The sequence below is a fragment of the Dactylosporangium sp. NPDC049525 genome (genome assembly GCF_040676755.1).
Lineage (GTDB): Bacteria > Actinomycetota > Actinomycetes > Mycobacteriales > Micromonosporaceae > Dactylosporangium.
Map to the genome: position 1 here is coordinate 1 of NZ_JBFAPO010000062.1, position 56776 is coordinate 56776.

Annotated in this window: 54 protein-coding genes (1 of these 54 cut by a window edge); 22 read left to right on the plus strand and 32 right to left on the minus strand. The window is 72.9% G+C overall.

Going from position 1 to position 56776, the window contains the following annotated elements:
* Positions 1–43: 43 nt before the first annotated feature.
* From AB0K00_RS47815 to AB0K00_RS47850, 8 genes are all read right to left on the minus strand, one after another.
* Positions 44–808, minus strand: a complete 765-nt coding sequence (locus AB0K00_RS47815; protein WP_363536506.1) for a BPL-N domain-containing protein — start codon at positions 806–808, stop codon at positions 44–46.
* A complete protein-coding gene (locus tag AB0K00_RS47820) occupies positions 805–2427 on the minus strand; it encodes a heparan-alpha-glucosaminide N-acetyltransferase domain-containing protein (RefSeq protein WP_363536509.1) in 1623 nt (540 codons plus the stop codon). The genes AB0K00_RS47815 and AB0K00_RS47820 overlap by 4 nt, the downstream gene beginning before the upstream one ends.
* Positions 2424–3170, minus strand: coding sequence for a BPL-N domain-containing protein (locus AB0K00_RS47825; RefSeq protein WP_363536512.1), 747 nt, complete (start codon positions 3168–3170; stop codon positions 2424–2426). The genes AB0K00_RS47820 and AB0K00_RS47825 overlap by 4 nt, the downstream gene beginning before the upstream one ends.
* Positions 3167–3979, minus strand: a complete 813-nt coding sequence (locus AB0K00_RS47830) for an arginine deiminase-related protein (protein ID WP_363536515.1) — start codon at positions 3977–3979, stop codon at positions 3167–3169. Before AB0K00_RS47830 ends, AB0K00_RS47825 begins: the two co-directional genes overlap by 4 nt.
* A 53-nt stretch (positions 3980–4032) precedes the next feature.
* Positions 4033–8079, minus strand: a complete 4047-nt coding sequence (locus tag AB0K00_RS47835; protein ID WP_363536518.1) for a Pls/PosA family non-ribosomal peptide synthetase — start codon at positions 8077–8079, stop codon at positions 4033–4035.
* A gap of 597 nt (positions 8080–8676) precedes the next feature.
* On the minus strand, positions 8677–9123 hold the full coding sequence (locus tag AB0K00_RS47840) for a TIGR03618 family F420-dependent PPOX class oxidoreductase (RefSeq protein ID WP_363536521.1): 447 nt from the start codon (positions 9121–9123) through the stop codon (positions 8677–8679).
* A 371-nt stretch (positions 9124–9494) separates the two neighbouring features.
* A complete protein-coding gene (locus AB0K00_RS47845; RefSeq protein ID WP_363536524.1) occupies positions 9495–10349 on the minus strand; it encodes a septum formation family protein in 855 nt (284 codons plus the stop codon).
* Between the two features lie 50 nt (positions 10350–10399).
* Complete coding sequence (locus AB0K00_RS47850; RefSeq protein WP_363536527.1) at positions 10400–10987, minus strand: isoprenylcysteine carboxylmethyltransferase family protein; 588 nt, start codon at positions 10985–10987, stop codon at positions 10400–10402.
* A 244-nt stretch (positions 10988–11231) separates the two neighbouring features.
* On the opposite strand from AB0K00_RS47850, the gene AB0K00_RS47855 reads away from it, so the two are divergent.
* A complete protein-coding gene (locus AB0K00_RS47855; protein WP_363536530.1) occupies positions 11232–11984 on the plus strand; it encodes an NPP1 family protein in 753 nt (250 codons plus the stop codon).
* Positions 11985–12062: 78 nt separating this feature from the next.
* Here AB0K00_RS47855 and AB0K00_RS47860 read toward each other — a convergent pair whose 3' ends face one another.
* From AB0K00_RS47860 to AB0K00_RS47875, 4 genes are all read right to left on the minus strand, one after another.
* Positions 12063–12953 (minus strand): universal stress protein, encoded by an 891-nt coding sequence (locus AB0K00_RS47860; protein WP_363536533.1) that lies wholly within the window; start codon positions 12951–12953, stop codon positions 12063–12065.
* 28 nt (positions 12954–12981) lie between these two features.
* Positions 12982–13155, minus strand: a complete 174-nt coding sequence (locus tag AB0K00_RS47865; RefSeq protein WP_363536536.1) for a hypothetical protein — start codon at positions 13153–13155, stop codon at positions 12982–12984.
* A 206-nt stretch (positions 13156–13361) separates the two neighbouring features.
* Entirely contained in the window at positions 13362–13796 is a 435-nt protein-coding gene (locus AB0K00_RS47870; RefSeq protein ID WP_363536539.1) for a DUF6582 domain-containing protein, read from the minus strand.
* 138 nt (positions 13797–13934) lie between these two features.
* The gene (locus tag AB0K00_RS47875) at positions 13935–14381 is read right to left on the minus strand and encodes an Hsp20/alpha crystallin family protein (RefSeq protein ID WP_363536542.1); all 447 of its coding nucleotides are present in this window, start codon (positions 14379–14381) and stop codon (positions 13935–13937) included.
* 122 nt (positions 14382–14503) lie between these two features.
* Between AB0K00_RS47875 and AB0K00_RS47880 the strand changes: the two genes are divergently transcribed.
* The 3 genes from AB0K00_RS47880 (at position 14504) to AB0K00_RS47890 (ending at position 18025) form a co-directional block, all read left to right on the plus strand.
* Positions 14504–15160, plus strand: coding sequence for a hypothetical protein (locus AB0K00_RS47880; protein WP_363536545.1), 657 nt, complete (start codon positions 14504–14506; stop codon positions 15158–15160).
* Between the two features lie 173 nt (positions 15161–15333).
* Positions 15334–15621, plus strand: coding sequence for a DUF4193 family protein (locus AB0K00_RS47885; protein WP_363536548.1), 288 nt, complete (start codon positions 15334–15336; stop codon positions 15619–15621).
* Between the two features lie 112 nt (positions 15622–15733).
* Positions 15734–18025: a catalase gene (locus tag AB0K00_RS47890; RefSeq protein ID WP_363536551.1), complete on the plus strand. Its 2292-nt coding sequence runs from the start codon at positions 15734–15736 to the stop codon at positions 18023–18025.
* 216 nt (positions 18026–18241) lie between these two features.
* Here the strand turns inward: AB0K00_RS47890 and AB0K00_RS47895 are convergent, their stop codons facing one another.
* A complete protein-coding gene (locus AB0K00_RS47895; protein WP_363536554.1) occupies positions 18242–18655 on the minus strand; it encodes a VOC family protein in 414 nt (137 codons plus the stop codon).
* A gap of 146 nt (positions 18656–18801) precedes the next feature.
* Between AB0K00_RS47895 and AB0K00_RS47900 the strand changes: the two genes are divergently transcribed.
* The 4 genes from AB0K00_RS47900 to AB0K00_RS47915 all read left to right on the plus strand — a co-directional run bounded on the left by AB0K00_RS47900 (position 18802) and on the right by AB0K00_RS47915 (position 22249).
* The gene (locus AB0K00_RS47900; RefSeq protein WP_363536556.1) at positions 18802–19725 is read left to right on the plus strand and encodes a hypothetical protein; all 924 of its coding nucleotides are present in this window, start codon (positions 18802–18804) and stop codon (positions 19723–19725) included.
* Positions 19726–19757: 32 nt separating this feature from the next.
* On the plus strand, positions 19758–20963 hold the full coding sequence (locus tag AB0K00_RS47905; RefSeq protein ID WP_363536559.1) for a histidine kinase: 1206 nt from the start codon (positions 19758–19760) through the stop codon (positions 20961–20963).
* Positions 20960–21619, plus strand: a complete 660-nt coding sequence (locus tag AB0K00_RS47910) for a response regulator transcription factor (RefSeq protein ID WP_363536561.1) — start codon at positions 20960–20962, stop codon at positions 21617–21619. The genes AB0K00_RS47905 and AB0K00_RS47910 overlap by 4 nt, the downstream gene beginning before the upstream one ends.
* Positions 21620–21733: 114 nt before the next feature.
* Positions 21734–22249 carry a GtrA family protein gene (locus AB0K00_RS47915; protein ID WP_363536564.1) on the plus strand — a complete coding sequence of 172 codons (516 nt, stop codon included), beginning with the start codon at positions 21734–21736 and terminating at the stop codon, positions 22247–22249.
* A 33-nt stretch (positions 22250–22282) separates the two neighbouring features.
* Here the strand turns inward: AB0K00_RS47915 and AB0K00_RS47920 are convergent, their stop codons facing one another.
* The gene (locus tag AB0K00_RS47920) at positions 22283–22756 is read right to left on the minus strand and encodes a MarR family transcriptional regulator (RefSeq protein ID WP_363536567.1); all 474 of its coding nucleotides are present in this window, start codon (positions 22754–22756) and stop codon (positions 22283–22285) included.
* Positions 22757–22853: 97 nt separating this feature from the next.
* Here AB0K00_RS47920 and AB0K00_RS47925 point away from each other — a divergent pair, with 97 nt between their 5' ends.
* A complete protein-coding gene (locus tag AB0K00_RS47925; RefSeq protein WP_363536570.1) occupies positions 22854–23030 on the plus strand; it encodes a hypothetical protein in 177 nt (58 codons plus the stop codon).
* Here AB0K00_RS47925 and AB0K00_RS47930 read toward each other — a convergent pair.
* On the minus strand, positions 23022–24224 hold the full coding sequence (locus AB0K00_RS47930) for an MFS transporter (RefSeq protein WP_363536573.1): 1203 nt from the start codon (positions 24222–24224) through the stop codon (positions 23022–23024). The two genes, AB0K00_RS47925 and AB0K00_RS47930, sit on opposite strands and share 9 nt — an antisense overlap.
* 66 nt (positions 24225–24290) lie before the next feature.
* Between AB0K00_RS47930 and AB0K00_RS47935 the strand changes: the two genes are divergently transcribed.
* The 4 genes from AB0K00_RS47935 to AB0K00_RS47950 all read left to right on the plus strand — a co-directional run bounded on the left by AB0K00_RS47935 (position 24291) and on the right by AB0K00_RS47950 (position 29513).
* Positions 24291–25259 carry a winged helix-turn-helix domain-containing protein gene (locus tag AB0K00_RS47935; RefSeq protein WP_363536576.1) on the plus strand — a complete coding sequence of 323 codons (969 nt, stop codon included), beginning with the start codon at positions 24291–24293 and terminating at the stop codon, positions 25257–25259.
* 148 nt (positions 25260–25407) lie between these two features.
* Positions 25408–25605 (plus strand): hypothetical protein, encoded by a 198-nt coding sequence (locus tag AB0K00_RS47940; RefSeq protein ID WP_363536579.1) that lies wholly within the window; start codon positions 25408–25410, stop codon positions 25603–25605.
* Positions 25606–25794: 189 nt separating this feature from the next.
* Positions 25795–28083, plus strand: a complete 2289-nt coding sequence (locus AB0K00_RS47945; protein WP_363536582.1) for an EAL domain-containing protein — start codon at positions 25795–25797, stop codon at positions 28081–28083.
* A gap of 152 nt (positions 28084–28235) precedes the next feature.
* A complete protein-coding gene (locus AB0K00_RS47950) occupies positions 28236–29513 on the plus strand; it encodes a PP2C family protein-serine/threonine phosphatase (RefSeq protein WP_363536585.1) in 1278 nt (425 codons plus the stop codon).
* A gap of 25 nt (positions 29514–29538) precedes the next feature.
* On the opposite strand, the gene AB0K00_RS47955 is transcribed toward AB0K00_RS47950, so the two are convergent.
* Positions 29539–30000 carry a response regulator gene (locus AB0K00_RS47955; protein WP_363536588.1) on the minus strand — a complete coding sequence of 154 codons (462 nt, stop codon included), beginning with the start codon at positions 29998–30000 and terminating at the stop codon, positions 29539–29541.
* A gap of 338 nt (positions 30001–30338) precedes the next feature.
* On the opposite strand from AB0K00_RS47955, the gene AB0K00_RS47960 reads away from it, so the two are divergent.
* From AB0K00_RS47960 to AB0K00_RS47980, 5 genes are all read left to right on the plus strand, one after another.
* A complete protein-coding gene (locus AB0K00_RS47960) occupies positions 30339–30833 on the plus strand; it encodes a DUF4231 domain-containing protein (protein WP_363536591.1) in 495 nt (164 codons plus the stop codon).
* Positions 30830–31303: a hypothetical protein gene (locus tag AB0K00_RS47965; protein ID WP_363536594.1), complete on the plus strand. Its 474-nt coding sequence runs from the start codon at positions 30830–30832 to the stop codon at positions 31301–31303. Before AB0K00_RS47960 ends, AB0K00_RS47965 begins: the two co-directional genes overlap by 4 nt.
* Positions 31300–31842, plus strand: a complete 543-nt coding sequence (locus AB0K00_RS47970; RefSeq protein ID WP_363536597.1) for a hypothetical protein — start codon at positions 31300–31302, stop codon at positions 31840–31842. Before AB0K00_RS47965 ends, AB0K00_RS47970 begins: the two co-directional genes overlap by 4 nt.
* A 181-nt stretch (positions 31843–32023) precedes the next feature.
* Positions 32024–33283 carry a cytochrome P450 gene (locus AB0K00_RS47975; RefSeq protein ID WP_363536600.1) on the plus strand — a complete coding sequence of 420 codons (1260 nt, stop codon included), beginning with the start codon at positions 32024–32026 and terminating at the stop codon, positions 33281–33283.
* Entirely contained in the window at positions 33283–33483 is a 201-nt protein-coding gene (locus AB0K00_RS47980; RefSeq protein WP_363536603.1) for a ferredoxin, read from the plus strand. The genes AB0K00_RS47975 and AB0K00_RS47980 overlap by 1 nt, the downstream gene beginning before the upstream one ends.
* A gap of 17 nt (positions 33484–33500) precedes the next feature.
* Here AB0K00_RS47980 and AB0K00_RS47985 read toward each other — a convergent pair whose 3' ends face one another.
* The 4 genes from AB0K00_RS47985 to AB0K00_RS48000 all read right to left on the minus strand — a co-directional run bounded on the left by AB0K00_RS47985 (position 33501) and on the right by AB0K00_RS48000 (position 37753).
* Positions 33501–33719, minus strand: a complete 219-nt coding sequence (locus AB0K00_RS47985) for a hypothetical protein (protein ID WP_363536606.1) — start codon at positions 33717–33719, stop codon at positions 33501–33503.
* Positions 33716–34366 carry a DUF2306 domain-containing protein gene (locus AB0K00_RS47990; protein ID WP_363536609.1) on the minus strand — a complete coding sequence of 217 codons (651 nt, stop codon included), beginning with the start codon at positions 34364–34366 and terminating at the stop codon, positions 33716–33718. Before AB0K00_RS47990 ends, AB0K00_RS47985 begins: the two co-directional genes overlap by 4 nt.
* Positions 34363–35040 (minus strand): hypothetical protein, encoded by a 678-nt coding sequence (locus AB0K00_RS47995; protein WP_363536612.1) that lies wholly within the window; start codon positions 35038–35040, stop codon positions 34363–34365. The genes AB0K00_RS47990 and AB0K00_RS47995 overlap by 4 nt, the downstream gene beginning before the upstream one ends.
* A 73-nt stretch (positions 35041–35113) precedes the next feature.
* On the minus strand, positions 35114–37753 hold the full coding sequence (locus tag AB0K00_RS48000) for a LuxR C-terminal-related transcriptional regulator (protein WP_363536615.1): 2640 nt from the start codon (positions 37751–37753) through the stop codon (positions 35114–35116).
* A gap of 89 nt (positions 37754–37842) precedes the next feature.
* Between AB0K00_RS48000 and AB0K00_RS48005 the strand changes: the two genes are divergently transcribed.
* Together AB0K00_RS48005 and fxsT (AB0K00_RS48010) are read left to right on the plus strand one after the other, a co-directional pair.
* Positions 37843–38454, plus strand: coding sequence for an MBL fold metallo-hydrolase (locus AB0K00_RS48005; RefSeq protein ID WP_363536618.1), 612 nt, complete (start codon positions 37843–37845; stop codon positions 38452–38454).
* A gap of 237 nt (positions 38455–38691) precedes the next feature.
* Complete coding sequence (gene fxsT / locus AB0K00_RS48010; RefSeq protein WP_363536621.1) at positions 38692–41901, plus strand: FxSxx-COOH system tetratricopeptide repeat protein; 3210 nt, start codon at positions 38692–38694, stop codon at positions 41899–41901.
* Positions 41902–41963: 62 nt separating this feature from the next.
* On the opposite strand, the gene AB0K00_RS48015 is transcribed toward fxsT (AB0K00_RS48010), so the two are convergent.
* From AB0K00_RS48015 to AB0K00_RS48035, 5 genes are all read right to left on the minus strand, one after another.
* Positions 41964–43292: an HEXXH motif domain-containing protein gene (locus tag AB0K00_RS48015; RefSeq protein ID WP_363536624.1), complete on the minus strand. Its 1329-nt coding sequence runs from the start codon at positions 43290–43292 to the stop codon at positions 41964–41966.
* Complete coding sequence (locus AB0K00_RS48020; protein ID WP_363536627.1) at positions 43289–44491, minus strand: FxsB family cyclophane-forming radical SAM/SPASM peptide maturase; 1203 nt, start codon at positions 44489–44491, stop codon at positions 43289–43291. Before AB0K00_RS48020 ends, AB0K00_RS48015 begins: the two co-directional genes overlap by 4 nt.
* 384 nt (positions 44492–44875) lie before the next feature.
* Positions 44876–47734 (minus strand): FxSxx-COOH system tetratricopeptide repeat protein, encoded by a 2859-nt coding sequence (fxsT, locus tag AB0K00_RS48025; protein WP_363536630.1) that lies wholly within the window; start codon positions 47732–47734, stop codon positions 44876–44878.
* 338 nt (positions 47735–48072) lie between these two features.
* Positions 48073–48696 carry a hypothetical protein gene (locus tag AB0K00_RS48030; RefSeq protein WP_363536633.1) on the minus strand — a complete coding sequence of 208 codons (624 nt, stop codon included), beginning with the start codon at positions 48694–48696 and terminating at the stop codon, positions 48073–48075.
* Between the two features lie 99 nt (positions 48697–48795).
* Positions 48796–49683, minus strand: a complete 888-nt coding sequence (locus AB0K00_RS48035) for an arginase family protein (protein ID WP_363536636.1) — start codon at positions 49681–49683, stop codon at positions 48796–48798.
* Positions 49684–50010: 327 nt separating this feature from the next.
* Between AB0K00_RS48035 and AB0K00_RS48040 the strand changes: the two genes are divergently transcribed.
* Positions 50011–52653: an ATP-binding protein gene (locus AB0K00_RS48040; protein ID WP_363536639.1), complete on the plus strand. Its 2643-nt coding sequence runs from the start codon at positions 50011–50013 to the stop codon at positions 52651–52653.
* Positions 52654–52667: 14 nt separating this feature from the next.
* On the opposite strand, the gene AB0K00_RS48045 is transcribed toward AB0K00_RS48040, so the two are convergent.
* From AB0K00_RS48045 to AB0K00_RS48070, 6 genes are read right to left on the minus strand one after another with little or no spacing between them, the layout of a single operon-like run.
* Positions 52668–53468 carry a metallophosphoesterase gene (locus AB0K00_RS48045; protein ID WP_363536642.1) on the minus strand — a complete coding sequence of 267 codons (801 nt, stop codon included), beginning with the start codon at positions 53466–53468 and terminating at the stop codon, positions 52668–52670.
* Between the two features lie 6 nt (positions 53469–53474).
* Positions 53475–53810 (minus strand): hypothetical protein, encoded by a 336-nt coding sequence (locus AB0K00_RS48050; protein WP_363536645.1) that lies wholly within the window; start codon positions 53808–53810, stop codon positions 53475–53477.
* A gap of 45 nt (positions 53811–53855) precedes the next feature.
* Complete coding sequence (locus tag AB0K00_RS48055; protein WP_363536648.1) at positions 53856–54461, minus strand: hypothetical protein; 606 nt, start codon at positions 54459–54461, stop codon at positions 53856–53858.
* A 5-nt stretch (positions 54462–54466) separates the two neighbouring features.
* A complete protein-coding gene (locus AB0K00_RS48060) occupies positions 54467–55168 on the minus strand; it encodes a hypothetical protein (RefSeq protein ID WP_363536651.1) in 702 nt (233 codons plus the stop codon).
* Between the two features lie 10 nt (positions 55169–55178).
* Entirely contained in the window at positions 55179–55511 is a 333-nt protein-coding gene (locus AB0K00_RS48065) for a type VII secretion target (RefSeq protein WP_363536654.1), read from the minus strand.
* 1 nt (position 55512) lies between these two features.
* Positions 55513–55944, minus strand: a complete 432-nt coding sequence (locus tag AB0K00_RS48070) for a YbaB/EbfC family nucleoid-associated protein (protein WP_363536657.1) — start codon at positions 55942–55944, stop codon at positions 55513–55515.
* A gap of 290 nt (positions 55945–56234) precedes the next feature.
* Here AB0K00_RS48070 and AB0K00_RS48075 point away from each other — a divergent pair, with 290 nt between their 5' ends.
* Positions 56235–56702, plus strand: coding sequence for a fibronectin type III domain-containing protein (locus tag AB0K00_RS48075; RefSeq protein WP_363536660.1), 468 nt, complete (start codon positions 56235–56237; stop codon positions 56700–56702).
* On the opposite strand, the gene AB0K00_RS48080 is transcribed toward AB0K00_RS48075, so the two are convergent.
* Positions 56653–56776: the 3' end of a hypothetical protein gene (locus AB0K00_RS48080; protein WP_363536663.1), read on the minus strand. Its footprint extends 5453 nt past the window's final position; only the last 124 of its 5577 coding nucleotides appear in the window; its start codon lies beyond the right edge, outside the window; its stop codon occupies positions 56653–56655. The genes AB0K00_RS48075 and AB0K00_RS48080 overlap by 50 nt on opposite strands.

Below are 56776 nucleotides of genomic sequence, written 5' to 3' on the forward strand. Positions count from 1 at the left end.
GGCGCGCACCGCGCGCCCGGCCGGTCGGTGCCCTGCGCGGCGGTCAGCCGCCGCGCAGGGTGGTTTCGATCAGGTCGTGGCCGAGGTCGTAGCGGATGCCGTCCGGGTTCGTCAGACCCGAGTCGGCGTACCACGACAGGTCGGCCTCCGGGTGCGGGCCGACCAGGCCGACCCACCCGGCGCCGTAGCCGGTGACGACGGCCGCGGCGCCGCCCGTGTCGTACGTGGCCAGGACGGTCGCGGAGGTGCCGGCGCGCACGCGGAACAGCGCGCCGTCCTGGAAGTACATGTGCCGCCGCCGGCCCCGCCAGTCGACGCCGACGACCGTGTCGGCGGCGTCGCGGACGCGGGCCTCGCTGCTGTAGATGTACCCCTCGACGCCGACCCCGGTCAGCAGGCCGAAGCCGGAGTCGGCGCCGGCGAGGTAGGCGCCCAGGCAGAACCCGAGGTAGTGCCCTCCATTGTGGACGAATGCGCGGATGTCCCCGGCGTACCCGCGCACCCGGCGCCACGCCTGGCGGACGTCACCACCGCCGGGTTGCGCGTACACGGTGGCCTTGGCGAGGACGTCCGCCGACACCTTGACGTCCTCGCCGGGGCCACAGAACTCGGTGCGGAACCCGGTCGGTGTGCCACGCAGCAGCGCCGCCACCGCCTCCGAGCAGCCGGCGCAGGACGCCGGTCCCCGGTAGACCAGCGCGAGGGGCCGATCGTCGGACAGGACGGCGTAGCCGGCGCCGGCCACGCCGCCGAACGCGGCCAGGACACCGGCGGCGCCCGCGCCGATCAGCGCGCGTCGCCGGTTCACGGGCCGCTGCTCTGCCCGGTGCCCGGCCGGGTCCGGCGCTGGGCGATGCGGCGCCGGCTGGCGTCCCAGTGGTGCGGCCGGCGCGGCGCCGGCGGCTTCACCGACCGGGCGGACGCCGGTTCAGCGGAGCCCGACCCCACCAGGGACGGCACCACCGAGCCCACCTCGACCGAGGACGGCACCACCGAGCCCACCTCGACCGAGGACGGCACGACCGTGCCCTGCACGACCGAGCCTTGCAGGACCGTGCCCTGCACCACCGGACCCTGCACCACCGAGCCCTGCACTGCCGGGCCCGGTTCCGCCGGGGACGGCAAGACCAGGTCCGGTTCCGCTGAGGACGGCACGATGACCGCGGCGACCCGGGCCGGGCCACCGGACGCGGTCCACCGGCGGACGCGGGTGGCCAGCGCGGTCACGGCCAACTCCAGCGGGCCGCGGCCGACCGTGCCCCGGACCGCGAGCGCGATCAGCACCGCGCCGATGACCTGCACGAGGCAGCCACCTGCGGCGCTGTACGTGTCGAACTCGGAGTTGATGAACAGGATGTGCGCGGAGTAGAAGGTCAGGGTCATGCTGCCGGCCGCGGCGAGCGGCACCAGCAGGGCCGTGCACAGTGGACGCAGGAGCCGGTGCCGGACGTGGCCGGCCAGCAGCAGCAGGCCCAGCACGGCGACGGCGCAGCCGGTGGCGTGCAGCAGGTCCAGCGGGGTGCTCGTGTGCGGCTTGTTGACCGCCAGCCACCACCATGTCGAGGACGGGGTGTTGCCGTCGCCGCCGAACGTCAGCAGTTCGGTGGTGTACTCCGGGGTCAGCCCGCTGGATGGTTGCGCCGCCCAGATGTGTGCCAGCCCGTGGAACCGGTGCAGCAGCAGCACCGAGATGGCGTTGGCCCAGACGGCGAGCACCGTGCCGCCGGCGAGCAACCCCGCCGCGACCCGGACGTTCGTCAGGTTCATCCGCCCGATGACGATGCCGGCACACATGTACGCCAGCCACGCCGGCGACGGGTAGAAGCCGGTGAGTGACAGCTCGGTGAGCATCCCGACCGGGTCCTCGACGAGCCTGGTGAACGTGGGGTTGCCGAGGACCGGCTCCGGCAGGTGCGGCAGCAGGACGTGGTTGACCACGGGCCCGACGGTCGCCAGGAGCACACCGATCACGGCGACGATCCAGGTGCGCAGGAACACCAGCGGGATCGCGAGCAGGAACACCATCCCGTAGTACGGCAGGATGACCGCGTCCAGGACCGTGTCGATGCTGCACAGCAGGAACCCGATCACGGCGATGGCGAGCGCCCGCACGGCAATCATGGCCGACACGGCGCGGCGCTCGCCGGCGGGGACCGGGCGGCGACCGGTCAGAAACGCGATGCCGACCCCGGCGAGCAGCGCGAACGCGGCCGCGGCCCGCCCGCTGAACACCGTCGCCGACCACGTCGGGTTGCCCGCCGCGTCGGCCTCGTACAGTGCGTGCAGGCTGATCATGCCGAGCAGCGACACGCCCCGGGCGGCGTCGACACCGGCCAGCCGCGGCCGTTTCGGCGGTGCCCCGGCCGGTGGCGACGCCGGGACGTCACCGGGGCGCGCGGGTGCGGCGCCCAGCGCGAGCTGTGTCATGTGGTCATCACCGCATCCACCAGGTCCAGGCCGAGGTCGACGCCGAGCCGGTCGACGCGCAGCCCGGCGTCGCTGTACCAGTCGCCGGTCGCCTCCGGGTGCGGGCCGACGACCCCGACGCGGCCCTGCCCGAAGCCGACGACGAGGGCGGCGACGGTGCCGTTGGGATACGTGGCGACAACGGTCGCGTCGGCGCTGGGCCGCACCCAGAAGTACGGGCCGTCCTGGAAGAACAGGGTCCGGGTGCTGCCCCGCCACGCGACCTCCACCAGGGTGTCGTCGGGCGACGCGACGGTCGCGGCGGTCGAGGCGATGTACTGGTCGGTGTCTCCCGGCAGCAGGTCGAAGCCGGGCGTGGCACCGGCCAGGTACCCGCCGAGGCAGAACCCGAGGTACCGGCCGCCACTGTGGACGAACTCGCGGATCGCGGTGCGGTGCCGGCGCAGGTGCCGGTAGCCGTGGGAGAGCAGGCCGCCGCCGGGCTGCGCGTACACGGCCGCACCGGTCAGGGCGAGTGTGGAGACCGGCACGGCCTCGTCGGGGCCGACGTAGCGCACGTCGAAGCCCCAGCGGCTGGAACGCAGCAGCGCGGCCACCGCCTCGGGGCAGCCGGGCGAGGACGCCGGTCCCCGGTACACCAGCGCCACGAGAGGCTCGGCCTGCTCCCAGCCGGGCAAGGTCGAGGACACCTGGCACGCCGCCGCGGTCATGCGGTCGGCACCCGGCAGCCGGGATGTGGTCACCTCGACCCCCGCGGTGGCGGGTTGTCCAGCGTGAGAGCGGTGCACCGGACGCCGCCGCCGCCCTTGGCGAGCTGGGTCGTGTCGAGCTCGACGACGCGCAGGCCACGCTCGCGCAACGTGGCGGCGAGCTTCGGCGCCCCGCGGGTCATCGTCACCGTGCGGCCGTCGCTGATCAGGTTGAGCGCCAGCTTGGTCGCCTCGTCGAGGCCGACCTCGATGAGCTCCAGCCCGAGCCCGCGCAGGCGCCTGAGGCTGGGCTCGTCCAGCGCCTGTGGGCAGTAGGCGAGGGTGTACGGGGGCTCGACGACGGCGATCGCCAGGTCGAGGTCGTACCAGCGGGGGCCGACGGTGCGCAGCGGCACCACGTCGTAGTCGAGCTCGTTGGCGAGGACGGCGTGCATGCGCCGGTCGGTGCGCTGCCCGTAGCCGGCCAACAGCAGGTCGCCGCAGGCGAGGGCGTCGCCCTGGCCGCTGAACGGGTAGGGGGCCTCGAGGACGTCGAAGCCGCGGTCGACCAGCCACTCCTGGAAGTACGAGATCTCGGCCTTGCGTTCCGGCGGCGGGAAGCCCAGCACGGCGCGGTCGCCGCGGACCACGGCGGCGTTCGCGGTGAAGACCATGTCGGGGCACTCCGGGGCGGAGGCAACGTGCTCGACGCGGCGGCCGGCCGCGAGGTGCGCCGCGACGATCGCCGCGTGCTCGGCCGCTGCGGCCGCCGGGTCGGGCTGCAGCTCGGTGTGCATGTACGGGTTGATCTCGTAGTCGATGCGGAAGTGGGCGGCGTCGGAAACCAGCAGTTCGGTGTTCACCGGGTGGTGCGCTCCTTGATGTGTGGTGGAACTGTGACAGCGGACGGGAAAGGTCAGGCGGCGATCGCCGCCTGGGTCTGGCGGGTGGCGATGCCCTGCGCCGGGATGCCGCGCCATCGGCTGCCCGGGGTGAGGTGCTCGCCCTTCATCAGCAGCGACAGCGAGCCGAGCGACACGTCGTCGCCGACGACGGCGTCGTACAGCACGATCGCGCGGGTGCCGATGGTGGCGCCCGCGCCGACGGTGACGACGGACATCTTCATCACCCGGTCCTCGAACAGGTGGGTCTGCAGCGAGACCTCGGCGCCGACCTCGGCGTCGTCGCCGATCTCGACCAGGTCGAACTCGGTGAGGTACGTGGTCCCGATCCAGGTACGCCGGCCGATGTGGGCACCGAACCAGCGCAGCACCGGCGGCAGGAACGGCGTGCCGATGAGCATCCCGACGCCGGCCGGAATGGCGGCGGCCTCGTACAGGCCGGTGACGAACTCGGTGCGCCGCACGAACGTGCTCCACAGCGGCTCGACCCGCGGCTGGTAGGTGCCGATGATGCTGCGTTTGGTCGCCGCGCAGCACCCGATGACCGCGGCGCACGCGGCCATGACGACCAGCGGTGAGGCCAGCGCCGGCACCGGCAGGTCCCGGCCGCGGGCGAGCGTGGACAGCACCCACAGGTACAGGTAGACGCTCATGCCGAGCAGCGCGGCGGGCGCGGTCGCGCGGGCGAACTCGACCGCCAGGCGGTGCGCGACCAGCTTGCGCGGCGGGCGGAACGTCTGCTCCTCGCTGAACGTGCCGCTGCTCTGCCGCAGCGGCAGGTGCATCGCCGGCGACCCGAGCCACGAGGTGCCGTCGGGGACGTCGTCGTCCGGCGGCAGGGTCTGCACCCCGACGAGGCTGCCGGCGCCCAGGGTCGTGCCGGCGGGCACGAACGCGGCGTTGCCGACGAACGCCCGGTGCCCGACCCTGGTCGGCAGCAACGCCATCCGGCCGTTGGCGAACGTGGCGGCCCCGACACTGGCCATGTCGGCCACGAAGCTGTCCGAGTCCAGGGTCAGCAGGTCCGGGTCGAGATGCGCGGCGGTGGAGACCTCGGCGCCGCGGCCGACCCGGGCGCCGAGCAGCCGCAGCCACGGCACCGTGTACAGCGTCGAGTACAGCGAGTTGGTGAACAGCAGGCTGAACTCGAGGAGCTTGTCCGCGACCCACTTGCGGACGCCGAGTCCGGAGCGGGCCGGGTGGATGCCGACCGGCGCGTGCCGCAGCACGAGGCGCTTGCCGAGGGCGATCACCGCGCAGGTGGTCAGCACGTACAGCGGGCCGGCGGGGACCGTCGCGAAGAGGCCGGCCAACAGCCCCCAGTGCAGCAGCGCCCACCACACCAGGACCACGCTGGGCACGATCGTCGCGATGGCGCTGAGCTCGAGGCCGACGACGCCGGCCGCGGCGGCCAGCAGGTGCTGCGCGTGCCAGCCCCGGTTGTGGCCGCGGCCGGTGGCGCCGAGCATGACCTCGACGGTCGGGCCGAGCGCCGCGACCGGCGCCGCCGGCGAGCCGGCCCAGCGCGCGCCCGGCGGCACGGTCTCGCCCTGTTCGAGCACGGACTGCTCGCCGAGCCCGGCGTTCGCGGCGACCGTCGAGCCCGGTTCGAGGACAGCGTTCGCGCCCACGAACGCATGCGGGGCGACCGTGATCGGTTCGACCACGACCCAGCCCTGCTCCACCCGCCACGGCCGCAGCGACACCCCGTAACCGACGGCCGCGTCGGCGCCGATGTCCAGGAACGTCGGCAGGCTGATCGAGCTGGTCGCGATGGTGGTCCGGGTGCCGACGCGGGCGCCGAGCAGCCGGAGGTAGGCGGCCATGAGTGGCGAGCCGCTCAGCACGGCCATCGGCCCGATCGCCAGCAGCAGGTTCAGCGTCCAGAGCCGTAGGTAGGTCGGGCCCCACAATCGGTACCGGCCGGGTTTGATGCCGGCGGCAACCGGCCGGGCGAGCAGCACCGGCACGACCCATCGCACGCCGAGGTAGCTGACCAGGATCGCCATCATCAGCTGCAGCAGGACCTCGACGGACACCCGCCCGTTGTTCCAGGTGTACACATAGGACACCGGCAGCGTGATGAGCAGCACCAGCAGGTAGATGACCAGTGCCTGGCCCGCGCCGGCGGCCGCGATCCGCCGGCTGTCGTGGCGCAGTGGCGCCGGTCGGGGCGGCGCGGTCAGCCCACCGGTCGCGGCGGACGCGTCCAGTCGCCGGGCCATGCCGCGTACGGTCGGGTTGCTGTACAGGTCGCGGACGGCCGGGCTCGCACCGACGTTGCGGGCCCGCAGCAGCGAGACGACCCGCGCGGCGAGCAGCGAGTGGCCGCCGAGGTCGTCGAAGAAGTCCGCCTCGACCGACAGCGACTCCGGTGGCAGGCCGAACGCCTCGGCCCACACGGCGCGGACCTGCTCCTCCAGTGCGCCTTCGGCGGCGACGAGGAGGCCCTTGCCGCGGGCCGGCCGCCGGTTGACCGGGGTCGGCAGCCGCTTGCGGTCCACCTTGCCGCTCGGCATGGCCGGCAGCGACGCGACCACGTCGAGGTAGGCGGGCACCATGTAGCTGGGCAGGCGGTCCTGCAGCTGCTCGTACAGGCGGCGCACCAGCTCCTCGTCGGGCTCGTCGCTCTCAGACGAACGGACCACGTAGCCGGCGAGCTCGCGTGCGGCGTCCGGGGCTTCGGACACCGCGACGAGTGCCGTGACCGCCTCGATGACGCCGTGGTCCTCGAGGAGCACGCTCTCGATCTCGCCGAGGTCCACCCGGTGCCCGCGGATCTTCACCTCGGCGTCGGCGCGGCCCAGGTATTCGATCTCACCGTCGGCGGTGACCCGACCGAGGTCGCCGGTGCGGTACAGCCGGAACCCGGCCGGCGCGAGGGGATGCTCGATGAACCGGTCCGCGGTCAGCTCCGGCCGCCCGACGTAGCCGCGCGCGACGCCCGGCCCGCCGATGCAGATCTCGCCGACCTCGCCGTCCGGGACCGGCCGCCGCTGCTCGTCCAGCAGCACGGCGGAGTAGGTGGGCAGCGGCCGGCCGATGGTGACGGTCCGGCCCGGCAGTAGCTCGCACCAGATCGCGGTGACGGTTGCCTCCGTCGGCCCGTAGGTGTTGAGGATGCGCCGGCCCGGCCGGCTCCACCGCTCCACCAGCTGCCCCGGGCACGCCTCACCGCCGACGAGGATGCTGCGGATGCGGGGCAGCTCCCGGGGGATCGTCGCGAGCAGCGTCGGCACGCAGTACAGGACGGTGATGCGCGCCGTGTCGAGGAAGTCGGCGAGCTCCGCGCCGAAGCGCCGCGAGTCGGTGGGCCCGGCGACGAGGGTCGCGCCGACCGACCACGTCGGCCAGATCTCCTCGATCGAGAAGTCGAACGCGATCGTCATGCCCTGGTAGACCCGGTCGTCGGGGCGGACGTCGTACACCTTCGGCACGACGTCGAGGAAGTTGCAGATGCTCGACTGGGCCACCTCCACGCCCTTGGGCCGGCCGCTGGATCCGGACGTGTAGATCACGTACGCGGCTGGGTCGGCGGTGGGGTCGCGGGCCGGGCGGGTCTTCTCTGCGCCGTCCGCTTGGCTGTCCGCGTTACCGGCGAGGTCTTCTGCGTCATCGGTGAGCAGCACCGGGCAGGGCAGCCCGTCGGCGCGGTCGGCGAGGTCCGCCGACGTCAGCACCAGCGCGATGGAAGCGTCCTCGACGATGTAGGCGACCCGGTCCGCGGGCGACTCCGGGTCGATCGGCACGAACGCCCCGCCGGCCTTGCCGACGGCGAGCAACGCCACGTACGTGGCGACGGACCGCTGCAGCAGGATCGCGGTCCGGGCGCCGCCGCTGATCCCGAGATCCCGCAGCCGGTGGGCGAGGCGGTTGGCGCGCTCGTCGAGGTCGCGGTACGTGAGACGTTCACCGTCGCATTCGAGGGCGACGGCGGAGGGGGTGCGGTCGCACGCCGCCTCGAACACGTGGTGCAGGCGCCTCTCGGCGCGGTCGGGGGGTTCGCGCCGCACCTGAGCCACGCCACGGGCGGTTGCCTGCCTGGCGATCGGCACGGACACTGCGGCACCGTCGGGACCCGTGGCACCGATCGGCGGCGACACGGTCGTCCTGGTGGTGCGTGCATGGTTCACAAGTACGGCCTCATTTCTGCTGATGCCCGAAGCGACGCCGGGGCGGGATCGGCACCGCACCTGTCGCCGTGCACGGCGAAGGCACCCACGGACAGGCGTGGGTCGCGGGCCTTGATCGTTCTGGCTCAAACGAAAGAAGCGGCACCTGGGTGGGTGCCGCTTCCTTAGATTGCCGTTGTGTTTCCTGCCGTGTGGCCGACGTCAGGCAGTTCTCACCACGAGACCACCCTCGGCGACCTTCGTGCGGTTTCGCGGGCTCCGGCGCCTCACACGGCGCTTCATGCGTGCCAGGCCGCAACCGCGGCCCGGCACGCCGGTTGGTTCCGGTGAACAGTTCGCGGCCGCGGCGACTTCTTCAGCGCACGGTGAAGGTCAGCCGCCTCCCGCGCAGGCGCGGGAGGCGGCTTCGGCGCGGCGGCGGGCACCGGCTTCGACCCCGGCGGGCCATATGACGGGCGCATCGAGCCGTACGAGACGGGCCCTCGGGGCGAGCAGGGCAGCCGGCTGCGGGTGACGGACGGCGGGTCAGGTGCCGGGGACGCCGTAGACCCGGGCCGGGGCGAGCAGGACAACGGTGCGGCGCTGCTCGGCCATGACCCGGTCGTATTCGTCCCAGTCGTCGTGGGTGCCGCCGGCCGCGGCGAACACCTCACGCAGCAGCAGCAGCAGCCGCTCGCCGTCAATGCCAAGGGCAGGGTCGTCGGGGCCGATGAGCGTGGCCGTGCCCTCGACCGTGGCCCAGGTCCAGCCGGACCGGATCGTCACGGTCAGCTGGGGACGGGCCCGCAGGTTGGCCAGCTTGACCTTGCCGTAGGTGACGAACCCGACCGCCGGGTCGCCGGTGACCGGGTGCGGCAGCACGCCCGCGTTGACGACCGACGCCTGGATCGTGCCGTCCGCCCGCAGCGTCGACACGACAACCAGGCCACGCTCCTTCACCGCCAGCCCCGCGAACTCCCCGAGCGTTGCCATGCCCACCCCCGTTTCGCCGATGCCAACACACCCCATCGGACCCGCCGCCAACGATATCGCGGCCCGCTCAGGTGGCGCCCAAGCCTCAGCAGTCCGCCGGCGGAAAATCATTTGACGGCCGCGATACGTTGTTCCTCCGTACCTTCGGACGGCCGTACGCCGGCGCGCATCGGGAGTTGCGAGGGGGTTCGATTCGGTGGACGTCGCGGCGGCGCGGGGTGGGCGTTCCGGCGTGGGGCCGATCCGGTTCGGGTGTTGATCTCCTATACGCACGGCGATGTGGTGATGGTGGCGATGCGTAGCTCGGCGCCGCTGGGCCAACGCTCCCGGCGTCAGGGAGGTCCCGGACGACCAGACAGGCGCGCTCGGTGTCACGGGGTGGGTTTGAGGGACTTGGTCAGGCGGTTGTCGGGGCGGGTCAGGACGTAGCAGTGGGACGTGCGGTCGCCGAGGGCCCACCGGTCCGGAGAGCCACCGGTCAGAAATGCGCGCAGGTCGGTGCGCTTCTCGAACTTCGACGGGGACTCGCCCAGGAACGTCGCTGCCTTGGTGTTGCAGAACTGGGCCACCTCGCGGGCCAGCTTGGTCATGCCGGGGTGGGGGACGTCGGCGCCGACGTACAGGCCGGTGTACTCGCCGTTGTGGGGCTGGGCGCAGTCGATCGGGGCCAGCCGGTCGATGGTCTTGTACCAGCCCTGGCCGTCCGGGGTGCCGAGGACGTCCACGCAGGTCAGGGCGAGCGGGCGGGTGCCGCGCAGGCCGTCCTTCAGGCTGCCGGTGCGCATCCGGGACGTGAAGTCGTCGGCGGAGAACTCGAACAGGGCGCAGCGGTACTCGTGGTCGCCGGCGATCCACTCCTCGGTCGATGGGACGATGACCGCGAGGCCCAGGCGGCCGTCGTGCCAGTCGGCGCCGACGTACTCGCGGGCGGCCGTGTCGCAGTCGGTGAAGACCTCCCGGGTCTTGTTCTCCGGTGGGGTCGTGAGACGGCCGACGCGGATGATCTCGGCCTGGTGCTCGGCGGAGCAGTCGACCGCGTTGAGGGTGACGGCGCGGTAGTCGAACATGCCCAGTGACTGGCCCGTGTGGCACATGCCGGCGCCCGGCAGGGACCTCGCTGAGGGCGAAGCCGCCGCCGCGCTGCCGGTCGCGCCGGTCACGGGCTCTGCCCCGTCACATCCGGCCAGGCTCAGCAGTACCACTGCCGCGATCATCCTCCAGCGCATCTGCACATGATCGTCGATCGTGGGGCGGCGGGAAACTGCAGGGTGCCTTGTCACCACACGTAGGGGATGAGCCGGGCGCGGCCCGCGGCGAACGTTCGGTAGCGCTCGCCCAGTGCCGCGCTCAGCGCACGCTCCTCGATCCGCAGGCGGTAGATCAGGGCGATCAGCATCACGCCGACCGCGCTCACGGTGCTGACCCAGTTGCCCAGCATCAGGCCGCCGCCGGCGAAGGCGAGCAGGAGGCCGGTGTAGCTCGGGTGCCGCAGCACGCGGTACGGGCCGCGTTCCACGACCGGCTGGTCCGCACTGGTCTTCACCACCACCGTGAAGTACTTGCCCAAGCTCGCGAACGACCACCAGCGCAGCAGCAGGCCGAGCCACGCGATCGTCGCCGCGAGCGCGAACCGCCACCCGCCGCCGCCGATCGCGGCGCCCGGGGCGACCGCCCGGCCGATGGCCAGCAGCAGGATCCCGCCGAAGAACATCGCCCTGAACGCGACCTCCGCGCGCAGGCTGACGCTCGTCGCGCCGCGGCGCACGCGCAACGCCTGCGCGAGTTCGCCCGCCGCGAAGGCGCCGGCGCTGACCAGGAACACGGTCCGCGGCAGGGCCGGCAGCGCTTCGTACGGCAGGGGCACGCCGCGAGTATCACCGAGGCAGGTTCCGCACCACAACCACCACCCAGGCGCCGAGGGGTTTCGTCGGGCAGTCACGGGATGTTCACGCCTTGCCGGTCGCGCGGCATACTTGCGCCCATCGATATTCATGATGGTCGCCGATCGCGGCGGCGCAGGTATGTCGATCAACGGAAGGCAAGCGTTGGAACACGTGTCATCGCCATCAGCCCGGACCGTTCGCCCGTTCGCCCGGCGCCGTCGGGCCGTGTCATGGGTCGTGGCCGTCCTGGCCGCGCTCGGGGTCATGCTGCCCGCGACGGCGGCCTTCGCCGACTCGCTGCCCAATCTGCCGCAGAACGCGGGAGGCTATGAGCAGTCGTTCTCGCCCGCGTACGACTACGACACCGACGGCTGCTACGCGGTCGCGGCCATCAGCCCCGCCGGCACGCTCAACCCGGGGCTGAACCCCACCGGCGCGCTCAACGGCAACTGCCGGGACCAGTCCGACCTGGACAGGACCCAGACGTATGCCCGGTCGAAGTGCAACAACGGCTGGTGTGCGATCGTCTACGCCAGCTACTTCGAGAAGGACCAGGCCCTGCCCGGCATCAGCCTCGGCGGCCACCGGCACGACTGGGAGCACGTCATCTCCTGGGTCAACCAGTCGAGCAACCAGGTCGAATACGTGACCACGACCCAGCACAGCAGCCAGGTGACCTACCCGCGCTCGCAGGTGCGGTTCGACGGCTCCCACCCCAAGACCGTGTACCACAAGGACGGCGCGTCGACCCACTTCTTCCGGCTCGCCAACAGCAACGACGACCCACCGGAGAACCACTACCACATCTGGCGCTACCCGCCGCTGGTGGACTGGAACGGATGGCCCAGCACGGCGCTGCGCGACCGGCTGATGACCGCTGACTTCGGTTCGGCCACGATCAAGATCAAGAACGGCTCGTTCGAGTCGCTGCTCGCCGCGTCCAAGCCCGCCGGGATTGCCTTCAACCCGCAGAGCTGACCTGACCACGCGCCAGACCAGGCGCCGGAGGACGCCGTTCGCGCGGCGATCCTCCGGCCGCCGCGCCCTCAGCCGCCGTCACCGGTCGGGGTGACGCACGACCGCGACGGGGCAGCAGGCGTGATGGACGACGGCCTGGCTGACCGAGCCGAGCAGCAGCCCGACGAACCCGCCACGCCCGCGAGCGCCGACGACCAGCAGTTGCGCGCCGGCGGACGCGTCGGTGAGCACACCGCCGGCCCGGCCGGGCACGGTGTCGAGCCGGACGTCGACCCGCGGGTACTTCTCGCGCCACCCGGCGAGCGACTCGGCCAGGAGCCGTCGCTCACCGTCGAGGGCCGCGTCGGGGATCCCGCCCGGCTGGTGCCCGGCGTTCTGGCGATGGTACGCGTGGACCGCGGTCAGCCCGCAACCGCGGAACGCTGCCTGCTCGAATGCGAGGCCGAGGGCCTCGTGCGCGCCGTGGGAGCTGTCGACGCCGACGACGACCCGGCCGGTGCTGCCGCCGTCCGGACGGTCGGCGTGCCGGACGATCACCACCGGGCAGATGGCATGGGAGGCCAGCTCGACGCCGGTGGAGCCGACCAGGAGGGCGGTGAAGCCGCCGAGGCCACGGTTGCCGACCACGACCAGCGACGCGTGCCGCGACGCGGCCAGCAGCGCCGGCACGCACAGGTCGGCGCTGGCCTCGGTGCTGATCCGCAGCTCCGCGTCCACGTCCCGGGCCTGCAGCACCGCGTCGGCGAGGATCCGCGCCGGGGACTCCAGGCTCTCCGTCTCGTAGATGATGGGCATCGCCAGCCCGGCCATCGGGTACGTCACCACCGGCCACTCGTGCCCGTGCAGCAGATGCAGCGGCCGCTGGCGGCGGGCCGCGTCCGCGGCGGCCCACTGCACGGCTCGCTTGCTGTCGGGTGACCCGTCGACGCCGACGACGACGGCGGTTGCCGGCACGGATGCGGTCGTCACGGCTGGTCCTCGCGATGCCGGTGCGGCGTCACAGTCCCGCGCGGTCGAGGATCGCCGCGGCGTCGCTCGTCCGCTGCCGCCGCTGCGCCGGCGTGCCGGCGTCGGGGTCCGCCAGGGTCCGCAGCGCCGCGGCGAGCACTTCGAGACGGAACTCGGCTCTGCGCAGGCGGATCATCGCGTCGGCCGGGTCTGTTGTGGGCACGGAACCGCAGACTGGTTGCCGCCACTTCGGTGTGATCTGTCGTATCACGGCGCCACCTCCTCTTTCGCGGGTGCGTGGTGCTCCTTCCCACACTTCCCCGCCGCGGGCGGTGCCGACCAGGTGGCGCTTCAGCCTGTCATCCGCTACATCACCCGGTGGCCCCGGGCTCAGCTTGCCCGGCGCCACCGGAGGATCCAGCCGGCTCGTTACTTGCCTTGCAGCGCGTGGACCAGTTCGGCCTTGGTCATGGCGGAGCGGCCCTTGATGTTGCGGCGCTGCGCTTCGGTGTAGAGCTCGTCCCGGGAGCGCTCCGCGCGGGGCTGGTTGCGCCCGGACTTCGCCGGGGTGCGCGGCGCGTTCGAGGACTTCTTCGACGCCGACGGCTTGCCCAGCTCCTGCCAACGGCTCTCGGTCATCTCCACGCCGTGCCGCTTCGCGGCCCGCTTGATCCGGCGGAACGCCTCTTCGCGCTCCGCGTCGGTCGCGTCCTGCACCTGGTCGAACCGCGCGATCGCGTTCCGCACGTGCGACGCGTCGTTGAGCGGCTCCTTGCGCAGCCGCGGGAATGCGAACGACGTGTCGGACATGGCGTTGCGGTCGTCGGCGTCCAGCTCATGCGTGCTCTGTCTGCGTGCAGCCATACTGTGTGCTTACCCCGCATCGGGCCATCCATACCCGTGCCGCTCGGGCGGTGGCGCTCTGCCGGCTGGGCAGGCGACAGAGGCACCCGCGCCGGGGCGGTCGACGGCTTGCCGCGCCGCCGACCGCCGGCGTTCGGGTCAGCCGTTGAGGACCTTGTGCTCCGGCTCGGTGCTGCCACCGACCGAGATCTTGCGCGGTTTCGCCTTCTCGGCGATCGGGATCCGCAGGGCGAGGACGCCGTTGCGGTACGTCGCGTCGATGCGGTCGGTGTCCAGGGCATCGCCGAGGAACATCTGCCGGGAGAAGACGCCGAGGGGCCGCTCGGTCAGGGTCGCCTGCGCCTGCTCGCCGAGGTCGACAGGGCGTCGCTCGGCGCGGACGGTCAGCACGTTGCGCTCGATGTCGATGTCGATCGCGTCCTTGTCCACACCGGGCAGGTCGAACACGATCACGAACTCGTCGCCGTTGCGGTAGGCGTCCGCCGGCATGGCCGTCGGACGGGACCACGTGCCGGTCGCGGGAGCGCCGAACAGCTGCTGGGCGAGCCGGTTGACCTCGGTGAAGGGTTCGCTGCGCATCAACATTGGGCCACCTCCTGGGTCTCGACTGATCGGTCAATGCGCGATACATTTGTTGTAACACGTCATCGTTCCGATGACAAGCGGAACGTCAACGAAAAGTTGACGCGTGAGAAGGGGATCGCGGGATGGCCGAACCGGATGCGCTCATCGCCGCCGTGGCGGCGATCACGGCGGTGGCAGACCGATACACCCGCGACGCCGAGACCAGCGACACCGACACGGCCGGCGCCGTCCTCGAGGCCCTCGCTCTGCTCCGGTGGGTGCAGGAGCAGCTCGCCGCGACCGAGCCGGAGCTGATCGCGGCCGCCAGGCGGGCCGGTGTCAGCTGGCAGGCGCTCGCACCCGCCCTGGGCGTGGCCAGCCGGCAGGCCGCGGAGCGGCGGTATCTCAGAGCCGCATCCGCCCCGGGTGCCGGCGGCGACACCCGTGAGGACCGGGTCCGTGCCGAGCGCGACCACCGGGCCGGCGTCCGCGCGGTCGCCCGCTGGGCCACCGACAACACCGCGGACCTGCGCCGCCTCGCCGGGCAGGTGGCCGGCCTGCGGGACGCACCGGCCGCCGCCACCGCCGACCTGGACCGGCTGCACCGCGCCCTCGCCGACCCCGACGCGACCGCGCTGCCCGCCCTCCTCGCCGCCACCCGGCAGCACCTGGGCCACCACCCGGCGCTGGCCGAGCAGGTCGACGCGGTCGCCGCCAGCACCAGCGAGGTGCTGCGGCACACCCAGCAGCGCCGCGACGAGCAGCAGCCCCCACCGGGGCGCTCGCCGAGCCCACGCTGAACGCACCCGTGCGATGCACTCCATCGGGCAGCGCTGGCACGATCGGCGGCGAGGAGTACAGTCCTCGGTGACGGCTTGGTGGCGTCTTGCCCCGGATCCCGGCAGCCCGTGCACGCCCGCACGCAGCGAAGGGAGCAAGGCATGCGTCACAACCAACGAGGGACCGGCGTCTGATGGCCGTCGACTACGACGCACCACGGCCGACCCCGACCGACGAGACCGACGACGGCCTGGACGCGCTCGCGCTGCGGCGCAGCACGAGCAAGGCCGGCACCGCGGACGTCGACGACACCGCCGAGGCCATCGAGTCCTCAGGGCTCGACTTCGTCGACGAGGAGCTCTCCGTCCCCGTCGTCCCCATGCGCGCCGACGAATTCCGGTGCGGGCGGTGCTTCCTGGTCCACCATCGCAGTCGCCTCGCTGACCCCTCCGGGGCGCAGGTCTGCCGCGACTGCTCCTGAGCCGACGGCGCGCCCGCCGTATCAGCGGGCCGACCAGAGGCGTTCGTTTGCCTGACCATGCCTCGGGTACTGCGGAAGACCTGCATGTTCCCGTTCATGGAGGTGCCGTCAGATGGGCAGCAACAAGCCCGGCAAGGCCATTAAGAATGCCGTGGAATCCGCCGCCGAGAAGGTGGTCGATCTGCTGACCCCGGATGTCCCGGGTAAGCCGGGCAGCGGCACCCCGACCGTCGAGGAGCCGACGGCGCCGCACGCGCCGTTGCCGCCGAAGCAGGAGCAGGGCAGTCCCGAGACGCGGACCCCGACCGGCGCGAAGACCGGCCGGCCCGCCACCGAGCTCGGGCAACAGGGCGCCTACCTCACGACGTCGCAGGGGGCCAGGCTCCGCGACACGGATCACTCACTGAAGGCCGGGCCGCGCGGGCCGATCCTGCTGCAGGACCACCACCTCCGCGAGAAGATCATGCACTTCGACCACGAGCGCATCCCGGAGCGGGTCGTGCACGCCCGCGGTGCTGGGGCGCACGGGGTGTTCGAGGGGTACGGCACGGCCGACGGCGTGACCCGGGCGGGCTTCCTCAAGAAGGGCAAGCAGACCGACGTCTTCGTCCGGTTCTCCACCGTCCTGGGTTCGCGCGGGTCGGCCGACACCGTCCGCGACACGCGTGGCTTCGCGACGAAGTTCTACACCGACGAGGGCACCTTCGACCTGGTCGGCAACAACATGCCGGTCTTCTTCATCCAGGACGGGATCAAGTTCCCCGACATCATCCACGCCGGCAAGCCGCACCCGGACCGGGAGATCCCGCAGGCGCAGAGCGCCCACGACACGTTCTGGGACTTCGTGTCGCTGCACACCGAGGCGCAGCACCACACCATGTGGAACATGTCCGACCGGGGCATCCCGCGTTCGTTCCGGATGATGGAGGGCTTCGGCGTCCACACCTTCCGCCTGGTCAACGAGGCGGGGGAGACGGTCCTGGCGAAGTTCCACTGGAAGCCCAAGCTCGGCGTGCACTCCCTGGTCTGGGAGGAGGCGCAGCTGCTCAGCGGCATGGACCCTGACTTCCACCGCCGCGACCTGTACGACGCGATCGAAGCCGGCGCCCATCCGGTGTGGGAGCTGGGCATCCAGGTGCTCCCGGACACCCCGGACGAGACGTTCGAGGGCATCGACCTGCTCGACCCGACGAAACTGGTGCCCGAGGAACTGGCGCCGGTGCAGGCGATCGGGAAGATGACGCTGAACCGGAACCCGACGAACTTCTTCGCGGAGGTCGAGCAGGTCGCCTACCACCTCGGCAACCTGCCGCCGGGCATCGACGTCACCAACGACCCCCTGCTGCAGGCGCGGCTGTTCTCCTACTTGGACACGCAGCTCACCCGCCTCGCGGGGCCGAACTTCTCGCAGATTCCCGTCAACCGTCCGCACGCCGCCGTCAACGACATGCTCCGCGACGGGTTCCACCAGCAGGCGGTTCATGCGGGCGTCGCGCCGTACCGGCCGAACTCCCTCGACGGCGGTAACCCCTCGGTCGCCACGGATGCCGAGCAGGCGTTCCTCGACGTCCCGGTGACGGTCGCCGAGGCGAGCAAGGTCCGTGCCAGCCCAGCCTCCTTCGACGACCATTACAGCCAGGTCCGCCTGTTCTGGCTGAGCATGTCGCCGGTGGAGCGGGAGCACATCGTCCGCTCCTACACCTTCGAGCTCGCCAAGTGCTACGAGCAGCCGATCAAGGAGCGACAGCTGCTGTCCCTGGCGAACATCGACCCGGTGCTGTGCGCGCAGGTCGCCGCGGGGCTGGGCCTGCCGGCCCCCGAGCCGACCGTGCCGTTGGTGGACGTCACACCGAGCCCCGCCCTGTCGCAGGTCGGTGGGGAGTGGCCCGCCGACGGCCGGACCGTCGGCATCGTCGTCGACCCCGACAGCGACCTCGACGGCCTCGCCGCCCTGCGCGAGACGGTGTTCGCCGCGGGCATGGTGCCGCTGCTGATCGCCCCGCACGGCGGCCTCGTCGGCGGCCTGCCGGTGCAGCGGACGTTCGCCACGGCGCGATCGGTCGAGTTCGACGCGCTGCTGCTCGCCGGAGCCCCCGTGCCGGCCCCGGACGCGACCCCAGCCCGCGACGCGAAGGCTCGCGATGCGAAGGCCGGCGACGCGAAGGCCGGCGACGCGAAGGCGGGCGCCGTGGACCCGCGGGTGCTGCTGATGGTCGAGGAGTGCTGGCGGCACGCCAAGGCGATCGGCGCGTGGGGCGACGGCGCGGCCGTCCTCACCGCGGCCGGTGTCGCCGGTTCGCCGGGCGTGCTCGCGGGCGACGCCGCGGCGGACGTCTTCACCGAACTGCTGCAGCTGATGGGCGCACACCGGGTCTGGGAACGGTTCCCCGCGCCCGTCGCCTGACCGGCACATCAGGCCGTCCCGCGCGCCCGGCGTGCGGGGCGGCCTACCTGCCGGCCACCGGCGCGCACTGACGGGCTGGCGCTGCCCGGCACCGTCGAGCAGGAGCGCGTCATGTGGGAGCGGCTGAGCCGTTTCGCCAGCCGGGAGTATGCGCCCGAGCGGGCCCGGCTGCTGGACGAGTTCCGGGACACCGCGCCGCCCCCGCCACCGCCCTGATCAGGCCACGAAGATGCAGAACGGGTGGCCGGACGGGTCCCGGAAGACGTAGAGCGGCTCGTCGGGGTCGGCGGTCCGGTCCAGGGCCAGCCGGGCCCCGAGCGACTCGGCGCGCTGCCGCTGCCGGTGCAGCTCCTCGACCCCGGAGACGGTGAAGTCCAGGTGCAGCTGCATCGGCACGTCGTGCTCGGGCCAGGTCGTCGGTTCCAGCCGGTCGACCTGCTGGAACGCGAGCCGCCGCGCACCGCCGGCGTCGACGAGGACGAGCCAGTCCGTGCCGTCGTCAGGGCCGTCGTGCGGGGGTTCGTCGCCCGGCCGGTACCGAAGCCCCAGCAGCTGCCGGTAGAACTCGGCGAGTCCACGGGCATCGGTGGTGTCCAGGACGGTGTGCAGCAGCTGCGGATATTCGGTCACGTCTGCCTGCATACCCCGTCCCGGCCGCGGGCTATCGGGATGGTGCCGAGGTCCTCCTTTGGTCGGAGACGCGCCACCACCCATCGGCCGCAGGTGCGGCGCCGGGCAGGAGGTGCGGGCCCGCGGCGGTCGGCATCGTCGACGGCATGATGACTTTCCGTCCGGTGCTGCGCTGGCATCGACCGCTGCTGGTCCTCGCGGCCGTCATGGTGCTGCTCGTCCTGGTTTCTCTCGCCGGCCTGCTGGTGGACGACCGCCGCCTGCTCGGCGTGTCGGTGTGGCTCAAGCCGCTGAAGTTCGGCATCTCGTTCACCGTCTACGCGCTGACCCTCGCGTGGATGCTGTCGCTGGTGACGCGGGGCCGCCGGATCGCCGACGCGGCCGGCACCGCGGTCGCGGTGGCCGGTCTCGCCGAGGTCGGCATCATCGTGTTCCAGGCGGCCAGGGGCCATCTGAGTCACTACAACGTGGCGACCGACCTGGACGACACGCTGTGGATGTGGATGGGCATCACGATCGGCGTGCTGTGGGTCGCGACCCTGGTGCTGGCCGTGGTCCTGTTCTTCGCCCCGATCGGGGACCAGGCGAGCCGGTGGGCGGTCCGGCTCGGCGTCGTCGTCGCCCTCGGCGGCATGGCGGTCGGGCTGCTGATGCTCAGGCCGACCCCGGAGCAGGAGGCGGCCGACGTCGAGACGGTCGTCGGCGCCCACAGCGTCGGCGTGCCCGACGGGGGACCGGGCATGCCGCTCACCGGCTGGAGCCTGACCGGCGGCGACCTGCGGATCGCGCACTTCGTCGGCATGCACGGGCTGCAGGCACTGCCGCTGCTGGCGATGCTCATGGCCGCCCTCGCCGGCCGCGGGATCCGGCTCGACCCGGTCCGGCGGGCGCGCCTGGTGCTGGTGGGCGCGGCCGCGTACGTCGGGCTGGTCGCCGTGCTCACCTGGCAGGCGCTGCGCGGGCAGCCGCTGCTGCACCCGGATCCGGCGACCTGGGCCGCGCTCGGCCTGCTGGTCGTGGCCGCGTGCGTGGGCGCCGTGTCGGTGCTGCGCACGCCAGGGCACCGATGAGCCGCCGGGCGGGCAGGTCATATGGTGAGGCGGTGCTCACCCGGCTGTTCGACGAGCGGTACGCCGTCCAGCGCCTCGTGCTGCTCGCGCTCTGCGGTGTCGGGTACCTCGTGCTGCTGCGTGACCCGGCCGAGCCGCGCACCTGGATCTCATGGGCGACCGACGCGGCGGCCCTGCTGCTGACGGTCGGCTGTGTCCGGTGGCCGTTCGCCGGCGCCCTCGCGCTGGCGGCCGTCCTCGCAGTTGCGGACGCCGGCTCGCCGGTCGAGCCGGTCGTGCCCGCGGTCGGTGCCAGCTGGGCGGTGCTCGAGCTGGCGCTGCGGGTGCCGGGCCGCCGTCTCGGCACCGCCGTCGCCGCCCTGGGCCTGGTGCACGTGGCCGACGACTGGCGGCTGCTGCCCGGCGAGACGGTCGGCGTGCTCTACAACGTCGTCATGCTGGTCGGCGTGCCGGTCCTGTTCGGTGCGAACATGCGCTCGGCGCGCGAGCTCGCCCGGCAGGCCGAGGAGCGGGCGGCGGCGCAGGCGCAGCGCCGGCACGCGGACACCCGGGCCGCCCGCGCCGACGAGCGCACCGCGATCGCGCGGGAGCTGCACGACGTGCTCGCCCACCACGTCGCCTCGATCGTGCTGCGGGTCGGCGTCGCCCGGCACGTGATCGCCGGCGCCGACCCTCGCACCGGCGCGGTCCTCGACGACGTGCACGCCACCGGCAGCGCCGCCCTCGCGGACCTGCGCCGGCTGCTGATCCTGCTGCGCGACCCGCACGCGCCGGTCGGGGAGGCGGCCGTCATGTCGATCGAACCGGCCGCGTTGCCGGCCGGGATCGACGCGGCCGTGGACCGCGCCCGCCGCGGCGGCGTGACCGTGGAGACCGCCGTCGATCCTGCCGTGTCCACATTGGACGCGATCCGGTGCCTGGCGGTGCTGCGGCTCGTCCAGGAGGGGCTGACCAACGTGGCCCGCCACGCCGGTCCGGAGGCGCATGCCCGGGTGTGCCTGACGATGCGGGGACCGGTCCTGGAGTGCGAGATCACCGACGACGGTCGTGGCAGCGATGACGGCGGCGCATCTGGCACGGGTCACGGCATCATCGGCCTGCGCGAACGCGTCGACGTCATCGGCGGCACCTTCGAGGCCGCCCCGATCGCGGCGGGGGGCGGCGGCTGGCGGATACGGGCGGTGCTGCCGCCGCCGGCGACGTCCGCCGGCCGTGACCTGACCGGGTGGCCGTCGTGATCCGGGTGCTCCTCGTCGACGACCAGCAGCTCGTCCGGGCCGGGCTGCGGATGCTGTGCGAGTCCGATGTGGACATCGAGGTCGTCGCCGAGGCCGACAACGGCCGCGACGCCGTCCGCCTCGCCGGCGAGCTGCACCCCGACGTCGTGATGATGGACCTGCGGATGCCCGGCATGGACGGCACCACCGCGACCGCGCGGATCCGGGCCGCCCACCCCACCTGCCGGGTCGTCGTCGTCACCACGTTCGACGACGACGACCACCTGTATCCGGCCCTCGCCGCCGGCGCCTGCGGCTTCCTCGTCAAGGACGCCGCACCGGCGGAGCTGCTGGCCGGCATCCACCGCGCCGCCGAGGGCGACAGCCCGTTCAGCCCCGGGGTGCTCCGCCGGCTGGTCGACCGGGCGGTCCGGTCCCGCGAAGCGGAGCCGGCCGCGGTGCTGCCGAGGATCACCCCGCGGGAACATGACGTGCTCCAGCTCGTCGCGGCCGGCCTGACCAACCAGGAGATCGCCGACCAGCTCCACCTGGGCATCACCACGGTCAAGACCCACGTCACCAGCCTGATGACGAAGACCGGCAGCCCCAACCGGGTCCGCCTCGCCATGCTCGCGGTCCGGGCGTCACGACCACCGTCGCCTGACACCACCGCATGAAACGCCGCGTGCGGTCACCGGACGGCGCTGCGGCCCGCCGGCGTCATCGTCGCGACTTCTGGTAGCCGGGGTGCGGGTTCGGTGGCGCCGGGCCGGTACGGCAGGATCTGCCCAATGGGGTCGAAGCGAGTGGCCGAGCGAGCCGGGGACCTGCTGACGGGCTGGGTGGACCGGCTGCCGCCGCGGCTGCGCCGGCTCCTGCCGCGTGAACTCGTCGGGTTCGCGATGCTGGGCGCGTTCACCCTGTCCGTGGACCTGGCGCTGCTGGTCCTGCTGCGGCACACGACCGCGCTGCCGTTGCCGGTCGCGGTCTCGATCGCGTATCTCAGCGCGTTCGGGCTCAACTTCGTCCTGAACCGCACCATCAACTTCCGTTCGCACGCGCCGGTCGGCCCGCAGGTGCTGCGGTATGCGCTGGTCGCGGTCGGCGACTACCTGCTGACCGTCGGCGTGTCCTCCGGACTGGCGGCGGTGGGCCTGGACTTCCGCGTCGCCCGGCTCGCCGCCTCGTTCACGGTGGCCGTCTTCACCTACACCACCTCACGCTGGTGGGTGTTCCGCGACCGGCCGGCCGCTGCCGTGCCGGCGCCGCAGGACGTGGCCGCCGACCGCAGCAGCAGCACCGTGTGAGGTAAACGCCGGTCCGGCGCTGCCGTGACCGGCTCAGGCGTCCGGGTGCGGCTGGATCTCCTGGGTCACCGCGATGACCCTGGTCAGCGCGGCGTGCAGTTGGAGCAGCTCGTCGATCGGCATGCCGAGCCTGGCGACGACGGCGGCCGGGATCTTCTCCGCCTCGGCCCGCAGCGCCTGGCCGGTCCCGGTCAGGGTGACGGCGAGGGTCCGCTCGTCCTGTGCCGACCGCCGGCGGCTGACGAGCCCGGCCGTCTCCAGGCGCTTCAGCAGCGGCGACAGGGTGCCCGGGTCCAGCTGCAGCAGCCGGCTGAGGTCCTTGACCGACAGCGGTGCGTATTGCCACAGCGCCAGCATCACCAGGTATTGCGGGTGGGTCAGGCCCATCGGCTCCAGCAGGGGCCGGTAGAGCGCGATGACGTTGCGCGAGGCCACCGCCAGGGCGAAACACACCTGCTGGTCCAGCGCCAGGGGATCGCGGGCGTCCAACGGTGCGGGGTGGGTCACGTTGCTCGGGGCTCCTCTGCGGGTCGGCGTCGTGCAATACTCATGGTACACCAATCGTTGGTACACCAAGTATTTCGCACAGCTGGGAGGTGGGCAGATGTTCAAGCGTTCCCGTGACGGGCGGCCCAAGGTGAAGAAGGACCGGATGGGCAACTTCTTCTTCCAGATCTTCGGGCCGGCCACCGTGGAGGGCGCCATCCAGGGCTGGAGCCCGGAGGCGCGCAACCAGTACAAGCAGATGCGCGAGCGGCAGAAGGCAGCGCGCTCAGACTGAGCGCAGGCGGCGCAGCGACGGCGCCACCAGGACCGTGGCCACACCCGCCACGGCGATGGCCAGGGCCGGCGTGCTCAGCTCGGCGACCGCGCCGAGCACCACCGGTCCGATGCCCTGCAGCGCCATCATGCCAGTGGAGAACAGGGCGAAGAGCTGCCCGCGGCGGTCCTGCGGGGCGGCCGCGAGGAAGGCGCGCTGCAGGCCCAGCCCGAAGGCGAAGCCGGTGCCCGCCACCACCAGCAGGCCCACGAGGACCGGCAGCGACGGCGTGGCCAGCAGCGCGATCAGTGGCGTGCCGAGCACGACGACGAACGCCGGTGCGGCCCGCTCCCGCAGCGTCGGCCGCAGGAAACGGCCGGCGACGAAGTTGCCCAGCAGCATGCCGACGGCGGGCGCGCCCATCAGCACGGCCCCGGTCCCGGCGGGGAAGCCGCGGCCGGCGCCGTAGGCGACGAGCAGAGCCTCCGCGCCGGCGACGAACGCCGACGGCAGCCACTGCGCCAGCAGCAGCCGCCGGATGGTGCGGTCGGACAGCAGCGCGACCGCGCCGGTCCAGCTGTCGCGGACCGCCCCCGCGCGTTCCTGCGCGGGCGCGGCGGGCCGGGCGGTGGCCGGCAGGCCGAACCGGACGACGGCGGCGGCGAGCACGTGGCAGCCGGCGGCGAAGAGCAGCGCCGGGCGCGGTCCGACGGCGGCCACCGCGACGCCACCGCCGGCGAGCCCGAGCAGCTGCGCCGCGGACGAGGACATGTTCGACACGGACCGGCCGAGGACGTAGGCGTCGCCGGCCAGCCGTTCGGCGATGACCCGGGCCGCCGCGCCGGCGAACACCGGGGTACCACAGGCGATCACCGCGACCAGCGTGAGGCTGACCGCCACCGGGAGGTCGAGCAGGCCGAGCGCGGCGGCCAGCAGCGCCTCCACGGCATAGCCGGCCACGATGAGCGGCCGGGGGCGCAGCCGGTCGGTCAGCGAGCCCAGCAGTAGCCCGCCGACGACCTGCGGCAGGAACCCGGCACCAAACGCGAGGGCGCTCAGCAGCGGCGAGCCGGTGCCCGCGTACACGAGCACCGACAGCGCGAAGATCTGCAGGGACATGGCGCCGATGGCCAGGGTCCGGGCCACGAACAGCGCGCGGAACGACCGCTCCGCGAACACTTCGCGGTAGGTGGCCGGGCGGTCGGCGACAGTCATGCCACGAGCCTGCGGGCGCGCTCGTCAGCGCACGAATGATACGCCCTGTGGCGTAAGGTAGGGGCCATGCTGCGGTTCGTCGTGGGGGCCGAGGACCTGCTGCGGACCCGGTTCGCACTCTCGCCGGTCTTCGAGCTGCACCACCTGATCCGCGCCCTCGCCAGCCCGCACCGCCAGGGCGTCCCCGAGGCGTGGCTGGCCCGGCTCCGGCCGCGGTTCGCGCCGCTGCGCGCCGACCCGGCCGTGGACGCCGTCCTCGCGCTGCACATGCCGGGGTCCGGCGCGACGTTCTTCTCCCCGCCGCCGCAGGCGCTCGGGCAGACGATCGAGGACGACCTCGCCGCCCTGCGCGCCGCACCACCGGCCGCGGTCCGTGCCGAGATCGACTTCTATCTGCGCCGCCGCGACATCACCGGCGCCGCGCGGACGGTGCTGACCGGGCCCGACGTCGTCGACCGGCTGGCCGACCTGCTCGCCGCCGCGTGGGCGGCGCTGCTCGCCGACGACTGGCCGCGGCTGCGCCTGCTGTGCGAGCGCGACGTGGTGCACCGCGTCGGCGAGCTCGGCCGGGCCGGCTGGGCCGCCGCCCTCGCCGGGCTGCACCCGAAGGTCCGGTGGCGCGACGGCGGCATCGACCTGCTCGTCCGCGCCCGCCGGGAGACCGGGCTCGACGGCGCCGGGCTGCTGCTCGTCCCGTCGGTGTTCGTCTGGCCGGAGATCGCGGTGTTCGCCGACGAGCCGTGGCCCAAGGCCATCGTGTACCCGGCCCGCGGCGTCGGCACCCTGCTGGAGCACGGCCCGCCCGAGGCGCCGCCGCAGCTGGCGGCGCTGCTCGGCCGGTCCCGGGCGCTGCTGCTGGTCACGCTCGCCGACCCGGCCAGCACCAGCCAGCTGGCCCGCGCCCTCGGCATGGCCACCGGCGCGGTCGGCGACCACCTCGCCGTCCTGCACCGGGCCCGGCTCGTCGAACGCGCCAGGTCCGGCCGGTCAGTGCTGTACCGCCGCACCCCGCTCGGCGACGCCCTGGCCGGCTGAACCCTGGCTGACCCTGGCTGACCCGGCCCGGCGCGGTGTTGTCGTGCAGCTGTCATATTTCCGAGGGATCCTTGCCATGCCACCGCGTGACGATGGTGGCAGTGACGATCGCCGATTCGACGCGACGGGGGGCTCCGGGATGACCGCGATGCACCGCTCGGATGGGACCGACTTCAACCTGCGATGTGACGGCTGTGGACTGATCGTGCGCGGTCTCGGCGCCGTCCTGCACCGATGGGATCTTGCGTGGAGCCTGCTGCGCCGGTACGGCTGGGTCGGCGAACGCTCGGCGGGTGGCCCGCACGGCTGCCCGCGGTGCGCCCGGCACGGCGCGCCGGTCACGTGAAACCCACGTAGGCAGCACCTACCGCCGCAGATCGCACCGGTGCGTCCATGCCGGTTGGCAACTCGATGCGCATATCGGCCAACCTCAAACGTTCGGGTGAGATCCGGTATACAACCGGCACGATAATCTCGGGCCGTGACGCGGGAAACGCTTCGATCAGCGGCGGGCCCCGCGGTCGATGGCGCCGCCATGCGGTATGTGTGGGCGGCCGCAGGGGTCGCCGCCCTCGGCACCGTCTGGTGCGTGGGGTATCTCGCCGCAGGTGTCGGCACCGAGGCATTCGCGTACACGTTCGTCCCGGTCGGCGGGGTGCTCGCCGTCGCGTCCGTCCAGCAGATGCTCCGCGGCAGCGACCTCGACCCGGTCGCCCGGCGGTTCTGGCGGGCCATGCTCGTCGCGATGGCCATGGTCACGGTCGGCTACGGCTGGCTGGCGGTCGACATGCTCACCCACGCCGCCGAGGCGCACACGCGCACCATGCCGCTGCCCGCCGCGGCCTGCGTCGCGATCGGCTTCGGGATCGCCATCTGGGCGGTGGCCCGGGTGCCGGTGGTCGCGACCGGCGGCGTCGAATGGTGGCGCATGCTGCTGGACCGCACGATCGCGTTTCTCGGCTGTGCGGCGGTGTTGTGGTACGCCGGGCTGGCCCCGATGCTGTCCGCCCGGGAGCCGTGGAGCCGGCAGGCCATGGTGCTGGTCGGGCTGGCGTTCCTGGTCGCGGTCGGCGCCGCGACCAAGGTGTCATACGTCGCGGGCGGCCCGGTCGACCGCGTCGCGATCCGGCTCATCGCGGCCAGCGGCGGCGTCACCGCCGGGTTCGTCGCGGTGCTCGCGGTGCGGTTCGGCTACGCGGCCGCGGTTCCCGCCCAGGCGATCGTGATGCCGCTGACCCCGGTGCTGGCCACGCTGGGCGTTGCGGCGCAGTGGCGCGCCAATCTCAGGCCCCGCCCGGCCGCGACCCGCGTCGGCGTGCTGCTGCCCTACCTGGCCGTGGCGGCCGTCGACGTGCCGCTGATCACGGTCGCGTTCGGCGCACCGCTGCACTGGCCCGTGCGCGTCGTCCTGATCGCGGCCGTCCTGGTGACCGCGCTGGTCACGGTCCGGCAGTACATCGCGTTCCGGGAGAACACCCGGCTGCTGCACAACACCCGGGTCCAGGAGGAGCGGCTGCAGTACGAGGTCAGCCACGACGGTCTCACCGGACTGGCCAACCGGGCGCTGTTCCGCGGCCGCCTCACCACCGCCCTGGCCAGGACGGGACACGCGTCGGTGCTGCTGGTCGACCTCGACGACTTCAAGACCGTCAACGACCTGCTCGGCCACGGCGTCGGCGACCGGCTCCTGGTCGCGGTCGCGCAGCTGCTGCGCGCCGAGGTCGGCGACGACGGCCTGCCGGTGCGGGTCGGCGGCGACGAGTTCGCGGTGCTGCTCACCGGGTCCGCCGACGCCGAGGAGCTGGCCGGGCGGCTGCTGGCCGCGCTCAACCAGCCGATCAGCGAGCACCGGCTCCTCGTGCAGGCCAGCATCGGCATCGCCGCCGCCGGGCCGGGCGCGACCGTCGACTCGGTGCTGCGCGACGCCGACGTCGCGATGTACACCGCCAAACAGGGCGGCAAGGCGAGCTTCGTGCGATACGTGGACGGCATGGGCGAGCCGGTGCTGGCGCACATGCAGCTCGGCGGGGAGTTGCGACGGGCGCTGGACCAGGACGAGCTGCGCGTGGTGTACCAGCCGATCCTGCGCCTCGCGGACCTGCGGGTGGTCGGCGTCGAGGCGCTGGTGCGCTGGCATCACCCGGTCCGCGGCGTGGTCGGCCCGGCCGAGTTCATCCCGGCCGCCGAACGGACCGGCCTGATCGTGCCGCTGGGCCGGTTCGTGCTGCGCGAGACGTGCCGCCAGGCGGCCGCGTGGCTGTCGGAGTTCGGGCCGGACGCGCTGCACGAGGCGGCCCTCAACGTGTCCGGGCGGCAGCTGCACGACCCCGACTTCGTGTCCGACGTGACCGCCGCGCTCGCCGGCAGCGGCCTGCCCTGCGAGCGGCTGGTGCTCGAGGTGACGGAGTCCGCGGTGCTGCGCGGCCAGCAGGTCTCCCGCACGCTCTACGAGCTCGACCGCATGGGCATCCGCCTGGCGCTGGACGACTTCGGCACCGGCGAGTCGTCGCTGAGCCTGCTGCGCGCGTTCCCCGCCGCCATCGTCAAGCTCGACAAGTCCTTCGTGGACGGCATCGAGATCGACGACGGTCAGCCCGCCGCTGCCGACGCCCGGCAGGCGGTGGCGCGTGCGGTGATCCAGCTCGCCCATGCCCTCGGCCTGGACACCGTCGCCGAGGGCGTCGAGAGCGCCGAGCAGGCGGCCGTGCTCCGCGAGCTCGGCTACACCCTCGGCCAGGGCTACCACCTCGCCCGGCCGATGACCGCCGACGGCGTGTCCCGCCTGCTGGCCCGCCAGCAGGCCCTGGCAGCCGCAGACCACTGACCACACACCCCGGGTGATCAGGTGCTGGCGTCTGTGCGGAGTCGCCCGGAGAACGTCGTGTCGTGTGTAGATTGGCATGACGCCGCCGAAGGCCCGGCGCGACCCGGAAGGCCTGGCTGCGGCGAGCGGCAGCGACCAGGACGGAGGTGGCGGTGGCGGATCCGTATCGGGCCCTGCGGCGGCTCCTTGCCGCCGGGCACCATGCCCGCCCGGAGGACCTGCCGACGCTGGCGATGCGGATCGCAGCTGACCTGGCCGCCGAAGCGGTCGTGCTGTACCTGATCGACTACGGCCAGCACCACCTGATCCCGATGTTCGGAGCGGGCACGCCGGCACGCGACCCGGTCGCCGTGGACGGCACCATGCCCGGGCGGGTGTTCGCCGTCGGGCGTGCGCATTACGGCGACCCGACCCGTGTGTGGCTCCCGCTCATCGACGGCACGGAGCGTCTCGGCGTGCTCGAGCTCGTGCCGAGGACGTCGTCGCGGCGGCGCCGCCGAACCGACGACACGACGCTTGCGTCGGTGTTCGCCGAGCTCATCGTGGCCCGCCGGCTCTACGGCGACGCGATCGAACACACCAGGCGACGGGAGCCGATGCAGGTCGCGGCCGAGATCGTGTGGAGCCTGCTGCCGCCGTTGACGTTCGCCACCGACATGGTCACCGTCACCGGCATCCTCGAGCCGTGCTACGACATGGGCGGCGACACGTTCGACTACGCCGTGCACGGCAACATCCTGCACCTTGCGATGTTCGATGCCATGGGTCACGGCATGGCCGCCAGCACGCTGACCGCGGTGGCGCTGTCGGCATACCGCAACGCCCGCCGCTGCGGCCTCGATCTGCTCGACACCTGCAAGTCGGTCGACAAGTGGATCGCCTCGCAGTTTCCGGCCCGGTTCGCCACCGCAACCTTCGCCGAACTGGACACCAGCACGGGCGTGCTGCGACTGATCAGCGCCGGGCACCCGGCGGCGCTGCTGCTGCGCGACGGCCGGCACGTCAAGACGCTGCCCGGCCCGACGTATCTGCCGCTCGGCCTCGGCCTGGAGACCGCGGCGCCCGTCGTGGTGGAGGAGGCGCTGGAGCCAGGCGACCAGGTCCTGCTGTACACCGACGGGGTCATCGAGGCCCGCACCGACACCGGTGAGTTCTTCGGTGTCGAGCGGCTCGTGGAGTTCATCGGCCGGGCCCTCGCCGACAAGGTTTCCGCACCGGAGACGATGCGGCGGCTCATCCACGCGATCCTGGCCCACCAGCACGAGCAACTGCAGGACGATGCGACCGCGCTGCTCGTCCGCTGGCACCCGGACACCGGCGCCACCGCCCAACCGCATCGGGCCGCCGCAGCGGTGCGGCGCTTGTCCCCGCTGCGGAATCTCCTGCGCCGGCGCAAGCCCGCGGCCGTCCGCCGCCGAGGAACACCGTGACGTCCAACGCAGGCCCAGCGGGTGGTCAGGTGGCCGGTGCCTCCGAGGAGCGCCGCGGCAGCGTGGCGATGTGGCCGTAGAAGTTGCGGATCTGCATGACGACACGGTCGTAGTCGTCGAGGTTGATCGGCTTCGTCACGTAGGCGTTGGCGTGCGCGCTGTAGGTCTCGTAGACGTCGCTCTCCGCCGCTGACGTGGTGAACACGATCGTCGGGATCGACTTGAGGTCCTCGTCGGCCTTGATCTCGGTGAGGGCCTGGCGGCCGTCGACCCGCGGCATGTTCAGGTCCAGCATGATCAGATCGGGGCGGGGTGCGGCGGCGAATCGGCCCTCCCGGCGCAGGAACGCCAGCGCCTCGCCGCCGTCGGCGACGTGGTGCAGTTGGCTGCCGATGCTGTGCTCGGCGAATGCGCTCTCGACCAGTGCGACGTCGCCGAGGTCGTCCTCGACGATCAGCACCTGCAGCGGCGGCGGATCAGGGTTCACGGCGTTGAGGGTACCGCCCACCGGCCCGGCGGCCCGGACGCCGGCAACGGGGCGGCCGGTCGTAGCTGCACCGCGGCCGATCGGCCGACCGAACAGGTCCATGACGCGGGGTGGCCGTCCGGTCATGCAGCGTTACACTGCGGGCGTGCGGGTGCTCGCGGAGCCGGTCGCCGCCGCAGCCTACTTCACCGCCGTGCTCGGCGCGGCGGCACGGAAATTCGTCTGTTTCGCTGTCCGCACCGCCGTTCGGCTCGGCAGCGGGAACGGTTTGACCGTTGCGGCCAGTCATCGCCCTTTCATAAATTCAACGACGACGATGTCAAAGGTACGGAGGCGGCGTGCGCGATCTTTTCCGGCGTTTCCCGGCACCCGGTCGGCGGCTGGTGTCCTCGCCGATCCTCCCGCCCGAGGCCAAGGCGGACTACCCGGCGCTCGCGGCGGACTTCGAGGCGCTGCGGCAGGTCGAGGAGCGGTTCCAGCGATACGATCTCGAGGCGCTGCGCGGCCAGCACAGCTACCGGCTGCAGGGCGTCGTCATGCTGGTGGGCACGGCGTTGCTGACCGGCCTGGGCGGGCTGCAGGCGGTGCTGTCGGACCAGCGGTGGCCGTCCGCGGTGCTGGCGGTGCTGGCCGTCGCCCTCGCGGGTGTGTCCCAGTTCGTCGCGGAGGACCACGCGCTCGCCGACTACCGGCTGGCGCGGGTCCAGGCCGAACGGCTGCGGGCGCTGTACTTCATCTATCTCGCCCGGGTCGAGCCCTACGACGGCGAGGATCGCGTGCGCCTGGTCAGGCGGGCGGTCGACCTGATCGACGACGGCGAGGAGCTGGCATGACCGACCGTGACACGCAGTTCCGGGAGTTGTACGAAACCCACCGCATCCAGGAGCAGCAGCGCTTCCTCGAAATGCGCCGGGACGAGTTCCGCAACGCCTACAAGCAAGGTGTCCGGCTGCGCAACGGGCTCCTGGTGCTGTCCGCCGTGGTCGGCGCCGGTGCGCAGGTGTTCACCGGGCCCAACTCGGCCACGGCACGCGGAGTGGCCGGCCTGATCGCCGCGCTCATCGCGGCCATCGCGGGCGCGGTCGCCGGTTACAGTGCGCTCATGGGCTTCTCCAGCCTGCGACGTTCCTACGCGGACGCGCGGAAGGGAGTAAGCTCCGCCGGACACCTCTGGCGCGAGGCACCGGACGACCCGGAAGCACTGCTGCGCGTCGAAGAGGTGCTGCGGACCGAGAACGGACATTGGGGGCAACTGGTGCTCAGAAACGCTGAAGGCACGGCCCCGCCCGGCATCCAACGGTGACGCTCACGGTCCTGGCCAGCGGCCATCTCATCGACACGCCCGACCGTCCGGTCCCGCGGTTCCCGCAGCGTGCCGCCGGCGACGTCGCCCGGCTGGTCGGCCAGGCCCTCGACGACTGGCACGTCGGGCCGGGATCGGTGCTCGTCTGCGGCGGCGCGCGCGGCGCCGACCTCATCGCCGCCGAGGCCGCGCTCGCCCGCGGCGCGGCGGTGACGCTGTGCCTGGCGATGCCGGTGGCGGAGTTCGAGGCGTCGTCGGTCGCGCTGCCCGACACCGACTGGAGCGACCGGTTCCACCGGGTCATGCAGCACAGCGACGTGCGGGTGCTGGCCGACGCCGGCGTCGGCGACGACCGGTTCAGCCAGGTCAACCAGTGGATGGCCGACCTGGTCAAGAGCCTCGACGACCGCCCGTGCGTCCTGCTGGTCTGGGACGGCGGCACCGGCGACGGCCCCGGCGGCACGGCCGACATGGTGACCCGGCTCGGCTACGACGTGACCGACCCCCACGTGCGGATCATCGACCCCACCACGCTGTGACCTCCCGGCGGTGACGACACCGGGGCCGATGGGCGACCGGCACCGGCCGCGGGAGGTCCCGGAGGTTCCGGAACGCCGCGGGCTCCGGTCACGCTGAGGCGATTTGCCTGTGGCATTTCATCGATGGTTCGATGAAGATGGATGGCGTTGCCATTCGGGTGCCACACCGGCGGGGGTTTCTGTGACAGCTGTCAGCGAGGATCAGACCGAGGCGTTGCCGCCGCTGCCGCTGCCGGGGGAGCGCAACTGCCCGTTCGGGCCGCCGCCGGAGTACGAGGGCCTGCGCGCCGACAACCCGGTGATCCGGGTGGCGTGCCCGACCGGCGTGGACGCCTGGCTCGTCAGCCGCTACGCCGACGTCCGGCAGATCCTCGGGGACCCGCAGCTGTTCAGCAACCGGCCCGGCGTCGCCGCGCACATCCTGCTCGGGTATGGCGGGGACACCCCGATCACCGAGGGCGAGTTCCCCCGCATGGACGGCGCCGAGCATCTGCGGTTCCGCCGGCACATGGCGCCCGAGGTCTCGAACATGAAGCGGATCAACCAGCTCCGCCCACTGGTGCAGAAGATCGTGGACCAGCGGCTCGACGCGCTGGCCGCAGCCGGTGCGCCGGTGGACCTGTACGCCGAGTTCGCCAGGCCCGTCACCACCGCCGTGATCGCCGCGCTCCTCGACGTGCCGGAGGCCGACCGGGGCCTGTTCCAGCGGGCCGCCGAGGCGCTGTCCGCCGGCGGGTCCAGCGCCACCGATGTCGCGTCGGCGCTGCAGCCGCTGTTCGAATACCTGTACATGATGGTCGTGACCCGCCGGGCCGAACCGGGCGAGGACGTCATCAGCCGGATGATCGTGCGCAGCGACCAGACCGACCGGCCGTTCACCGACATCGAGCTCGTCTCCATGGCCGCGGCGCTGCTGATCGCCGGCTACGACACCACCGCCAGCCTCATCAGCCACAGCATCGTCGCGCTGCTGGAGCACCCGCAGGAGCTGGAGCGGCTGCGCGCCGACCCGTCCCTGGCGACGGCCGCCGCGGAGGAGATGGTCCGCTACCTCGGCGTCGGCGGCGGCCTGTTGCGGGAGGTCACCCAGGACACCGAGATCGCCGGGCAGCAGCTGAAGGCGGGCGACTACGTGGTCGTGGCGATCCAGTCCGCCAACCGCGACAGCGCCCTGTATGCCGACGGCGACCGGCTCGACGTCGGCCGGACCAGCGGCGCGCACCTCGGCTTCGGCCACGGCCCGCACCAGTGCGTCGGGCAGCAGCTGGCCCGCCTCGAGCTCACCGCGGTCCTCGGCACCGTGCCCCGGCGGATCCCGTCGCTGCGGCTCGCGGTGCCGTTCGACGAGATCCGGTTCAAGGTGGACAGCTCGGTGCTCGGCCCGGTCGCGGTGCCGGCCGCCTGGGACGAGATCGTGCCGGCGCTGGAAGCGGGCGCGTGATGCGGGTTGAGGTGCACGCGGACTGGTGCATCGGGTCCGGGGTCTGCGCGCTCGTCGCCCCGGACGTGTTCGACCAGCGCGACGACGACGGCGTGGTGGTGCTGCTCAACGCGCGCCCCGACGCGCGGCACCAGGAGGCGGTGCACGACGCCGCGACCCGGTGCCCGGCGGCCGTCATCGAGGTCCACGACGGCGGCTAGCCAGGGTCCGACGGCGGTTAGCCGGGGTCCTCGACGGCCTCCACGGAGATCAGGACGACGCCGAGATCCCGGATCTTCATGAGCAGCCCGTGCAGCTCCGCCTGGTCCGCGACGGCGCCGCTGATGCTGGTCGTGCCGTCCCGCTCGTGGGTCAGGGTGCGGTCCCCGAACCAGGCCGCCCAGTGCTCGTCGAGGTGCCCGCCGACCCGGATGCGGTATCCGGCGGGCACGCTCATGCCGTCGCCCGCGCGGGGCTGTGGCGGGTCCGGGCGGGGCGGCGGCGGATGACGTATTCGGCGACCGCGAGGTTGATGGCCCAGCCCGCGCCGAGCATGAGGTCGGTCTTCGGTGTGCCGGCGCCGAACAGTGACTCCCCGATGCCCTGGGTGAAGGCCTGGGTGCCGGCGCCGAGCGCGAGGGCGTAGGCACGGGTCATCCAGGCCCGGTGGCCGGTGATGTCGCGGCGGCGGATCGCGGCGAACCCGAGGACGATGGCGGCGGCCATGCCCGAGCCGAAGGCGAGCCGGAACACGTAGAGCAGGACGCCGGTGTGCTCCTGGTAGCCGTAGAACTGCGTCATCCACAGCGCGGAGCCCGCCACCGCCAGGCCCAGCGCGACCAGGACCCGCCCGGCCGCCCGGTGCCAGGCCGGCCGGCGCCGTCGCAGCGCGGAGGAGAACTGGAACGCGCCGAGGATGGCGTACAGGATCGCGCTGACGATGTGCACGACCACGGGCGCCGGCGATGCGGCGATGCGGGGGTTCGCCGGGAGCGTGTGCGGCCCCCCGGCCAGTTCGACCAGCCGGGAGGTCCCGGCGATGACCGGGATCAGGGCGAGGGCGATCAGCGCGACCGGCACCCACCCGCCCGCCCGGGTCCTCATGCCGCGGCCACCGGGTCGAGCCGCGGGTCGGTGACGCCCGGCAGGGCGGTCCGCTGCGCCCGCCACAGCGAGTGGCCGAGGCCGATGAGGGCGACGCCGGTGGGCACGGCGAACAGCCGCTGGTTGACCTGCGGCAGCAGCGGGATCAGCACGGTGGCGAGGGTGCCGCCGGCGAGGACCGCCGCGGCCCACCGGGCCAGGACGCCGGCGCGGAACAGCGCGATGCCGAAGACGAGGCCGCCGCCCAGGTACGTGACCGCGGAGGCCAGGTTGACGGCCTGCATCAGGCCGACGTCGCCGGTCGCGTGGCCGCCGGTGGCAACGGCGAGGACGTCGCTCACGTAGCCCGGCGAGGTGTGCGCGATGGACGGCAGGACGACCAGGCCGACGACCTCGACGCCCAGCATGACGAGGTAGCCGGCGCCGAACAGGAGGTACCCGAGCAGGCCGAGCACCCCGGCCTGGCGCACCTGGGACAGGTACATGCCGGTGATGCCGGCGAGCGACAGCACGGCCATGACGACCTTCATGCTCTGACGGACCTTCCACTCGGTCGTCGTGATGAAGTCGACGTCGAGGTGGGGGTGCTTGATCTGCACGGTGATGAACAGCAGGCCGGCGACGACTGCGGCGACGCCGGCGGCGCGGGTGAGCCCGGAGGTGGTGACGGTCATGCGGCTGACGGTAGGTGCCGGCCCGATCGGCGGGCATCACCACATGATGTGACAGGGCTGGTTACGGGGCTGGTTACAGCAGGCCGCGTTCGCGGGCGCGGCGGACCGCCGCCCGGCGGCTGGTGACGTCGAGCTTCGTGAAGATGTGCTTCGTGTGGGCGCGCAGCGTGTTGAGCGACACGAACAGCTCGCGGGCGATCTGCGGCCCGCTGAGCTCGCTGTCGAGCAGGCGCAGCACCTGCAGCTCCCGCCCGCTCAACGGGCCGTCCGCGGGCGCCACGAGGTTCAGCAGGCGGCGGCCGGGATCGCCGGCGGCGCGCAGCAGCTCCGCCATGGGCGCGCCGCAGTCCAGGAAGAGCCGCGCGTAGCCGTCCGGCTCGGGCGCCTCGGCGAACGCCCGGCCGAGCGCCTCGAGGGCGTGCGGCCGGTCGCCCCGCGCGTCATGGGCGAGCGCCTGCAGGACGCGTGCCTCGACGAGGCTGCCGGCGCGCCCGGACGACTCGGCGGCGGCGGCGACCCGCTCCAGCAGGCCCAGCGCCTGGTCGATCACGCCGGCACCGTCGCCCGCCCGGTGCTGCGCGACGATCAACCGCACCAGGGTGAGATGGTCGAACTCGCGCAGGTAGGTGACCTCGTCCGCGGCGGACAGGCCGCGGTCCCGGGCCCAGCCGGCGGCCTGCGCCAGGTCGCCTCGCGCGATCCACATCCGGGCCCGCACCGCCGGGATCGGCCGCACGTCCGGGAAGAAGCCCCGCATGTACAGCTGCTCGGCCCGGTCCAGGAGGGCGCCGGCCTGCTCCGGGTCACCTTCGGCGTCGGCGACGCGTGCCATCGCCACGAACCACCGGTGCCGGCCCTCGGTGGTCGACGCGTGCTCACCGAACGCCGCGGCGGTCTCGAGGTGCCGCCTGGCGCCCTGCAGGTCCCCGGCCTCGTGGTCGAGCTCGCTCAGCGCCACGTGCAGGTCCGCGGTCGCCCGCGGCACCGGTTGGCCCTGCTCCTGCGCCAGCCGCAGCATGTGTTCGCAGAGCCGGCGGGCGGTGCCGGGCCGGCCCGCGGCGAGGTGCATGTCGGCGAGCAGCACCGTGCCGCTGCGCTCGTCGGTCAGGTTGCCGGCCGCGTGCAGGCTCGTCACCGCCTGCGTGAACGTCTGCAGGGCCACCGGCACGTCCCCGGCCGCCCACGCGGCGAGCCCGAGGAGCCCGGCCGCGGCGCCGCGGGCGAGGTGGTCCTCGGGCCCGGCCAGGTCGAGTGCCCGCCGGGCGTGTCGCGCCGTGCCGGGGACGTCGCCGTGCGCCTGGGCGAGCGCCGCCCGGTACACCGCGATGGTCGCCGGCAGCGTGTGCAGCTCCGCGCTGTCGGACCACGGGGGAGCCGCCCCGTCCGGCACGGCGGCGAGGGCCCGCTCGGCGTCGGCGAGCCTGGGCTCGACCGCGGCGAGGTCACCGAAGGTCAGGCGCATGTGTCCATAGGAGACACTCAGCACCGGGCTGCGCCGCACGACGGCGTCGGGCAACGCCTGAAGCCAGCCGAACAGCACCGCGTCCTGCCGGTGCCGGCGCAGCGCGGGCACCGCCAGCTCCATGAGGTGCGCCGCCCGGTCGTGGTCCACGGCGGCGAGTGCGTGCCTGACCGCGTCCTCGGCCAGGTCGTGCCGCTCATACCAGCCGCTGGCCCGCTGGTGCAGCACCGGCACCTGCCCGGGTCGCTCGCTGAGCAGCCGCGCCCGCAGCACGTCGGCGAACAGGTGGTGGTAGCGGTACCACTCGCGCCGGTCGTCCAGAGGGACGAGGAAGAGGTTGGCGCGCTCCAGGGTCACCAGCATGCCGCCGGCGTCTTCGTGGCCGGTGACGGCACCGCAGAGCGGGCCGCTGAGCCGGTCCAGCACGGAGGAGTCCAGCAGGAAGTCGCGGACCGGACCGGGCTGCTTCCGCAGGACCTCCTCGACGAGGTAGTCGACGATGTACCGGTCGTTCCCGGCGAACCGGGCGATGAAGCCCCGCACGTCGTCGCGGCCCCGGATGGACAGCGCGGCGAGCTGCAGCGCGGCGATCCATCCCTCCGTGCGCTGCTCCAGCACCGCGACGTCCGGCGCGGCGAGGTCCAGCCCCGCCACCTCGTTGAGGTACGCGGCGACCTCGCCGGACGTGAAGCGGAGGTCGGCGGCCCGGATCTCGACCAGTTCGCCGCGGACCCGCCAGCGCGACAGCGGCAGGTCAGGGTCGGCGCGGGTGCTGAGCACCACGTGGACGTGCGGCGGCAGGTGCTCCAGCAGGAACGCCATCCCGTCGCGGACCTCGCGGTGCTCGACCAGGTGGTAGTCGTCCAGCACCAGCCACACCGGGTGCGGCACCGCCGCGAGATCGTTCACCAGCGCGGTCAGCACCACCTCGATGGGCACCGGGGTCGCGTCGAGGAGCTCCAGGACACCCGGACCGAACCCGGGCACCGCGGTCCGGAGCGCAGTCACCACGTACGTCCAGAAGGACCCGGGCTCGTTGTCCGCCGCGTCCAGCGAGAGCCACGCCACGCAACGGTCCTCGCCCAGGAACTCGGCGAGCAGCGTCGTCTTGCCGAACCCGGCCGGCGCGGACACCAGCGTCAGCCTCGACTCCGCCCCGCGCCGCAGCCGATCGCCCAGCCGCGGGCGGGTCACCAGCGCACGTCGTAGCTTCGGGACATACAGCTTGGTCGCAAGCAACGGACGCGCCATGGGACTCCATTTCCAGGACGCACACCCGTCGCCGGGGCCGTGCGCCGCACCTCACGGTAGTCCACCGCGCCCGCGGGTAGATTGAGCGGATGCGGCTCACCAAGTACGGCCATGCCTGCGTGCGCCTCGACGACGGCGACCGGGCCCTGGTGATCGACCCGGGCGTCTACTCCGAGCCGGCGGCGCTGTCCGGCGCCACCGCCGTGCTCGTCACCCACGAGCACGCGGACCACGTCGACGTCGCCGCGCTCGCCGCGGCCAGGGCCGCCGACCCGGCGCTGACCGTCTACACCCACGCCGCCCTCGCGGGGGAGCTCGGCGCGGTCGCCGTCGAGGTGGGCGACACGTTCACCGCGGCCGGGTTCACCGTCCGCGTCGTCGGCGGCGTCCACGCCGAGATCATCGACGGCCTGCCCGGCTGCCCCAACGTCGGGTTCGTCGTCGAGGGCGTCTACCACCCGGGCGACGCGCTGTTCGTGCCCGCCGAGCCGGTCGACACCCTGCTCGTCCCGGCGTCCGGGCCGTGGGTGAAGCTCGGCGAGGTCATCGAGTTCGCCCGCCGGATCGGCCCGGCCCGCGCCTTCCCGATCCATGACGTCAACCTCAGCGTCCACGGCCTCGAGTCGTTCGACGGCTGGCTGGCGGAGACGGCCGGCACCGACTACGCCCGCGTCCCGCTGGGCGGCTCGGTCGACCTCTGACGGCCGCCCCCGGGCGGACCCGCGCCATGACATGAATGAGCGTGGCCGTGGACTTTCGGCGGTGGTGTCATGCACAGCAGACTGAGTTTCCCACGAACTCCGCGACGCCGGTTCGCACATGTCGCGCAATTTGATCTATGCCAAAGGAGTGGACCCACCGAACGGACGGGTCGTGCGGGCCGAGAAATCCGTTACTATTCGAGCCTGACGTTCGGATCGCGTGGGAAATGAGTACCCGTGTCGGATACCGCGACGGCGGAAGAGCCGCTGGCCGCTCTGGTCGATGTGTTGTTGCAGGTCAACGCCTTGTCGGACGCCAATGTGCGCGACATCCTGGTCGAAGAGACGGCGGCTGTGCTGCGCCGAAAGTTCACCAGCCGTCGCACGCCCGACGCGCGCGACGATCTATTGTCGCTGATCCATTCTCTGGATCTGCTCAGCGGCGGGGTGGTCACTTTCACCCGGGTCGTTGCGGGGCATCATCCGCTGCCGCCGGCGCTGCGGGCGGCGAAGCTGGCCGGCGATATCAGAGGTGACCTGCTGTTGTCGGGGCCCGACCGGCAGGACCTGTGCCGGATTCTCGGCGTGGCCGGCACATCACCGGTGTTCGGGGCGCTGGGCGAGCTGTCGGCGGTGCCCGAGCTGCAGGACTTCCGCATCTGGCAGGACTGGCCGGCCGTGGTCATGGTGATGGAACGCCAGCCAGTGCCCGGCGGTGGCGTGCCGCCCCTGCTCGCGTTCGTCACGCGTCTCGCCCGGCTGCTGGACAGCAACACGGGCAGTGCGCTGCGGCGCTGGGCGGCCAACGTCGCCGGCGGTCTCGGCGTGACGGAGGTGGAGCACGACGCGCTCAGGCTCGGCGACCGGGACGACGAGTCCTCCGGCCCGCGCCGGCGTCCCGGTGGCGCCAGGCCGATCCGCGGCAGCCTGCCGTTGCAGAACCAGAACTTCACCGGCCGGGCGGCGCTGCTCGAACGGCTCGCCCGGACCCTCGCCTCGGGCTCCAAGGCGGCCGTGCTCCCGCACGCGGTGCACGGCATGGGTGGTGTCGGCAAGACCCAGCTCGTGCTGGAGTATGTCTACCGGCACCTGGAGGACTACGACCTGGTGTGGTGGGTGCCCGCCGACGCGGCGTCCGGCGTGCTCGCGTCGCTGGAGCAGCTCGCGGGCCCGCTGGGCATCCGGCCCGGTGACAATGCGCAGCAGACCGCCCGCCTGGTGCTCGACGCCCTCGCCGCCGGGGCGCTCAAGTGGCTGCTGGTCTACGACAACGCCAACGACCTCGACTCGATCGACGAGTATGTGCCCTCCACCGGCGGGGATGTCGTGGTGACCACCCGTAACCGGGAGTGGGCGGCCGTCGGGCTCTCGATCGAGGTGGACGTCTTCGAGCGGCACGAGAGCATCGACCTGCTCCGCCAGCGCACCGCCAACAGCATCAGCACCGTCGACGCGGACCGGCTCGCCGAGCGGCTCGGTGACCTGCCGCTGGCGCTGGAGCAGGCGGCCGCCTGGCACCTGCTCACGAAGATGCCGGTCAGTCAGTACATCGACCTGCTAGAGCAGCACCAGAAGGAGCTGCTGTCGGAGGGCAAGCCGGCCGGCTACCCCGCCTCGGTCGTCGCGTTCGTCACCCTGGCGATCGAGAAGTTGCGCAGCGACGCCCCGGCCACGGCACAGCTGCTGGAGCTCTTCGCGTTCCTCGGCGGCGAACCGGTGCCCGTGTCATTGCTGCGGTACGGGCGGGACGCCGACGTGGTGCAGCCGCTGCGTGCGCTGCTGGGCGATCCCATCAAGATCAACCTCGCGGTGCGAGACCTCAACCAGTACGGCCTGGTCAAGGTCGACAACGCACAGCGCCTGCAGGTCCACCGTCTCGTCCAGGGGGTGCTCCGCGACGCGCTGGACGACCAGCGCGCCGACGAGATCCTGCGCAGCGCGCAGAACCTGCTGGCCCAGGCGAATCCGGGTGACCCGGATGAGAAGGACGGGCGCGCCGACCTGGACCGGCAGCGCGAGATCGGGCCGCACCTGGAGTCGGCGGACATGATCCGTGCCGTGCGGATCGAGGCGCGGTCCGCGGTCGTCGACCATGTCCGCTACCTGTACAACATGGGCGACTACGAGAACAGCCGCCGTATCGCCGAGGACGCCGTCCGGCAGTGGGAGACCAGCGACGAGCACCCGAAGCTCGGCTACAACGGCGAGCTCACCCTGCAGGCCCGCGCCCACACCGCCAACGCCATGCGGGCGCTGGGCCAGAGCGATCCGGCCGACGAGCTGACCAACGACACGTATGACCGGATGAAGCAGTATCTCGGCGAGAACGCGAAGTCGACCATTGTCCTGGGCAACCAGATGGGTCAGGCCCTGCGTATCCGTGGCGCGTATGCGGCATCGCTGGCCTTCGCCGTCGAGTCGCTCGACCGGCATCAGGCGGCGCTCGATCGCGGGGAGTTCCTGCGCGCCGAGCCGTATGTCCTGCGGGCCCAGTCAAACCTGGCGGTCGCCTACCGGATGGTCGGCGACTTCGCCGAGGCGGCGAACCTGGACCAGGCGACGGTGAACTACTGGGAGCGGTCCGAGCAGCTGGCCACCAGCTTCGGCGCGCTCGAGGCGTACATGAACATCGCTCGCGACTACTACGGGCTGGGGGCCTACAAGGCCGGGCTCGCGGTGCTGGACGGCTGGCGCGGATCGCTGCTGGATCAGCGCAGCACGGGGCACCGTCTGGTGCTGGGGTCGGGGCGGACCTACGGCATCATGCTCCGCAAGGACGGGCAGCTGCGGCAGGCGGCCGGCGTGCTGAGCGAAAACCTGGAGCAGACGCTGCAGCGGTTCGGGGCCAACCACGAGTACACCGTTGCCGTGCTGTGCAGCTACGGCAACGCGCTGCGGCAGCTCGGCGACACGGACGGCGCGCTGGAGCACATCACCGAGGCGGTGCGCCGCTACAAGGAGTATTTCGGCGACGACCACCCGCTCACGCTGGTCGCGCTCGTCAACGAGGCCGTGGCGCGGCGGGCGGCGGGGGACTATGCCACCGCCATGACGCTGGACGCCCTGGCCTACGAGCGGCTCACCGACGTGCTCGGGGGCGAGCATCCCTACACGCTGTGTGCCGGCACGTCGCTGGCCACCGACCATTCCGTGCGCGAAGAGCACGAGGAGGCCCGGGCACTGTCGGCGGAGATGCTGCAGCGCAGCCGGTCCGTGTCCGGCGGGCCGCACGAGGTGCGCAACAACGCCGAGCACCCCTACCTGCTGGCCCGGGCGATCAACCTCGCACACGACCTGCGGGCGACCGGGGCTACCGACGAGGCGCAGACGCTGCTGCTGGACTCGCTCGCCGGCCTGCGCCGCGCCCTCGGCGACAGCCATCCCGAGGTCATGACCGCGGAGCGCGGCGACCGCCTCGAGGGTGACATCGAGGCGCCGCCGACCTGAGCCCGCCGACCTGAAGCCCGCGGGCCGAGGCCCGCGGGCGGGTCAGATCAGTTCAGGTCAGGTCAGGTGCTGTTCGCGGCGAGCCAGCGCTGGTGGAGCTCCCGCTGGCGCTGCTCGGCGCGCTGCGCCACGGTCTCGTCGACCGGGACGGTGAGCAGCGCGTCGGCGAACTGCCGCAGGTGCCCGACGAACACCTTGCCGGCCGGGGTCAGCGCGTCGGAGGACTCCACCGACAGCAGGCTCCGGTCGACCTGTAGCCGGGCATCCGCGAACTCCTGCTCGGCCGCGTCGGTGACGCCGTCGACGCCGCGCAGGGCCCGCCAGGTGTCCGCGACACCAACGAACGCGTAGACGCCCTGCAGCAGCCCGCCCAGGGGCCTGGGATCGGTCCGCCACGGCGCGAAGTACCGCCGCTCGTCGTCGGGGTCGCTCAGCGGGGTCACGTCCAGCAACGCGCTGAGCTTCGAATGCTGATACTCGTGCACGAGCGTGACCGCGAAGTCCGCGGCGGTGGTCGGCCGGGTCAGCCCGAACACGCCGAACACGTGCCGGATGGTGGCGCTGCGGGACGAGTTGTCGTCCGCCCGCAACGGCACGAGCGCGCGCAGCCCGGCGGCGATCTCGGCGGCCCGGCCCGGGATGCGCTCGGCGAGCAGCCGCCAGGCCTGGCCGAACAACTCCTGCCACACCGCGAACTCGGCCTCCGACAGCCGTGGCGCCGGTGGCGCGTGGTAGCCGTGCCGGTAGGGGTCGACGTCGTCGAGCGCCAGCTTGATGCCGATCCCGCCGGCCGTGGCCCGCAGGAAGCGGACGGGCTGCCAGCCTGGACCGTCCCCGGCCTGGCCCGCCGTCAGGTCGCCGTCCGGCTGGAGGGCGGAGGTCGGCACCGTGCGTGGCCCGTGGCCGGCGTCGACGGTGATGGTGCCGCCGGCGGTGCGCACCCGGGCGGTTTCGGCGTCGCCGACCGTGAGCAGGCCCAGCCCCGGCAGCGCGACGGTGCCGTCGCGGACCGGTGCCTCGACCTCGACGTCGACGCCGGCCGCCGCGCAGGCGACCGCGGCGACCGCACCGAGGTGCCTGACGTCCGCCGGCTCGGCGAGCCCCTGTCCCGCGGCCCGGCACGCGATCGCGACCCAGGCGCCGACCAGCGGTGCGCCCAGCACCCGCCCCGCGGCGTCCGGCGCCGCGCTCCGCGCCGCCTCGATCGCCTCGACCAGGCGGTCACGTTCGCCGGTGGGGCCAGGCCACTGCCGCAGCAGGTGCGCGATCCGCAGCAGGTGCTTGCTCAACTGGGCCTCGGCCAGTGCCCGGGACGCGGCCGGGCCGCCGGTGCTCTCCGCCAGGTCGCTGAGCAGCTCCGCGGGCAGCTGGTGGTAGTCGTTCGTGCTCATCCTGAAACCGCTCCGGCGAGGGCCCGGGCGTCGGCGAGGACCCGCCCGCGCACGTGCTCGATGAACAGGAGAAGGTCCGCGCAGTACACGGACGGGTTGCGGAAGCCGGCACCCGGCCGGTACCGGTGCGCGTAGTGCCCGCCGCCGCAGATGCGGTGCACGGGGCAGGCGATGCACTGCTCGCCGAGCGCGGCCAGGCCGATCTGCCGCGCCACGACGCCGGGATGGCCCAGCGCGGCATCGAACTCGTCGTGTTGCACGTGCAGGCCGGTGGCGCACGCGCCCGGGTAGGCCGACTTCAGCGCGTCGATCTGCTCGATCGCGCCGTCGGACTCGACCACGAGGAGGGCCGCCGGGCTGAGCCCGACCTGCTCGGAACGGGACGCACCGCCGAGCGTGAGATCGATCACGCTCTCGAAGAGCCGGACCGGCACCGGGTCCGGGTCGTCATACCAGGCGTCGAACGCGCCGACCAGCCACGCGCCGAAGCCGGCGGACCCGACCGGCCGGTCCGGTGGCGCGCCCCAGTTGGCGTGCGGCAGGAGAAAGTCGATCGCCGGCGGGTCGAACGCACGCAGGCGCTGATAGCACGCGACGGGATCGGTGTCGGGTGCGACGGTGCAGAGCACGCCGCCGAAGCCGCCCCGGTGCTCGGGGCGGGCGAGCAGCTCCAACGCCCGGCTGACCGCGCCGTAGGTGCCTTTGCCGGCGTGGGTGACGCGGTAACGGTCGTGGTCCTCGGCGATGCCGTCGACGCTCACGGCGACGGTGATGTCATGCCGCCGCAGTTCGCGCAGCGCCGCCTCGCCGAGCAGGACGCCGTTGGTCTGCATGCCGATGCGCAGCTCACAGGAGTCCGGCAGCGCGGCCCGCAGCTCTTCGGCGAGCCGGCCGAGCTTCGCGGCGCCGAGCAGCATCGGCTCGCCGCCGTGCAGGATGACCCGGACGCGGCGCAGCCCGTGGGTGCGCACGTGCCGGCCCAGGCGCTGCGTCATCGCGGTGAACACCTCGGCCGGCATGACGGCCGGCCGGTCCCGCCACGTCTGGTCGGCGTGGGTGTACACGTAGCAGTAGGAACACGCGAGGTTGCACCGCTGGTGGACCTTGACGATCACCTCCTGGAACGGCGTTGGCCGCCAGCCCTCGGCGAGCTGAGCGGCCACGTCGAGATCGTCGTTCGGCCAGGCGGCCGAGGTCATGACTTGTCGATGAACGAACTGAACGCGGACAGCACCCCGTTCGGATCCTCAAGACTTGCCTGCAGTCGCCGGATGGACCGGACGACCGGCGAGTCGGGTTGTGCTCCAATCATTGTGATCAGTGGGACGGTCGTAACGTCGACGAGGCCGGCGTCGTGCGGCCCGTCGCTCGTGATCGATCCAGAAGCGCCACCCACCGGTCGTCCTCCACGGCTGAAGTGAGATGTCTCCGGCATGCCTGTCTACCCCCCGAGAACAACGCCTGAAAAGCGGCCGGACGGACCTCATTCTTTGAGGCCCGACGCAAACGCTCTACGAGTCGGTTGATCATGACGTCATTGGGTGGCGAACATTTGACAACACTTGCCAAGGACTGCCAGCGCCTTACGGCAGCGGTGGCTCCAGCACGCAGTCGATCCTGTCGCCCCGTGTCACTGCCACCGAGATCGGATGACCCGGTCCGTACACGTCGGCAATCCGCGGCACGACCTGTTGACGGATGCCCGCCGCGGCACTGTCGATTGCCAGATTAGCCTCGGCGGCGACGCGGTCCGGGTGGTCTGCGCGGTGATGCACCCGTTTCGCAAGCACGACGGCCCGCCGGGACGCCGCGAGGCGCTCCGGGTGCCCGATCCGGGCGTAGTCGGAGGCCAGGTTCACCGCCGCCGCCACCGAGAACGGGTGATCGCGTCCCACCTTGTCCAGCAGCGACTCGATGCTGGCACCGTCGATGCGCATCGCCTGCTTGTGCTCGCCGCGGGCCCGCAGCACGTTGGCAAGGTTGATCTCGGCCGCCACGGTGAGGGGATTGCGGGCACCGAACACCTCGCGGTAGCTGGCGTGCACCAGTGTCGCCTCGTGCGTGGCCTCGTCGACCCGGCCGAGCAGGTGCAGCGTGTTCGCGTGGCTCATCTGCACGGCGAGGGTGTATTCGTGCCGCTCGCCGAAGAGCTCCGCGCATTCGGTGCGGGAGAACTTCAGCATGTCCAGCGCCTCGACCAGCCCGCCGGTCCCGCGCCGGGCCAGCGCGAACGCCCGCCGGGCGAGCACCAGCCCCCGGTCCATGCGGGTCTGGGGGCGCGTCTGTACCCCGGCCACCATGGGCTCGACCTCGTCGAGGACGTCCTGGTAGCGGCCCTGCCCGTTGAGGTCCTCGGCGAGCGCGTTCACCGACAGCAGGGTCCGCCAGTTGCCGTCGCGGAAGGTGCGCCGGTGCTGTTCCAGTGCGCTGCGGTCCAGCTTCTCCGCCGCGGTGAAGTCACCCGTGAGCCGGAGGCTGATCGCGAGGTTGTGCCGGCTCATCGTGGTGCGGGGGTGATCGGCACCGAAGCTGGTCTGGCAGCGTTCGAGGGTCTCCTCGTCGAACTCGCGCGCCCGCTGGTAGTCACCGGAGATCCGCAGGTCGGCGGCCCGGCTGGCGGCCATGGCGAGGGTGTAGCGGTGCTCCTCGCCGTAGAGCGGATCTACCCGGAGCTGGCTCATCGCACCTCGGGTGAGCTCACCCGCTTTCTCATACCGGCCCACCGCGCGCAGGGCGTTCGCCCATTCCTGCGAGGTCCGCAGCACCAGATGATCGTCCTGCGCGGGGTCGTTGTCGACCCGCCAGGTGAGGTACGCCCACTCGCCGAGCCGGCACGCCTCGGCGTGGTCACCGAGGAGGTAGCGGAAGCGGATCTGGTGGTACACGACCTCGCGGGCGCCGCTGTTGCGGGCCACCACCAGCGCGGTCGCCTCCACGTGCGCCGCGATCTCCCAGTACAGCTCCGCCGATTCGGTCTTCTCGTCGGGCCAGCCGGGATCGGCGGCGGCCAGCAGCGCGTGCGCGTGGCCGCGGGCCCGGGCGACCTCCTCCGTGGTCAGCGCGCGCCGCGCGACGAGCCTCGCCAGCGGCATCACCTCGACCCGCCGGCCATCGCTCGTGAGCCGGGCCAGACCGTGCCGGCAGAGCTCGGCGATCGCCTTGCTCAGGGCGACCTCGCCGCGCAGCGCCTCGGCGAGGTCGGGTTCCACCTGGGCGTTCACGCCCCGCCCGAGCAGCTCCTTGGAGACCGGCACAGGGGCGAGGCAGGCCAGCGTCTCCAGCAGGCGCAGCGCCGGGGTGCTCGCGGCCTCGAGCCGGTCCAGGACGAACAGCAGCGCCCGTGACGCGCTGCGCCCATATCCTTCCGCCGCAACGGTGGTCAGCCGGTCGGCCGGGTTCACGCCGTCGGCCACGTCCAGCGGCGTCCTGGTCGCCCGCCACCAGGCCAGCGCCTGCCGCAGCGCCAGCGGGGCCTGCCCGTACGTGTCGATGACGCCCCGGATCCGCTCGGCGGTCGCGTCCGGCTCATGCTGGCGTAACAGCTCCTCCGCCTCGTCGAGGTCGAGGTCGGGCACCTCGATCCCGACGCTCGACACGTCGCTGCCGAGGACCGGGTCGCACGTGGTGATGATGACGTGCCCGCCGTTGGGCACGAGCCGCAGCAGGTCCGGGCCGTCGAGGCCGTCGAAGACCATCAGGTACGGAAACCCCTGCGCCTCCAGCCGGTCCAGCAGCAGCCGCACGGTCCGCTCCACGCGGTGGTGTGGCTCGACCCCGAGGACGACCGCCAGCTCGATCAGCGACGCCTGCGCGGCCTCGGCGGTGGCCGACGGCACCCACCACACGGGACGCTCGTCGTCGGCGTGCCGCTCGAGGTGCTGCAGGACGGCCTGGGTCTTGCCCGCGCCGACCGGGCCGTGCAGCACCAGCCGCACGTCGGCGCCGGCCGCGAGCGCCGCGCGCATCGCCTCCAGCAGCGCACCGCGGCCGACGAACCCCGGTGCGGCCGGTGGGCGCACCCCGATGAGCGGGGTGACGTCGTCCAGGGTCAAGGTGGGCGGCGGCAACGCCGGCGCCGGCTGGGGCTGGGCCGGGATGACGGCCACCGGCGCGTCCTGGATCTCGTGCCGGGCCCCCCGCCACAGCTCGATCGTCTGCTGCTCCAGCGCCGTGAGGTCGTATTCGAACGGCGCCATCATCGCCATCACGTGCAGCATCGATCTGACCTTCTCCCAGGCGGGCACCGTGCCGGCCCGCAATGTCGCACTCACCGTTTCGTGCGACACGGACTGGAATTCACCCGGGGGCAGATCGATCGTGGCCTTCGCGATCACCCGTGCGGCCGGCTGGCCGGCCGCGTCATAGAGTGCGTGGATCGCGGTGACGAAGCCGCGCAGTGGACCTTCGGGGACCTTGTCTAGACCCGGCAATGCGATAGCCACGTCAGTACGCTCCGGACCTCGGGTCGCCTCGTCAAGTTTTGTCAATGGCAAGGATTTCACGGGACGCTCGGCGTTCACAATGCCCGTGCCGAGCCAAATTCGTACAGCACTTGGCAAATTCAGATGGAGAACGTGCCGGCACCCCGAGGTTACCGCCCGCCCGGCATTGTGGATCATCCGGCTCCGTCAATAGCCGCCCTATCGGCGCAAACGCTGGACAGGAAAGGGGCGAATTGGCACCGTCAAGACATGTCGTTTCGGGTCGGTAATCCTTTCGCCTGACCGCCGCGCAATTCAGCCTCGTGACGTAACCCAATCGGACATCCCGCGGCGGCCATTCAGGGGGAGAGCAGCTGCTCCCGCAGGACCGCGGTGAGCTGGTCCAGCGGCAGCGTGCCCTTCTCGGAGAGGACGGTGAGCGTCTGGTACGCCGGATCTGCCGGATGCGCGAGCGCGATGACGGCGACCGGTTCGGTGTAGTGGTTCGCGGAGTTCGTGTACTCCGAATAGGACTGGGTGAAGGCGGTCGCGTCGCCGAGCGGCGTGGGCACGGTGACGGCGCCGGCACGGAGGTCGGCGGGAATGTCCGCGGCCGTGCGGTAGACGCCGTGGCGGCCGTTGATGCGCTGTCCGTCCCCGGCGGGGCAGGTGGTGGCGTATGCGACGAGCCGGATCGTGCGGCCCGAGCCGAGGTCGACCACCGTGTCGAAGCCGGGGCAACCGCCCGGTCCGGACTCGCGCGGCAGGAGCCGCTGGCCCGCGCCGAGCTGGATGCGGAACGGCACGGGCCCGCCGGCCGGCGCCACCGTCGGTGACGTGACCGGGTCCGGGCTCGTGACGGGATCCGGGCTCCGGTGCGGCTGGACCTCCGCGCCGCGGCAGCCGCCAACGGCGAGGGCGGCCATGGCCACCACGACGGTCATCGGGCCCGCCGCGGCGGTCGTGAGAATGCTGCGAGACATGCCACCTCCGACGCACGACCCGGCCGCCGGCGTTCCCCGCTGTCAGCTTCACGACCGGCCGCGGTGCCCCGCCCGCCGCAGTGCCCCGCCCGCCGCGGGTCAGGCGGCGTTCAGTGCGCGGCCGAGGGTGGCGGCGAGGGCGTGGCCGGCGCTGCCGTCGGGGTCCAGGTCCGGATTGTAGATCGTGATCTCGAAGCCGACCGCCCGGCCGCTGCGCATCGCGGTGGCCAGCACGGCGCCCAGCTCGTCCCAGCTCAACCCGCCGGCCAGCCGGTAGTCGACGGCGGGCATGAGCGCGTCGTCGACCACGTCGGCGTCGACGTGCACCCAGAACCCGTCGAGGTCGGGGCGGGCGACGTGGGCCACCGCCTCGGCGGCCGCCCGTTCCACGCCGGTGCGCCGTACCCGGTCGAGGTCCCACGACCGCAGCCCGGCCGGCAGCGGCGCACAGCCGGCGGCGGCCTGCTCCGCCGCGTCGCGCAGGCCGAACGCGGCGACGTCCCCGTCCCGGACCAGCGGCCCGCCGCCGTCGAGGTCGGCGAGCAGCGCCGGACCGCGACCCGTCGCGAACGCCAGCTCCATCGACGCCGCCTCGGCCTCGGGGTCGGTGTCCGGCTGGTAGAAGTCGGCGTGCCCGTCCAGGAACAGCAGCCCGTGCCGCCCGCGCGGCCGCAGCGCCAGCAGGCTGCCGAGCAGGATCGAGCAGTCGCCGCCGAGCACGACCGGGAACTCGCCGCGGTCGAGGACCGCCCCGACGGCCGTGGCGAGCCGGCGCGCGTAGCCGGCGACACCGGCGGCGTTGCGGACGCCGGTGACCGGGTCCACGCCCGCGCTGCGCGGTGACGGCTCGACCCGGCCGGCGGAGCGCGCGCCGAGCACCGTCCCGAGCCCGGCGGCGAGCAGCGCGTCGGGCAGCCCGGCCACCCCGTCGGTCTGCAACCCCAGTGCCGACGGGGCGGCGATCACCGCGAACGCCGGACGGTGCATCCCGGTGCCTCCGATCGTCGGCTGTCACCGTCGACGGTAGCGGTCCCGGGTGCGTGCGCGACGGAAGCCGGCGCCGTGGAGCGCGGGCCGGTGCGACAGCGGCTCGACAGGGCGGCCGCGCACCGTGAGGGAGCCGGCGGGACGGGCCTGCCGGCCTACGCGTTGGCCGCAACGGGCCCGGGCCGGCGGGCGGGCGCGGATCCGCGGAGTGGCTATGGCAGGCCGGCCGCCGGCGTACCGTCGAGGGAGATCACGCGCCGGCGGGCCGATGTGCGGCGGGTGGTCGGCAGCAATGCCGGGCAGCGATGCCGGGAAGGTAGCGGCCACATGAGCACGCGGACCCGGGCGCCAGGTGACCGCCGGCGGCGATGGCCGCTACGGGCGTATCTGGTCGGCCTGCTGGCGCTGTTCGTGGCCGCGGCCGGGGCCGGCATCTGCTCCGGCTGGCTGCAGGCCCGGCACGACGCCGTCTCCATGGCCCGGCAGGACGCCTCGGTGGGGGCCGCGCTGGCGGCGCGGCAGCTCGAGGAGAGCCTCACCATCGTGCGCGGCACCGTGGAGTCGCTCGCCGCCAACCCGGGCGTGGGGCAGGTGTTCACGGACCCGGGCTCCTGCCGGTTGACGTTCTCCCTCGGCGGTGCCGATGACGGGCACGTGGACGTCCTGCGCCAGGACGGGACCGTCGTGTGCTCGTCGAGGCCGCCGCTGGACCGCCGGGAGGCCGACGCCTACGCGGAGGCCGCCTGGCTGCCGGACGCGGCTCGCACGCCGTACACCGTGGCGCCGGTGCAGGACGGCCGCACCGGGCGTCCCGCGGCCCTGTTCACCGCGGCGATCCCCGGACTGGGTCTGGTGGTGGCCTTCGTCGACCTGGTGGCGCTGGGCGCGGCGGCGGGCAAGCTGTTCGGCGGGTCCCGCCACCTCGAGTTCATGATCACCACTGAGGACCGCGCGACCGTGCTGACGCGCTCGCCCGACGGCCTGCGGTGGGCCGGCACCCGGGTGCGCGACAGCCGCTTCAGCGGACCCGGCGGCGACGGTACGGGCGTGGACGTGGCCGGGCTGCCCCGCCTCTACGGGAGGGCGGCCGTCGAAGGCGTCGGCTGGCAGGTGTTCGCGGGCGCCAGCCGGTCGACGGCGCTGGCGGCCGCCGACCGGCTGGCGCTGCACCAGGCGCTGGTCGTGGCGCTGGGCCTGCTCGCCGGGCTGATGGCCACGCTGGTGGTGCAGCGGCGGGTCACCGGGCCGATCGGCAACCTGCGCGCCGCCGTGCGCAGCGCCACCACGTCGGGCAACCTGGACGCGACCGTCGCGGTCACCGGCCCGCGGGAGGTCGCCGAGCTCGGCGAGGAGTTCACCGCGCTGCTCGCCACCGTCGACCGGGAGCTGCAGGAACGCCGGCGCGCCGAGGAGTCCGCCCGGGAGCACGAACGCAACTACCGCCAGATGTTCGACGCCAGCCCGTTCCCGGTGGTGCTGTTCGACCCCGGTACCCTCGACATCGTCGCCGTCAACGACGCCGCCGTGGCGTATTACGGCCGGCCGCGCGACGCGTTGCTCACGATGCCGTTCACCGGCCTCTGCCCGTCCGAGGACGCGGCGGCGGTGACCTCCGGTTTCGTGGCGGCCGCGCCGGTCGAACGCGACCGGCCGCAACGCCACCTCAAGGACGACGGCACGATCACCGAGGTGAGTGTCACCTCCTACCTGACGTCGTTCGCCGGGCGGAAGGTCCGCTGCGCCGTCGTCACCGACGTGACCGAACGCGAGCACCTGCAACGGCGGCTGCGGCAGTCCGACCGCCTCGAGAGCCTCGGCCAGCTCGCCGCCGGCGTCGCCCACGACTTCAACAACCTCATCGGCATCATCAACGGCTACGCGGGCATCGCCGCCGCCGACCTCGAGGCGGCCGCCGCCGCGGACCCCGCCTGGCGGACCCTGCACGCCGACCTCACCGAGATCGTCGCGGCCGGCGACCGGGCGACCGCGCTCACCCGGCAGCTGCTGTCCTTCTCCCGCGCCGACCCCGCGCCGGAGGCGCGCACCCTGGACCTGAACGGCATCGTCACCGACCTCGACACGCTGTTGCGGCGGGCCGTCGGCGAGGACGTCACCGTGGTCACCCACCTCACCGCGGCGCCGTGGCCGATCCGGGCCGACCCCGGCCGGCTCGAACAGGTCCTGGTCAACCTCGCGGTCAACGCCCGCGACGCGATGCCCGGCGGCGGCACCCTCACCATCGAGACCGCGCCGGTCACCGTCGACGAGCACTACGCCGCCCAGCACCCTGGCGCGCGGACCGGCCGGTACATGCGGCTGCGGGTCAGTGACACCGGCACCGGCATGAGCAAGGCCACCATGGAACGGGCCTTCGAACCGTTCTTCACCACGAAACCCAAGGGCCACGGCACCGGCCTGGGACTGGCCACCATCTACGGCATCATCACCCAGGCCGGCGGCCACACCCAGATCTACTCCGAACCCGGCCACGGCACCACCATCACCGCGCTGCTCCCGGCCACCGACCACGGCACCGAGCCAGACACGGCACCCGAGGAGCTCCACCGCTCCGGCGACGGGGAGACGATCCTGCTCGTCGAGGACGACGACAGCCTTCGCGCGATCACCGAACGCATCCTGCACCGCGACGGCTACACGGTCCTGTCGGCCGCGTCCGTCACCGACGCCCGGCGGCTCGCCGCCACCCATCCCGGCGTCGACCTGCTGCTCACCGACGTGATCCTGCCCGACATGCACGGCCCCGGCCTCGCCGCCACCCTGCGCGCGGCGCATCCCGGCCTGCCCGTGGTCTACCTGTCCGGGTACACCGAAACGGTCCTCGCCACCCGCAGCACCATCCCGGCCGGCGCGACCCTGCTCACCAAGCCGGTCAGCGCCCACCAGCTCCTGCGGACCGTGGCCCGTGCCCTGGACGGCACCTACTCCACCGCGGACGCGCAGCCACACTGACCGCGCCGCCGGGGTCAGCCGGCGTCGGTCAGGATCACCGCGCGCGCGTCGACGTTGACGACGTGGCCGTCGCCGAGCCTCGCCGTCGGCTGGCTCCAGTGCACGTGGCCGCAGAAGGTGAGGGCCGGGGGACGGCGTTCGAGCAGACCCCGGACGGCGGCGTTGCCGAGCTGGTCCGGGGTGGCACCGGCCGGGCCCTCGTGCAGCAGCAGCACGTCCGTCGGCGCCGCCGCGACCTTCTTGACGAGGGCCAGGAAGTCCTTCTCGGTACGCCGCATCGGGCGGGCCGGGTCGCCGATGACCCCGCCGACGCCGGCGAACGTGTGCCCGCCGAAGGCGCGCCGGTCGCCGTCGAGCAGGGTCAGGTCGGGGCCGAGGTCGGCGACCTGGGCGGCGGTCACCTGGTCGTGGTTGCCGGCGACGCCGAGGACGAGGCGGCAGCCGGCCGCGGCGAACGCCAGCCACACGTCGGCGACAGCGCCGGACGCGCCGCGGACGTCGGCGGCGGGCGCGGAGTACAGGTCGCCGGTCAGCAGCACCCCGACCTCGTCCGGCGGCGGCAGCAGCCCGCCGTCGGCCCACACGGTGAGGTAGTCGGCGAGCGCGATGCCGAGCAGGCCCGGCGCGCCGCCGAACGGTGACGCCGCGACGCCCTGCAGGTCGCCGGTGGCGATCAGCGCACGGCACCCGGCCGGCAGCGCGTCGACCCGCAGCCGGTCGACGGTCAGCTGGACGTGCTGGGTGCCGCCGCCGGGGCCGGCCGCCTGGTAGGGGATCGTCGCCAGCCGCTCAGGTCGCTCGTCGAGCAGCCGCATCGCCGCTCAGTCCAGCACCCGGCGCTGCAGGAACCTCCACTGCGGCCGGGCGGTGAGCCGGGCCCGCACGCCGTCGGCGTCGGGGCACTTGTTGACGAACAGCAGGAACCGCGCGAGGGGGAAGTCCGGCAGCTGGAGATATCCGCCGGAGCTGTCGTGCAGGTCGTTGGGCTGCAGCACCAGGCGGCCGCCGCCGAAGGGCTGCCCGGACGCCACGAAATGGGGGCCGACATAGTCGCTGTCGTGCGCTTCCCACACGACGCCCAGGACCTCGGCGAGCCCGTCCGGCTCGCCGCCGAGGTCGTCGGCGCCGAACCCGTACACGTCATAGATGGCTGGCAATGCAAATCCCGTTTCGCCGTGGGTCGGGGCGGTGGCCCGAACCGGTCAGAACCATACCCTGATGGTCGGACGGCGAGCGACCGCGTCGTCCATCGTCCGGAAGATCATCAGATGCAGCGGCCGGCCGGCGTCCGCGGACGCGCGGGCGACGATGTCGTCCAAACCCAGCGCGTGCAGGTCGGCGTCGCTCAGGGGACCGGTGGACACGCCGTCGCCGCGGAAGGCGATCCCGCGTTCGCGGGCCGCGGCGTAGATCGACTCGCCGGAGATGGCGACGTCGTAGTCGCTGGTGCGGCCCTGGTCGAACGGCGACCCGTCGTCCGCGCTGCGGCCGGTGACTGCGCTGCCCTGGAAGCCCATGTCCAGATCCGGGTACTGCTCCCGCATCTGGTCGCGGACCCGGGTCGAGTACTGCTGGAAGTCATGGAAGTCGCGGAAGCCCTCCGGCACGTTCGGGTTGCGCCGGGTGCCGCCGGTGGTCCCGCCGCCGCGGTTGCCGCCGCCACCGAGACGGCCGTCGTTCAACCGCTCCCCGGCGATCTCCTGTGCCCTGGGAACGTTGTCGGGCACGTCCCCGGAGCGGCGCCGCCGCGGTCCGGACCCGCCGCCGGTGCTGTCGTCGCCGCCCTTGGGCTTCTTCGGCTTCGCCACGGCCGTTACCCGTTGACCAGCCGCGACAGGTTGGTCAGGCTGGTCACGAGCGCCGAGGTGTAGCTCAGGATGCGCGCCCCCCATTTGAGGACCGCGGCGGCGATCTGCGCGGCGATCACCGGGATCGTGACGACGAAGATCGCCTCGACCGCCCACACGATGACCCGCGCCACCAGGTCGGCGATGAGGTCCCGCACGAGGTCGCGGGTGAACGCCACCAGATTCCCGGCAGCCTGCGTGGCCGCGGCCATCGCGGCCGAGATCCCGCTGAGCGCGTCGAGGCCGTCCACGTTGTTGATCATCAGCGACTGGTACGACATCTCGGCCGGCCCGTGCCAGTCGGGCATGTCGGCGCCCAGCCGCACCTGCAGGTCCTTGGCCATGCTCTGCAGCTCGGCGGCCATGTTGTCCCAGGTGGCGGCGTGCGAGGCGACCACGTCGGGCATGCCGGTGAGCTCGTCCAGGATGTGCCGCAGCGGCTCGAAGTATTCCATCGCCCAGCCGATCCCGCTGGCCAGCAGGGCGCTGAACGGGTCGATCACGGTCGAGGCGACCTCGAGGCCGAACGCGGCACCCGCCAGCAGGTCGTCGACCCAGCCCTCGCTGCGGATCGCGTCGACGAGGCCCTCGAAGCTGTCGGCCAGCCCGATGCCGGTCCACGCCTCCCGGGTCGAGTTGACGCCCGCGATCAATGAGCCGTCGGTCATCGCACCGCCCTCACCGGCCGGGGTCCAGCACGCGGTGCGCCTTGCCGACCAGGTCGGCGTTGTCGGCCTCGACCGCGTCGTAGTGGTCGGCGCTCTTGCGCAGCTGCTGCGCGACGAGGGTCAGGTTCTCCTCGGCGTAGGCGATCAGCTCGTCCTGCCGGGCGTGCCGGCCCTCCAGGATGCCCGACATCCACCCGCACAGCAGCCCATACGCGGCGTCGTTCTGCGCGATGTGCGCGCTGGCCGCCTTGACCGCGCCGAACCGCGCGTTGATCGTCTCGATGTTGCGTGCGTGGGTGCGTAGCTGCCCGGTGTCGACGCTCGAGGTGTCGTAGTCGCCCATCTCAGCGCTCCCATCCACCGAAGTGGCCCGGGTCCTGCTCCGGGCCGCGCAGCTGCTGACCGACGCGCTCGGCGATCGCCCGCCCCGCGGGGGAGTCGGTCCCGATCGTCTCGGCCAGGATCTCCTGCGCCCGGCCGGCCAGGACACCCTTGGCCTCCTGGATCGTCGCCATGATCGTCCTGGCGACGATGTCCGGGTCCACCCGCTGGATCCGCTGGCCCAGTCGCAGGTCGACCAGCCCGCCGGTCGAGTCGACCGTGACCTCGACCAGCCCGTTGGGGTCGGTGGCGCTCACCCGCAGCTCCTGCATGCGGTCGCTCATCGTCTTGGTGTCGGCGGCCAGCTTGTCGATCTGCCCACGCCACGCGGCAATGCGGTCCATCGCCCCGCCGGGGTCCAGGACGCCACCTCCGTCAGCAACGCCGGCCGTCATGTGTGCCCCCTCGATCGCCGCCCTCAGCCCGCGCCGCGCCGCCGGTCACATCGACGCGGATACGCGCTGGTCACACATCAAACCATGTCCGCGCGCGTCGCGTCGTCCCGCACGGCACCGCGACGCCCTGGCTTCGTTGGGAGTGATTTCAGCGAAATTGTCAGCCTTGATCTGGTCGGCCGCGATAGTGGACCAGGGCACCGTCGTGCACACCGCACCGGCGCGGGCCGCCGTCGCCGGTTCGGTGCCCGGCGCCGTCACGCGGCCTGACGAACGGCACGCTGTACACCGTGCTGCTGCGGGCCGTGAACATCGCCGGCGGCGGGGCGACGGTGAGCGTGACCGTCACGCCGCGAACGGTGCCGGGCCCGCCGACCGCGCTGTCCGCGACGCCGGGAAGCACCACCGCGGTCCTGACCTACCAGGCGCCGGCCGACACCGGTGGCAGCGCGATCACCGGCTACCAGGTGAGCATCGACGGCGGCACGACCTGGACCTCGGCCGGAACCACCGGCACCGCTCCGTTGACCACGACGATCGGTGGGTTGACGAGCGGCACCGCGTACCGGATCACCGTCCGCGCGACGAACGGCGCCGGCAACGGGGCGGCGGCCCCGCCCGTCTCCGTGACCCATGGGGCGCCGCCGCTGCAACCGACCGCGGTGACCGCCACCGCCGGCACCTCGTCGATCGTGGCGGGGACGTGTGTCAGCGGAGCGGGCCGCCGCCGCGCAGGGTGGACCAGCGGCCGACGCTGAGCCAGGTGCGGGCCGCGACGGCCGTGTACTCCGGATCCAGCTCCGGGTTCGTCAGGAGCGCGCCGAGGACGGCG

Coding starts and splice junctions, on each gene's coding strand:
- AB0K00_RS47820 (WP_363536509.1), bottom strand. CDS start 2,427: ATGACACAGCTCGCGCTGGGCGCCGCACCCGCGCGCCCCGGTGACGTC.
- AB0K00_RS47840 (WP_363536521.1), bottom strand. CDS start 9,123: ATGGCAACGCTCGGGGAGTTCGCGGGGCTGGCGGTGAAGGAGCGTGGC.
- AB0K00_RS47845 (WP_363536524.1), bottom strand. CDS start 10,349: ATGCGCTGGAGGATGATCGCGGCAGTGGTACTGCTGAGCCTGGCCGGA.
- AB0K00_RS47870 (WP_363536539.1), bottom strand. CDS start 13,796: ATGGCTGCACGCAGACAGAGCACGCATGAGCTGGACGCCGACGACCGC.
- AB0K00_RS47875 (WP_363536542.1), bottom strand. CDS start 14,381: ATGTTGATGCGCAGCGAACCCTTCACCGAGGTCAACCGGCTCGCCCAG.
- AB0K00_RS47880 (WP_363536545.1), top strand. CDS start 14,504: ATGGCCGAACCGGATGCGCTCATCGCCGCCGTGGCGGCGATCACGGCG.
- AB0K00_RS47885 (WP_363536548.1), top strand. CDS start 15,334: ATGGCCGTCGACTACGACGCACCACGGCCGACCCCGACCGACGAGACC.
- AB0K00_RS47890 (WP_363536551.1), top strand. CDS start 15,734: ATGGGCAGCAACAAGCCCGGCAAGGCCATTAAGAATGCCGTGGAATCC.
- AB0K00_RS47900 (WP_363536556.1), top strand. CDS start 18,802: ATGATGACTTTCCGTCCGGTGCTGCGCTGGCATCGACCGCTGCTGGTC.
- AB0K00_RS47915 (WP_363536564.1), top strand. CDS start 21,734: ATGGGGTCGAAGCGAGTGGCCGAGCGAGCCGGGGACCTGCTGACGGGC.
- AB0K00_RS47925 (WP_363536570.1), top strand. CDS start 22,854: ATGTTCAAGCGTTCCCGTGACGGGCGGCCCAAGGTGAAGAAGGACCGG.
- AB0K00_RS47930 (WP_363536573.1), bottom strand. CDS start 24,224: ATGACTGTCGCCGACCGCCCGGCCACCTACCGCGAAGTGTTCGCGGAG.
- AB0K00_RS47935 (WP_363536576.1), top strand. CDS start 24,291: ATGCTGCGGTTCGTCGTGGGGGCCGAGGACCTGCTGCGGACCCGGTTC.
- AB0K00_RS47940 (WP_363536579.1), top strand. CDS start 25,408: ATGCACCGCTCGGATGGGACCGACTTCAACCTGCGATGTGACGGCTGT.
- AB0K00_RS47945 (WP_363536582.1), top strand. CDS start 25,795: ATGCGGTATGTGTGGGCGGCCGCAGGGGTCGCCGCCCTCGGCACCGTC.
- AB0K00_RS47965 (WP_363536594.1), top strand. CDS start 30,830: ATGACCGACCGTGACACGCAGTTCCGGGAGTTGTACGAAACCCACCGC.
- AB0K00_RS47980 (WP_363536603.1), top strand. CDS start 33,283: ATGCGGGTTGAGGTGCACGCGGACTGGTGCATCGGGTCCGGGGTCTGC.
- AB0K00_RS47985 (WP_363536606.1), bottom strand. CDS start 33,719: ATGAGCGTGCCCGCCGGATACCGCATCCGGGTCGGCGGGCACCTCGAC.
- AB0K00_RS47990 (WP_363536609.1), bottom strand. CDS start 34,366: ATGAGGACCCGGGCGGGCGGGTGGGTGCCGGTCGCGCTGATCGCCCTC.
- AB0K00_RS47995 (WP_363536612.1), bottom strand. CDS start 35,040: ATGACCGTCACCACCTCCGGGCTCACCCGCGCCGCCGGCGTCGCCGCA.
- AB0K00_RS48000 (WP_363536615.1), bottom strand. CDS start 37,753: ATGGCGCGTCCGTTGCTTGCGACCAAGCTGTATGTCCCGAAGCTACGA.
- AB0K00_RS48005 (WP_363536618.1), top strand. CDS start 37,843: ATGCGGCTCACCAAGTACGGCCATGCCTGCGTGCGCCTCGACGACGGC.
- AB0K00_RS48015 (WP_363536624.1), bottom strand. CDS start 43,292: ATGAGCACGAACGACTACCACCAGCTGCCCGCGGAGCTGCTCAGCGAC.
- AB0K00_RS48020 (WP_363536627.1), bottom strand. CDS start 44,491: ATGACCTCGGCCGCCTGGCCGAACGACGATCTCGACGTGGCCGCTCAG.
- AB0K00_RS48030 (WP_363536633.1), bottom strand. CDS start 48,696: ATGTCTCGCAGCATTCTCACGACCGCCGCGGCGGGCCCGATGACCGTC.
- AB0K00_RS48035 (WP_363536636.1), bottom strand. CDS start 49,683: ATGCACCGTCCGGCGTTCGCGGTGATCGCCGCCCCGTCGGCACTGGGG.
- AB0K00_RS48040 (WP_363536639.1), top strand. CDS start 50,011: ATGAGCACGCGGACCCGGGCGCCAGGTGACCGCCGGCGGCGATGGCCG.
- AB0K00_RS48045 (WP_363536642.1), bottom strand. CDS start 53,468: ATGCGGCTGCTCGACGAGCGACCTGAGCGGCTGGCGACGATCCCCTAC.
- AB0K00_RS48060 (WP_363536651.1), bottom strand. CDS start 55,168: ATGACCGACGGCTCATTGATCGCGGGCGTCAACTCGACCCGGGAGGCG.
- AB0K00_RS48065 (WP_363536654.1), bottom strand. CDS start 55,511: ATGGGCGACTACGACACCTCGAGCGTCGACACCGGGCAGCTACGCACC.
- AB0K00_RS48070 (WP_363536657.1), bottom strand. CDS start 55,944: ATGACGGCCGGCGTTGCTGACGGAGGTGGCGTCCTGGACCCCGGCGGG.